The sequence below is a fragment of the Streptomyces sp. NPDC001700 genome (assembly GCF_053596435.1).
Map to the genome: position 1 here is coordinate 1 of NZ_JBSFGE010000003.1, position 55,172 is coordinate 55,172.

Annotated in this window: 56 protein-coding genes and 1 pseudogene (1 of these 57 running past the window's edge); 19 read left to right on the top strand and 38 right to left on the bottom strand. The window is 70.5% G+C overall.

From position 1 onward, the window contains the following. Positions 1–473: ABC transporter ATP-binding protein (locus ACWC5C_RS05665; RefSeq protein WP_450874022.1), on the bottom strand; the 473-nt coding region annotated here is incomplete at its 3' end. A gap of 26 nt (positions 474–499) precedes the next feature. Continuing rightward, a complete protein-coding gene (locus ACWC5C_RS05670) occupies positions 500–1,165 on the bottom strand; it encodes a DUF4097 family beta strand repeat-containing protein (RefSeq protein ID WP_450874024.1) in 666 nt (221 codons plus the stop codon). A gap of 233 nt (positions 1,166–1,398) precedes the next feature. Here ACWC5C_RS05670 and ACWC5C_RS05675 point away from each other — a divergent pair, with 233 nt between their 5' ends. Then, positions 1,399–2,154: a helix-turn-helix domain-containing protein gene (locus ACWC5C_RS05675; RefSeq protein ID WP_450874026.1), complete on the top strand. Its 756-nt coding sequence runs from the start codon at positions 1,399–1,401 to the stop codon at positions 2,152–2,154. A gap of 14 nt (positions 2,155–2,168) precedes the next feature. On the opposite strand, the gene ACWC5C_RS05680 is transcribed toward ACWC5C_RS05675, so the two are convergent. The 3 genes from ACWC5C_RS05680 to ACWC5C_RS05690 form a co-directional block, all read right to left on the bottom strand. Then, positions 2,169–3,797 carry an MDR family MFS transporter gene (locus ACWC5C_RS05680; protein WP_450874028.1) on the bottom strand — a complete coding sequence of 543 codons (1,629 nt, stop codon included), beginning with the start codon at positions 3,795–3,797 and terminating at the stop codon, positions 2,169–2,171. A 57-nt stretch (positions 3,798–3,854) separates the two neighbouring features. After that, a complete protein-coding gene (locus ACWC5C_RS05685; protein ID WP_450874030.1) occupies positions 3,855–5,075 on the bottom strand; it encodes a glycosyltransferase in 1,221 nt (406 codons plus the stop codon). A 112-nt stretch (positions 5,076–5,187) separates the two neighbouring features. Then, positions 5,188–6,519, bottom strand: a complete 1,332-nt coding sequence (locus ACWC5C_RS05690; protein ID WP_450874032.1) for a UDP-glucose dehydrogenase family protein — start codon at positions 6,517–6,519, stop codon at positions 5,188–5,190. Between the two features lie 171 nt (positions 6,520–6,690). On the opposite strand from ACWC5C_RS05690, the gene ACWC5C_RS05695 reads away from it, so the two are divergent. After that, positions 6,691–7,359 (top strand): TetR/AcrR family transcriptional regulator, encoded by a 669-nt coding sequence (locus ACWC5C_RS05695; protein WP_450874034.1) that lies wholly within the window; start codon positions 6,691–6,693, stop codon positions 7,357–7,359. Here ACWC5C_RS05695 and ACWC5C_RS05700 read toward each other — a convergent pair. Continuing rightward, entirely contained in the window at positions 7,316–8,299 is a 984-nt protein-coding gene (locus ACWC5C_RS05700) for a LysR family transcriptional regulator (RefSeq protein ID WP_450874691.1), read from the bottom strand. The two genes, ACWC5C_RS05695 and ACWC5C_RS05700, sit on opposite strands and share 44 nt — an antisense overlap. Before the next feature lie 63 nt (positions 8,300–8,362). Here ACWC5C_RS05700 and ACWC5C_RS05705 point away from each other — a divergent pair, with 63 nt between their 5' ends. Continuing rightward, complete coding sequence (locus tag ACWC5C_RS05705; protein WP_450874036.1) at positions 8,363–9,655, top strand: MFS transporter; 1,293 nt, start codon at positions 8,363–8,365, stop codon at positions 9,653–9,655. 215 nt (positions 9,656–9,870) lie between these two features. Continuing rightward, positions 9,871–10,560: a PepSY domain-containing protein gene (locus ACWC5C_RS05710; protein ID WP_450874038.1), complete on the top strand. Its 690-nt coding sequence runs from the start codon at positions 9,871–9,873 to the stop codon at positions 10,558–10,560. Between the two features lie 134 nt (positions 10,561–10,694). On the opposite strand, the gene ACWC5C_RS05715 is transcribed toward ACWC5C_RS05710, so the two are convergent. From ACWC5C_RS05715 to ACWC5C_RS05730, 4 genes are all read right to left on the bottom strand, one after another. Continuing rightward, a complete protein-coding gene (locus ACWC5C_RS05715) occupies positions 10,695–11,258 on the bottom strand; it encodes a GNAT family N-acetyltransferase (RefSeq protein WP_450874040.1) in 564 nt (187 codons plus the stop codon). Between the two features lie 215 nt (positions 11,259–11,473). Continuing rightward, entirely contained in the window at positions 11,474–13,363 is a 1,890-nt protein-coding gene (locus tag ACWC5C_RS05720; RefSeq protein ID WP_450874042.1) for an ATP-binding cassette domain-containing protein, read from the bottom strand. Between the two features lie 282 nt (positions 13,364–13,645). Next, positions 13,646–14,851 (bottom strand): FAD-dependent monooxygenase, encoded by a 1,206-nt coding sequence (locus ACWC5C_RS05725; RefSeq protein WP_450874044.1) that lies wholly within the window; start codon positions 14,849–14,851, stop codon positions 13,646–13,648. Next, positions 14,848–16,245 carry an MFS transporter gene (locus tag ACWC5C_RS05730; RefSeq protein ID WP_450874046.1) on the bottom strand — a complete coding sequence of 466 codons (1,398 nt, stop codon included), beginning with the start codon at positions 16,243–16,245 and terminating at the stop codon, positions 14,848–14,850. The genes ACWC5C_RS05725 and ACWC5C_RS05730 overlap by 4 nt, the downstream gene beginning before the upstream one ends. Positions 16,246–16,313: 68 nt before the next feature. Between ACWC5C_RS05730 and ACWC5C_RS05735 the strand changes: the two genes are divergently transcribed. Next, on the top strand, positions 16,314–16,961 hold the full coding sequence (locus tag ACWC5C_RS05735; protein WP_450874048.1) for a TetR/AcrR family transcriptional regulator: 648 nt from the start codon (positions 16,314–16,316) through the stop codon (positions 16,959–16,961). A gap of 8 nt (positions 16,962–16,969) precedes the next feature. Here ACWC5C_RS05735 and ACWC5C_RS05740 read toward each other — a convergent pair whose 3' ends face one another. The 13 genes from ACWC5C_RS05740 to ACWC5C_RS05800 all read right to left on the bottom strand — a co-directional run bounded on the left by ACWC5C_RS05740 (position 16,970) and on the right by ACWC5C_RS05800 (position 32,871). After that, positions 16,970–17,611 (bottom strand): LysE family translocator, encoded by a 642-nt coding sequence (locus tag ACWC5C_RS05740; protein ID WP_450874050.1) that lies wholly within the window; start codon positions 17,609–17,611, stop codon positions 16,970–16,972. Positions 17,612–17,653: 42 nt separating this feature from the next. Further along, complete coding sequence (locus ACWC5C_RS05745; protein ID WP_450874052.1) at positions 17,654–19,279, bottom strand: ATP-binding cassette domain-containing protein; 1,626 nt, start codon at positions 19,277–19,279, stop codon at positions 17,654–17,656. 233 nt (positions 19,280–19,512) lie between these two features. Next, positions 19,513–20,790 (bottom strand): thymidine phosphorylase, encoded by a 1,278-nt coding sequence (locus tag ACWC5C_RS05750; RefSeq protein WP_450874054.1) that lies wholly within the window; start codon positions 20,788–20,790, stop codon positions 19,513–19,515. A 58-nt stretch (positions 20,791–20,848) separates the two neighbouring features. After that, the gene (locus tag ACWC5C_RS05755; RefSeq protein WP_450874055.1) at positions 20,849–21,268 is read right to left on the bottom strand and encodes a cytidine deaminase; all 420 of its coding nucleotides are present in this window, start codon (positions 21,266–21,268) and stop codon (positions 20,849–20,851) included. Next, entirely contained in the window at positions 21,265–22,560 is a 1,296-nt protein-coding gene (locus tag ACWC5C_RS05760) for an ABC transporter permease (protein ID WP_450874057.1), read from the bottom strand. The genes ACWC5C_RS05755 and ACWC5C_RS05760 overlap by 4 nt, the downstream gene beginning before the upstream one ends. Continuing rightward, positions 22,557–23,687 carry an ABC transporter permease gene (locus ACWC5C_RS05765; RefSeq protein ID WP_450874059.1) on the bottom strand — a complete coding sequence of 377 codons (1,131 nt, stop codon included), beginning with the start codon at positions 23,685–23,687 and terminating at the stop codon, positions 22,557–22,559. Before ACWC5C_RS05765 ends, ACWC5C_RS05760 begins: the two co-directional genes overlap by 4 nt. Beyond that, complete coding sequence (locus ACWC5C_RS05770) at positions 23,684–25,327, bottom strand: ABC transporter ATP-binding protein (protein WP_450874692.1); 1,644 nt, start codon at positions 25,325–25,327, stop codon at positions 23,684–23,686. Before ACWC5C_RS05770 ends, ACWC5C_RS05765 begins: the two co-directional genes overlap by 4 nt. Before the next feature lie 117 nt (positions 25,328–25,444). Next, positions 25,445–26,476, bottom strand: coding sequence for a BMP family lipoprotein (locus ACWC5C_RS05775; protein WP_450874061.1), 1,032 nt, complete (start codon positions 26,474–26,476; stop codon positions 25,445–25,447). A 134-nt stretch (positions 26,477–26,610) separates the two neighbouring features. Beyond that, complete coding sequence (locus ACWC5C_RS05780) at positions 26,611–27,834, bottom strand: amidohydrolase (RefSeq protein ID WP_450874693.1); 1,224 nt, start codon at positions 27,832–27,834, stop codon at positions 26,611–26,613. Positions 27,835–28,059: 225 nt separating this feature from the next. Then, entirely contained in the window at positions 28,060–29,166 is a 1,107-nt protein-coding gene (locus ACWC5C_RS05785; protein WP_450874694.1) for a hypothetical protein, read from the bottom strand. Between the two features lie 160 nt (positions 29,167–29,326). Further along, positions 29,327–30,259 carry an N-acetylneuraminate synthase family protein gene (locus ACWC5C_RS05790; RefSeq protein WP_450874063.1) on the bottom strand — a complete coding sequence of 311 codons (933 nt, stop codon included), beginning with the start codon at positions 30,257–30,259 and terminating at the stop codon, positions 29,327–29,329. Next, the gene (locus ACWC5C_RS05795; RefSeq protein WP_450874065.1) at positions 30,260–31,459 is read right to left on the bottom strand and encodes a cytidylyltransferase domain-containing protein; all 1,200 of its coding nucleotides are present in this window, start codon (positions 31,457–31,459) and stop codon (positions 30,260–30,262) included. Positions 31,460–31,494: 35 nt separating this feature from the next. Next, complete coding sequence (locus ACWC5C_RS05800) at positions 31,495–32,871, bottom strand: DUF6716 putative glycosyltransferase (protein ID WP_450874067.1); 1,377 nt, start codon at positions 32,869–32,871, stop codon at positions 31,495–31,497. Positions 32,872–33,058: 187 nt separating this feature from the next. On the opposite strand from ACWC5C_RS05800, the gene ACWC5C_RS05805 reads away from it, so the two are divergent. From ACWC5C_RS05805 to ACWC5C_RS05820, 4 genes are all read left to right on the top strand, one after another. Further along, entirely contained in the window at positions 33,059–34,039 is a 981-nt protein-coding gene (locus tag ACWC5C_RS05805; RefSeq protein ID WP_450874069.1) for a glycosyltransferase family 2 protein, read from the top strand. Next, positions 34,039–35,496, top strand: a complete 1,458-nt coding sequence (locus ACWC5C_RS05810) for a polysialyltransferase family glycosyltransferase (protein ID WP_450874071.1) — start codon at positions 34,039–34,041, stop codon at positions 35,494–35,496. Before ACWC5C_RS05805 ends, ACWC5C_RS05810 begins: the two co-directional genes overlap by 1 nt. Before the next feature lie 107 nt (positions 35,497–35,603). After that, positions 35,604–36,788, top strand: coding sequence for an acyltransferase family protein (locus tag ACWC5C_RS05815; RefSeq protein WP_450874073.1), 1,185 nt, complete (start codon positions 35,604–35,606; stop codon positions 36,786–36,788). A gap of 42 nt (positions 36,789–36,830) precedes the next feature. Continuing rightward, a complete protein-coding gene (locus tag ACWC5C_RS05820; RefSeq protein ID WP_450874075.1) occupies positions 36,831–37,484 on the top strand; it encodes an MOSC domain-containing protein in 654 nt (217 codons plus the stop codon). 24 nt (positions 37,485–37,508) lie between these two features. On the opposite strand, the gene ACWC5C_RS05825 is transcribed toward ACWC5C_RS05820, so the two are convergent. The 5 genes from ACWC5C_RS05825 to ACWC5C_RS05845 all read right to left on the bottom strand — a co-directional run bounded on the left by ACWC5C_RS05825 (position 37,509) and on the right by ACWC5C_RS05845 (position 39,919). Then, on the bottom strand, positions 37,509–37,649 hold the full coding sequence (locus tag ACWC5C_RS05825; protein WP_450874077.1) for a hypothetical protein: 141 nt from the start codon (positions 37,647–37,649) through the stop codon (positions 37,509–37,511). Positions 37,650–37,701: 52 nt separating this feature from the next. Further along, on the bottom strand, positions 37,702–38,199 hold the full coding sequence (locus ACWC5C_RS05830; RefSeq protein ID WP_450874079.1) for a transmembrane transport protein: 498 nt from the start codon (positions 38,197–38,199) through the stop codon (positions 37,702–37,704). Then, the gene (locus ACWC5C_RS05835; RefSeq protein WP_450874081.1) at positions 38,196–38,759 is read right to left on the bottom strand and encodes an RNA polymerase sigma factor; all 564 of its coding nucleotides are present in this window, start codon (positions 38,757–38,759) and stop codon (positions 38,196–38,198) included. Before ACWC5C_RS05835 ends, ACWC5C_RS05830 begins: the two co-directional genes overlap by 4 nt. Before the next feature lie 83 nt (positions 38,760–38,842). Beyond that, entirely contained in the window at positions 38,843–39,490 is a 648-nt protein-coding gene (locus tag ACWC5C_RS05840; RefSeq protein WP_450874695.1) for a DNA alkylation repair protein, read from the bottom strand. Between the two features lie 99 nt (positions 39,491–39,589). Continuing rightward, on the bottom strand, positions 39,590–39,919 hold the full coding sequence (locus ACWC5C_RS05845; RefSeq protein WP_450874083.1) for a hypothetical protein: 330 nt from the start codon (positions 39,917–39,919) through the stop codon (positions 39,590–39,592). 198 nt (positions 39,920–40,117) lie between these two features. Here ACWC5C_RS05845 and ACWC5C_RS05850 point away from each other — a divergent pair, with 198 nt between their 5' ends. Together ACWC5C_RS05850 and ACWC5C_RS05855 are read left to right on the top strand one after the other, a co-directional pair. Next, positions 40,118–40,969 (top strand): helix-turn-helix domain-containing protein, encoded by an 852-nt coding sequence (locus ACWC5C_RS05850; protein WP_450874085.1) that lies wholly within the window; start codon positions 40,118–40,120, stop codon positions 40,967–40,969. A 13-nt stretch (positions 40,970–40,982) separates the two neighbouring features. After that, entirely contained in the window at positions 40,983–41,183 is a 201-nt protein-coding gene (locus tag ACWC5C_RS05855) for a DUF397 domain-containing protein (protein ID WP_450874087.1), read from the top strand. Positions 41,184–41,284: 101 nt separating this feature from the next. Here the strand turns inward: ACWC5C_RS05855 and ACWC5C_RS05860 are convergent. Both ACWC5C_RS05860 and ACWC5C_RS05865 read right to left on the bottom strand, forming a co-directional pair. Further along, positions 41,285–41,861: pseudogene (locus tag ACWC5C_RS05860) on the bottom strand (Scr1 family TA system antitoxin-like transcriptional regulator); the annotation flags it as partial. Between the two features lie 25 nt (positions 41,862–41,886). Next, complete coding sequence (locus tag ACWC5C_RS05865; RefSeq protein ID WP_450874089.1) at positions 41,887–42,414, bottom strand: DUF6879 family protein; 528 nt, start codon at positions 42,412–42,414, stop codon at positions 41,887–41,889. A gap of 482 nt (positions 42,415–42,896) precedes the next feature. Here ACWC5C_RS05865 and ACWC5C_RS05870 point away from each other — a divergent pair, with 482 nt between their 5' ends. Continuing rightward, positions 42,897–43,313 carry a nuclear transport factor 2 family protein gene (locus ACWC5C_RS05870; RefSeq protein WP_450874091.1) on the top strand — a complete coding sequence of 139 codons (417 nt, stop codon included), beginning with the start codon at positions 42,897–42,899 and terminating at the stop codon, positions 43,311–43,313. 22 nt (positions 43,314–43,335) lie between these two features. Here the strand turns inward: ACWC5C_RS05870 and ACWC5C_RS05875 are convergent. The 3 genes from ACWC5C_RS05875 to ACWC5C_RS05885 form a co-directional block, all read right to left on the bottom strand. Beyond that, a protein-coding gene (locus tag ACWC5C_RS05875; protein WP_450874093.1) for an IS5 family transposase occupies positions 43,336–44,180 on the bottom strand; the annotation gives its coding sequence in 2 pieces (ribosomal slippage) (positions 43,336–43,838 and positions 43,838–44,180; 846 coding nt in all). Positions 44,181–44,276: 96 nt separating this feature from the next. Continuing rightward, positions 44,277–45,431: a helix-turn-helix domain-containing protein gene (locus tag ACWC5C_RS05880; protein ID WP_450874095.1), complete on the bottom strand. Its 1,155-nt coding sequence runs from the start codon at positions 45,429–45,431 to the stop codon at positions 44,277–44,279. Positions 45,432–45,459: 28 nt separating this feature from the next. Continuing rightward, positions 45,460–45,891 carry an NUDIX hydrolase gene (locus tag ACWC5C_RS05885; RefSeq protein WP_450874097.1) on the bottom strand — a complete coding sequence of 144 codons (432 nt, stop codon included), beginning with the start codon at positions 45,889–45,891 and terminating at the stop codon, positions 45,460–45,462. A 177-nt stretch (positions 45,892–46,068) separates the two neighbouring features. Here ACWC5C_RS05885 and ACWC5C_RS05890 point away from each other — a divergent pair, with 177 nt between their 5' ends. From ACWC5C_RS05890 to ACWC5C_RS05910, 5 genes are all read left to right on the top strand, one after another. Further along, entirely contained in the window at positions 46,069–46,785 is a 717-nt protein-coding gene (locus ACWC5C_RS05890) for a TauD/TfdA family dioxygenase (RefSeq protein WP_450874099.1), read from the top strand. A 380-nt stretch (positions 46,786–47,165) separates the two neighbouring features. Continuing rightward, positions 47,166–47,570 (top strand): hypothetical protein, encoded by a 405-nt coding sequence (locus ACWC5C_RS05895; RefSeq protein ID WP_450874101.1) that lies wholly within the window; start codon positions 47,166–47,168, stop codon positions 47,568–47,570. A 31-nt stretch (positions 47,571–47,601) separates the two neighbouring features. Beyond that, positions 47,602–48,135: a DUF6879 family protein gene (locus ACWC5C_RS05900; RefSeq protein ID WP_450874103.1), complete on the top strand. Its 534-nt coding sequence runs from the start codon at positions 47,602–47,604 to the stop codon at positions 48,133–48,135. Next, positions 48,116–48,640 carry a DUF6879 family protein gene (locus ACWC5C_RS05905; RefSeq protein ID WP_450874105.1) on the top strand — a complete coding sequence of 175 codons (525 nt, stop codon included), beginning with the start codon at positions 48,116–48,118 and terminating at the stop codon, positions 48,638–48,640. Before ACWC5C_RS05900 ends, ACWC5C_RS05905 begins: the two co-directional genes overlap by 20 nt. Further along, positions 48,589–49,152: a DUF6879 family protein gene (locus ACWC5C_RS05910; protein WP_450874107.1), complete on the top strand. Its 564-nt coding sequence runs from the start codon at positions 48,589–48,591 to the stop codon at positions 49,150–49,152. The genes ACWC5C_RS05905 and ACWC5C_RS05910 overlap by 52 nt, the downstream gene beginning before the upstream one ends. 6 nt (positions 49,153–49,158) lie before the next feature. On the opposite strand, the gene ACWC5C_RS05915 is transcribed toward ACWC5C_RS05910, so the two are convergent. The 5 genes from ACWC5C_RS05915 to ACWC5C_RS05935 form a co-directional block, all read right to left on the bottom strand. Then, entirely contained in the window at positions 49,159–49,650 is a 492-nt protein-coding gene (locus tag ACWC5C_RS05915) for a DUF6624 domain-containing protein (RefSeq protein WP_450874109.1), read from the bottom strand. Between the two features lie 28 nt (positions 49,651–49,678). Next, positions 49,679–50,230, bottom strand: a complete 552-nt coding sequence (locus ACWC5C_RS05920) for a hypothetical protein (protein ID WP_450874111.1) — start codon at positions 50,228–50,230, stop codon at positions 49,679–49,681. A 31-nt stretch (positions 50,231–50,261) separates the two neighbouring features. Continuing rightward, positions 50,262–50,708 (bottom strand): nuclear transport factor 2 family protein, encoded by a 447-nt coding sequence (locus ACWC5C_RS05925; RefSeq protein WP_450874113.1) that lies wholly within the window; start codon positions 50,706–50,708, stop codon positions 50,262–50,264. Between the two features lie 77 nt (positions 50,709–50,785). Then, positions 50,786–52,195, bottom strand: coding sequence for a CoA transferase (locus tag ACWC5C_RS05930; protein ID WP_450874115.1), 1,410 nt, complete (start codon positions 52,193–52,195; stop codon positions 50,786–50,788). A 4-nt stretch (positions 52,196–52,199) separates the two neighbouring features. Beyond that, positions 52,200–52,859 (bottom strand): TetR/AcrR family transcriptional regulator C-terminal domain-containing protein, encoded by a 660-nt coding sequence (locus ACWC5C_RS05935; RefSeq protein WP_450874117.1) that lies wholly within the window; start codon positions 52,857–52,859, stop codon positions 52,200–52,202. A 69-nt stretch (positions 52,860–52,928) separates the two neighbouring features. On the opposite strand from ACWC5C_RS05935, the gene ACWC5C_RS05940 reads away from it, so the two are divergent. Together ACWC5C_RS05940 and ACWC5C_RS05945 are read left to right on the top strand one after the other, a co-directional pair. Then, positions 52,929–54,443: an FAD-dependent oxidoreductase gene (locus tag ACWC5C_RS05940; protein WP_450874119.1), complete on the top strand. Its 1,515-nt coding sequence runs from the start codon at positions 52,929–52,931 to the stop codon at positions 54,441–54,443. A 158-nt stretch (positions 54,444–54,601) separates the two neighbouring features. Continuing rightward, positions 54,602–55,172, top strand: partial view of a D-alanyl-D-alanine carboxypeptidase family protein gene (locus ACWC5C_RS05945; RefSeq protein WP_450874121.1) — the 5' portion only. It continues 302 nt past the right edge of the window; the window shows 571 of its 873 coding nt (coding positions 1–571); its start codon is at positions 54,602–54,604; its stop codon lies off the right edge, out of view.

The following is a 55,172-nucleotide window of genomic DNA, read 5'->3' on the forward strand; positions in this document are numbered from 1 at the left end:
ATGATGCGGGGGTTGCCGACCAGGGTCATGGCGATGTCGAGGCGGCGTTTCATGCCGCCGGAGTAGGTGGCGGCGGGCTTGGATCCGGCCTCGACCAGGTCGAAGCGCTCCAGGAGTTCTGCGGTGACCCGGCGTCCCTCGCGCTGGGAGAGGTGGTGGAGGTCGGCCATGAGGAGCATGTTCTCCTCGCCGGTGATCAGGCCGTCGACGGCGGAGAACTGCCCGGTGACGCCGATCGCGGCGCGGACCGCCTGCGGGTTGGTGGCCAGGTCATGGCCGCCGACCCGCAGATCACCGGCGTCGGCGCTGACGAGAGTGGAGAGGATCTTGACGGCGGTGGTCTTGCCCGCGCCGTTCGGGCCGAGCAGGGAGAAGATCGTTCCCTCGGGGACGGCCAGGTCGATGCCGTCGAGGACCCTCTTCTCGCCGTAGGACTTGCGCAGCCCGTTCGCCGCGATGGCCAAGCTGGTCATGATGGACGCTCCTCGGAGGCTGCGGGTCAGAGGCTGCGGGCGGTGATGTCGCCGTAGGCGGTGGTCGCGTGGATGGTCAGGTCGGTGGCGCCTCCGGGGTTCCCCAGGGCGTTGTGGATCCGGCCGTACGAGGTGCCCGCGTCCAGCGAGGCGGAGACGCCACGGGCGGCGGCGACCGAGATCTCGCCGTGCTCGGTGCGCAGCGTGACCGTGCCGCGTATGGCCTCCTCGATCCGGATGTCGCCCTTTCCGGCGTTGATCTCCGCGGGGCCGCACAGGCGGGCCACCGAGACATCACCGGCGAGGACGGAGAGGCGGGCGCTCGCGGCCTCGTCCAGCTTCACCGAGCCGTGGGCGCTTTCGAGGGCGACGTCACCGAGCCGTCCGACGCCCCGGAGTTCGGCGCTGGCCGCCTTCGCCTCGACCCGGGAATCGGCGGGCAGTTGGACCGTCACCTCGATGGCTCCGGAGGGACCGAGGTACTGGTTCTTCGCGGTGGCCTCGATGCGCAGGACGCCGTCGCTGTATCTGACGTCGGTCTGCTCCGCCACCTTCACATCGCGGCTCTTCGAGGCGTCGGCGGGCAGCACCTCGACCGTGGTGTCGGCCCGGTCGGCGGCGATGAACCGGACGTGGCCCGCGGGGATTCCGAGGACGACGGAGATCGGGGTGGGGGTGTCGAAGGTGTGCATCGTGCCCTCCTGGGCTTCGTTGTTCCCGCTGTTTCCGAACAATGGAAAAGCTACGTTGCTTTCCATTATCCGGCAACAACTTCGTTGCATCGAAACAGCATCACCGCAGCTAGATATGAGGATTTCGTTGCAACAGCTCTGAATTCAACGCAACGAAAGATCATCAGTGTGTTGCAATGGATGGGACGGGGTCGCTACTCTGGGACGCGTCACACAGCACAGAGGAGGCCGCGGTGCCCGGAGGCAGACTCACCCAGCAGGAACGCCAGCAGATCTCGCTGGGGCTGGCCGACGGAATCGCCTACGCGGAGATCGCCAGGCGTCTCGATCGTCCGACCTCGACCATCACGCGCGAGGTGATGCGCAACGGCGGCCCCACCGCCTACCGCGCCGACCTGGCCCACCGCGCCACCGAGCGCCGCGCGGCCCGCCGCAAGCAGGCCGCGCCCCGGGATCCGAAGGCCCTCCCGCAGGCCCACGGGCGCGACGCCGAGGCCGTGCGCGAGTACGAGGAGGCGTTCACGACCGTCCTCATGCACACGGGCCTGCCCAAGATGACGTCCCGGGTGCTGGCCTGCCTGTACATCACCGACACGGGCAGCCTCACCGCGTCCGACCTCGCCCAGCGCCTCCAGGTCAGCCCGGCGTCCATCTCCAAGGCGATCACGTTCCTGGAGAGCCAGGGCCTCGTCCGCCGGGAGCGCGACGACCGCCGCCGCGAGCGCTACGTCGTGGACGACGACATCTGGTACCAGACGATCATGGCCAGCGCCCGGGCCAACGCCCCGCTGGTCGAGGTCGCGCGGCAGGGCGTCGGCATCCTCGGTCCCGACACCCCGGCCGCCCACCGCCTCGAAAGCATGGCCCGCTTTGTCGACTTCGTCAGCGAGACCATGGTCCGCGCCGCGCAGCAGGGCCGGGAAGTCCTCCACACCAAACCCAAACCGCCCTCGGACGGCGATGCCGAACCGAGGGCGGATCAGGGATAGACGTACGGGCCTGCCTACTCGTCCGAGAGCGTGAGGTCCGGTACGCGCCAGGCGGCGATCAGGAACGCCAGCAGCAGCACGGCGGCGCCGGTGAGGAACACGATCTGCAGGGAGCTGACGTAGCCCTCCAGGAACGGCTTGGCGACGCGCGGGTCGAGGGTGTGGAGGAAGGCGGAGTCCTCCAGGTTGACCTTGCCGCCGGGGCCCACGGCCGCCTTCAACGCCTCCGCGTTCGCGGGCTGTTCGGCGAGTTCGCGGTACGAGGGCTGCTGGAGCGCCTCGGTGAAGCGGTCGCCGATCCTCGGGCCCGCGAACGAGAAGAGGATGGAGACGAAGGCGGCGGCGCCGACCGTGCCGCCGTTGGAGCGGAAGAAGTTCACCCCGGCGGTCGCGGCGCCCATGTCCTTCCGGGGCACCTCGCTCTGGGCGAGGGTGGTCAGCGTCTGCATCGCCGCGCCGAGCCCCGCGCCCATGAACACCATCCCGAGGGAGATGTGCCACAGCGGGCTGTCCACGCCCAGTGTCGCGTAGACGACCATGGCGGCGGCGAACGAGCCGATGCCCGTGACCAGGTAGACCTTGAACCGCCCGGTCTTGGAGATCAGACGGCCGACCACGAGCGTGACCGTCAGGTTCGCCGCGACGGTGGGCAGCGTGGCGAGACCGGCCCCGATCGGGCTCATGCCCTTCACCAGCTGCAGATACAGCGGCAGCGTCGTCATCGCGCCGAACATGCCGATGCCGACGATGAAGTGCAGCGTCGTGCCGAGCCGGAAGGATGTGATACGGAACATCCGCGGCGGCAGCAGCGCCGCGTCCCCCATCCGCCGCTCGACCAGCACGAACGCGGCCAGGCCCAGCACCCCGATCACGTACATGGCCAGCGACAGCGGCGCACCCCAGCCCCAGCTGCGGCCCTGCTCGGCCACCGTGAGCAGCGGGACCAGACCGACGGCGAGCGCCGCCGCGCCGCCGTAGTCCAGGCGGTGCCGGACCGGGCGGTGCGGGACCAGGTGCAGCACCCGCAGGATCACGGTGACGGCCAGGATCGCCAGCGGCACGTTGATCAGGAAGATCCAGCGCCAGCCGTCGATCCCCAGCAGGGTCTCCCGGCCCGCCAGCGCCCCGCCGACCAGCGGGCCGACGATGCTGGAGCCGCCGAAGACCGCCATGAAGTAGCCCTGGTAGCGGCCGCGTTCCCGGGGTGAGGTGATGTCGGCGACGATCGTCATGGCGAGCGACATCAGCCCGCCGCCGCCCAGGCCCTGGAGCGCCCGGAACGCCGCCAGCTCGTACATCGAGGTGGCGATTCCGCACAGCAGCGAGCCGAGGGTGAACAGCCCGATCGCCCACAGATAGACCGGGCGGCGGCCGTGGATGTCGGAGAGCTTGCCGTACAGCGGTGTCGCGATGGTCGCGGTGATCAGGTAGGCCGTGGTCACCCAGGCCTGGGCGGTGAGGCCGTGGAGGTCGTCCGCGATGGTGCGCAGCGCGGACGACACCACGGTCCCGTCGAGCGCCCCCAGGAACATCCCGAGCACCAGACCCGACATGACGGTCGTGATCTGGCGGTGGGTGAGCCGTACGGGCGGGCCGTCCGCGTCGGGGGCCGGGCCCCGCTCGGTCGTGTCTGAGGTGGTCACGAGGAGGTCCGTCTCTTCCCGGGGGTCGCGTCGTACCGTTCAGCGTGCAGGACGGGTTTATGCGGCGAGCTTCTCCAGATCGCCCACCGCGGTCTCGATGCCCGGCGTGGCCAGCATCGCCAGCCGTGCCGCGCGGGCGCGGGCGGTGATGGAGTCGTCGGCGAGGACCTCCCGGCAGACGGCGGCGATGCCCTCGGGGGTGGTGTCGGTGACGTGCCGTCCGATACCCAGCTCCTCGACCCGGCGCGCGTTGGAGTGCTGGTCGCCGAACTGCGGCAGGACGGCCAGCGGGGTGGCGGTGCGCAGCGATTCACGGATGCTGTTGAAGCCGCCGTGGGTGAGGAAGACGTCGACGGACTCCAGGAGGATCGGCTGCGGCAGCCGCTCGGTGACGTGGACGTGCGGCGGGAGTCCTTCGGTGTCCAGGGGGACGCCCGAGGTGGTGAGGACGACGGTGCAGTCGTCCAGCCGCGACACGGCGTCGGCGATGGTGCGCAGCGTGGCCGTGGGGTCCGGGAAGCCGGGCGGAAGCTCCGGTCCTCCTTCGGCGGCGCCCATCATCTCCAGCATCTTCGGCATCGCGGTGCCGATGGCGGCGTACACCAGGGGCCGGTCGGTGGGGAGTTCGGCGACCCAGCGCGGGAGGACGGAGGCCCGCTCGACGTCCACGGTCTGCCGGTACGAGAACGTCGGCGGCAGGTTCCGGGCGAAGGTCAGCTCCGGCGGTACGCAGTCGACGCGCCCGTGCGGGGCGATGGACAGCGGGTCGTCGTGGGTGGGCAGCCCGACCTCTTCGCGGGTGGCGTTGAGGTACGGCAGCACATCGGCCGGGTCGACGATGTTCACGGCGCCGGAGGGGGTGGGCAGATGGGGTATGCCCAGCCGCTCGGCGATCAGGCAGGCGCCCATATCCATGCCGTCGCGCAGGATGAGGTCGGGCTGGAACTCCTTCGCGGTCGGGAAGACGCTCTCCAGGGAGATCTTCGCCCCGCCCCCGGCCATCCCGCGGAACATGAGCTTCCCCATCGCGGTGTGGAGCGCGGCCGTGTCGTCCGTGGGCAGCTTGGCCAGGTCGGCGGCGTGCTCCTCCATCCGGGCGCGGGGGTCGAGGTCGGGCATGATGGTGCTCACGCGGACGTCATCGTCCTGGAAGACCGATGCGAGGGTGGGGTTGGTGACCACCAGCACCTCGTGTCCGGCCGCGGCGAGCGCGCGGAGCAGGGGCAGCTGGGCGCGCCCGTGGGAGGCGCTGCCGGTTGTGGTGCACAGGACCCGCATGGGGTGAACCTTTCTGTCGGTCGGTTCGGTTGGGTAGCCGGGCTGCGTCGCGTACGGCTCGGCGACGGGCTGCGTCGCGTACGGCTCGGCGACGGGCTGCGTCGCGTACGGCTCAGCCCTGGGACGCCAGGGCGGGCGTGCGGCCGACGCCGTGCCACCGCAGCCCGGCCCGCTCCAGCCGGTCCGGGTCGAGGAGGTTGCGGAAGTCGTGGACGGTGGGTGTGGCGAGCCGCCCCGCGATGGCCTCCCAGTCGAGGTCCCGCAGCTGCGGCCACTCGGTGAGGACGACGCACGCGTCCGCACCGGCCGCCGCGTCCAGCGGGTCGTCCACGAGGGTGAGCAGATCGCTCAGGTCGGGGCGGGTGGTGCCCTGCAACGCCGGGTCGTAGGCGAGGAGTTCGGCGCCGCGCTCCTTGAGGAGCCGGGCGATCGCCAGGGCCGGTGAGTCGCGCAGGTCGGAGGTGCCCGCCTTGAAGGTCAGGCCGAGCAGGGCGAGCCGTACGCCGTGCAGCGAGCCGTCACCGGTGCCGCGATCGGCGACGATGCGCTCGACCAGCCGGTGCTGGTGCTCGACGTTGGTCTCGATGGTGGCCCGCAGCAGCGGGAAGTCGACCCCGGCCTGCTGGCAGATCGTCAGCAGGGCGTGGGTGTCCTTGGGCAGGCAGGAGCCGCCCCAGCCGGGGCCGGGCCGCAGGAACGCGGGGCCGATGCGGGGGTCGTGGCCGATGCCGTCGGTGACGTCGCCGATGTCGGCGCCGAAGTGCTCGCAGAGGGTGGCCAGGTTGTTGGCGAAGGACAGCTTCATGGCCAGGAAGAAGTTGGCCGCGTACTTGGCGAGTTCGGCGCTGGCGGCGTCGGTCAGCACGACGGGCGCGTCCAGCGTGCCGTACAGGTCGGCCACGCGCTGACCGGCCTCCCGGTCCGCGGCGCCGATCACGATGCGGTCCGGGTGGAGGAAGTCGTGGACGGCCCGGCCCTCGCGGAGGAATTCCGGATTGCTCACCACCGTCACGTCCGGGCGGCCGAGCAGCTCCGCGACGCGCTCCGCCGTACCGACGGGCACGGTGGACTTGTTGACCACCACGCTGTCCTGCGGCAGGACGGTACGGATCTCCCCGGCCACGGTCTCGACGGCGGCCAGGTCGGCCGCGCCACCGGCGCCCATGGGCGTCGGCAGGCAGAGGAACACGACGTCGGCGTCGGCCACGGCGGCCGCGGTGTCCTGGGTGAACTCCAGGTGGCCGGTGGCCACGGTGTCCCGGACGAGGTCCGGCAGATCGGGTTCGAGGATGTCGACCTCCGCCCGCCGCAGCCGCTGGACCTTCTGGGAGTCGGCGTCCGCGCACACCACGTGGTGGCCGAGGGACGCCAGACAGGCGCCGGTGGTCAGTCCGACATAGCCGGTTCCGATGACGGCTACGTGTCGACCCGATACATCAGACACAGATGATCTCCCAACCCATAAGTCATCGATCGTTGACTTATCGATCATCGTGCAGGTGTGTTCGGTGGAAAGTCAACAAGCGCTGACAACGATCGGTGACTTTGAGACAGTCGGCAGAGCCAGGAGGATGGGCGACCGGCGAACGGCCGTATCTGCGCGAGGAGCTATCGGGTGAACGAACCGAAGAACGACCGGACTTGCGGGGCATCCGCCACGCCCGACTGCCCGCCCGCGCGCAAGCGCAGCGCCGAGCGGACGCGCACCGCCCTGATGTCCGCCGCCGCCTTCCGTTTCGGCCGGTACGGCTACGACGGCACCAGCGTGCGCGACATCGCCGGGGACGTCGGAGTGGACGCGGCGCTGGTCTACCGGTACTTCGGCTCAAAGGAGGCGCTGTTCGAGCGGGTGTCGAGCAACTCCAAGGTGTTCGAGCCGCTGCTCGACGTCCCCCTGCACTGCGTCGCGGACTGGTTCAGCGCCCTGATCGCCGGGGAGCCCAAGGACGCCGACTTCCCCCACCCCGTGCTCACCGTGCTCCGCTCCTCCAGCCGCGACGAGGCCATCGGGCGGCTGCGCGAGGAGATGACCGACATGTTCACCCGGCGGTTCGCCGCCCGGCTGGAGGGTCCGCACGCCGAGGTGCGGGCCGAACTGCTGGTGGCGTGGGTGCTCGGCACCAGCCTGATGCGCGGCACGATCCAGACGCCCGCGCTGGCCTCGGCGGAGAACCAGGACGTCTTCGAGCAGTTCCTGCGGGCCGGGGTCGACGTCCTGATCAGCCCGGAGGCCTCGGACCTCAGTCGAGAAGCTGACCGCGGCGGCTCAGCAGAAACCGCTTGAAGGCGGCCACCGGAGGCGTGTCGGGGTGGCCGTCCAACCAGGCCACGCCGATCTCACGGACCGCGCGCGGCGCCGTGACCGTCAGCTCCACGACCCCCGGGCGGGGCACCGCGGGCGGCGGCAGCAGCGCCACGCCGAGCCCCGCCGCGACCAGACCGCGCAGCGTCTCCGCCTCCTCCCCCTCGAACGCGATCTTCGGCGTGAAGCCCGCCTCCGCGCACAGCGCGTCGGTGATCCGGCGCAGCCCGTATCCCGGTTCGAGGGTGACGAACAGCTCAGCCGACGCCTCGGCGAGCCGCACCCGGCGGCGTCCGGCCAGCCGGTGGTCGTACGGCACCACCAGCCGCAGCCGCTGCTCGTCCAGGCGGCGGGCGACCAGGTCGGGGGCGTCGGGGACGGGCGAGGTCAGACAGAGGTCGAGGCCGCCCTCGCGCATCCGCTCGATCATCGCCTGGCCGTAGTTCTGGACGAGCTGGAAGCGGACCCGGGGGTGGTCGACGCGGAAGCCGCGGATCAGGCCGGGTACGGTCTCCGAGCCGAGCGTGTGCAGAAAGCCGAACGCGATGCGGCCCGCCGCCGGGTCCGCGTCGGCGCGTACGGATTCGGCGGCCCGGTCCACCTCGGCCAGCGCCCGTTCCACCGAGCGCAGGAACGTGCGCCCCGCCGGGGTGAGCGCCACCGTACGGCCACGGCGGGCGAACAGCGCCACGCCCAGGTCCTCCTCCAGCCGCACCATCGCCCGGCTGAGCGTCGACTGGGGCACGCCCAACTCCTGGGCGGCACGGGTGACATGCTCATGCCGGGCGACGGCGGCGAACTGGGCGAGGCGGGGCGTCAGGGCGATCGCCCATGACTCATGCTCGGCCTCGACTGTCACCGGAATGTCGTTTTCGTTGCGGATGCGTGACATAAAGGGCCCTGACCTTTGCTCATGCAGCAGTGGATCGATTATCGCGATTCCGTGCATTGGACGCATCAAACCCCGCGTACGTACCTTCGAACCATGCCTCCCGCTGATACCGGGGCGTCCACCCACAGCCGCGTGGACGCCTCCGCACCGCCTGTCTCTTCTGCCCCCGAGCGCATGGCCCCCGGCCGCCCCGGCTACGTCCGGATGAGACTCGCGCTCTTCACGGCCGGACTCGCCACCTTCGCCCTGCTCTATTCGACGCAGGCGCTGCTCCCCGCGATCTCCGACGATCTGCACGTCCAGGCCGACCAGGCCAGCTGGAGCGTTTCGGCGGCCACCCTGGCGCTGGCGCTGGCGGTCGTCCCGCTGAGCGCCCTGTCCGAACGGTTCGGCCGCCGCACGATGATGACCGTCTCGCTGACGGTCGCGGTCGCGGTCGCGCTGGTGGTGCCGTACGCCCCCGACCTGGGCTGGCTGATCGCGCTGCGCGCGGTCCAGGGCGCGGCGATCGCCGGAATCCCGGCCTCCGCGATGGCGTACCTCTCCGAGGAGGTCGAACCGCGGGCCCTGGTCGGCGCGATCGGGCTCTTCGTGGCGGGCAACAGCGTCGGCGGCATGAGCGGCCGTCTCATCACCGGCTGGGTCGCCGACGGCTACGGCTGGCGGATGGGGCTCGCGGCGGTCGGCGCCATGTCGCTGATCTGCGGCATCGCCTTCCGGCTGCTGATCCCCAAGGCCCGGAACTTCTCCCCGGCCGCGGTCAGCCCGCGGGCGCTGGCCCGCACCGTTTCCCGGCACCTGTCCGACCCGCTGCTGTGCCGCCTGTACGCCATCGGCGCGCTCTTCATGACCGTCTTCGGCGGCGTGTACACGGTGATCGGCTACCGGCTGGTGGACGAGCCCTTCGGGCTCTCGCAGAGCATGATCGGCTCGATCTTCCTGATCTACCTGGTGGGCACGGTCTCCTCCGCCGCCACCGGCAAGCTGGTCGGCCGCCTCGGCCGCCGTGGCGCCCTGTACATCGCGGTCTCCATGACCGCCGCCGGGCTCCTGCTGAGCCTCGCCGACTCGCTGGTGTCCGTCCTGCTCGGGCTGGTCCTGATCACCGCGGGCTTCTTCGCGGGCCACGCCGCCGCCTCCTCGGCGGTCAGCCGCACCGCGAAGACGGGCCGCGCGCAGGCCGCCGCGCTCTACCAGACCGCGTACTACACCGGCAGCAGCGCGGGCGGCACGCTCGGCGCGATCGCCTTCCACTCGGGCGGCTGGACCGGCACCGTCGCCCTCGGCCTGCTGGCCGTCGCCGGTGCCACGGCCATCACCCTGTACGGGACACGGAAGGCGAAGGCGGAGGCCCGGGCGATGTCCCCCGCCCCGGCCCACGCCTGACACTCCGTCCCGGCCCTCAGCCCGAAGGGGCCGCACCCGCCACTGTCCGGCGGGTGCGGCCCCTTCGCCTTTCCAGCCCCCTCAACCTGAAGAAGGCTTCAGGACTTCAGGCTGGCTTCAGGTTCGATTCGGCAACGTAGTGGGTGTTCGAAAGGGCGCGAGAGAGCCCCACCGACGAAACGCACCACACGCAACGAACCGGAGGAACCGTCACCATGAAGGCCACCGCCAAGCGCACCCTCACCCCCCGCGCCATCGTCCTCGGCACGGCCGCCGCCATCGCCCTCATCGGCGGCACGGGCGCGGCGACCGCCTTCGCCGACGACGACGGCGGCCCGGCCCCCAAGTCCTCCGTCCAGCTCACCCAGAACGAGCGCCACCTCGACGACACCGCCCAGGACCGCACCCAGGTCAAGGCCGACAAGCTCAGCTACGACCAGGCCACCACCGCGGCCCTGAAGGCCGTCCCCGGCACCGCCACCTCCGCCGAACTCGACACCGACGACCGCAACGGCTCCCTCACCTGGGAGGTCGACATCTTCGGCAAGGACCACAAGAACCACGACGTCACCATCGACGCGGGCAACGGCAAGGTCCTGAACCAGCACACCGACCGCGACGACGACGCCGCCGAAGACGCCCGCGAGACCCAGGCCCTCATCAAGGCCGACACCACCGGCTACCACAAGGCCACCACCACAGCCCTCAAGGCCGTCCCCGGCACCATCACCTCCTACGGCCTCGACGACACCGACCGCGCCAACTCCGCCGTCTACGAGCTGGACATCCTCGGCAAGGACCACAAGAGCCACGAGGTCACCGTCGACGCCACCAACGGCAAGGTCCTGAACCAGCACATCGACCAGGACGACGACCAGAACGACACCGACGGCGACGACGACTGACCCACCGCGCCCGACACCCCCTGATCCCGAAGGGGCCGCCCCGCCACTGTCCGGCGGGACGGCCCCTTCGCCAGTTCAGGTTCAACGGTGCCGCTGTGTCCGCCACGGGCCGCGTAGCGACGAACCCCCCTACCTCAGCTGGTCCTGGGTGCCCGGCTTCTCCACTCGCGTTCGAGCATCGCGTGGACGATGGAGTCACGCCACTTCCCACTCTTCTCGATGTGCTCGCGGATGCGGCCCTCCTCGACCATGCCAGCCTTCTGCATCGTCCGTGCCGACGCCTCGTTGAGAGGCGAGCGGGCACCCCAGACCCTGTGAAGGTTCAGGTCCTCGAAGCCGTGGCCGAGAAGGAGTTCGACGGTCTCGACGCCGTAGCCCACGCCCCAAGCGGTGGGGCGCAACGCGAAGCCGAAGGTGGCTGCACGCTGCTGGTGAGGGTCCATGGCCAGGCGGCCGGAGCCGATCAGCTCGTTGCTGTCCCGCTCCACGATCGCGACCGCGTACTCGGTCCGTGGGGTAGCCGTTGCCGATGCGATCGATCGTGTGACGATCTGCTCCACTTGTGTACGAGAGCGTGGTTCAAAGCTCAGATGTTTCGTCGCCTCTGAACTTCCGTAGATCGCAAGGACGGCATCGACGTCGCCGGCGATGAGCTCGCGGAGCTCCAGGCGCTGGCTGCGACGGTTGACCGGGTACATGCCGGAGGACTCTACCTGCGGCCACCGCCCGGCGTGTGGAGATCAGCGTGCGGGGCGGACGGGCCGCCAGGGAGACCGGAGGCCTTGGAGCGTGCCGGGCTCGCCCGGCGGACAAGCTCCGGCACAACGCGTACCGGCGCATGCGCGTCAAGGAGCGGGCGCGCTCGTGATCTTCGTGAGCGCGCCCGCATGGTCGTTCCGGCCTCGCTGCTGGTCTAGCGGTCCTTGGCCAGGGCTACCAACTCGGCGAAGAGGCCGTTCGCTTGGGCGAGGTCTTCGTAGTGGCCCTGTTCGATGATGCGGCCGTTTCGCATGACGATGACGCGGTCCGCGAGGCGGGTGTTCTCCAGTTGGTGGGTCACCACGATCGTCATGCGTTCGGCGGCGATGCGTTTGACCTCCAGGAAGATCTGGTGCTCGCCGCGCGGGTCCATTTGGGAGGTCGGTTCGTCCAGGATCAGCAGGGGGGTGCGGCGGTAGAGGGCGCGGGCGCAGGCCAGGCGTTGCCATTGGCCGCCGGAGAGTTCGGCGCCGCCGAAGAGTTCGCGGGCGAGGAGGGTGTCGAGCTGGCGGGGGAGTTTTTCGAGGGGCTCGCGCATGCCGACGGCGTCGACGGCCGCCCAGACCGGGGCGTCGTCGAAGGTGCGCGGCTGGCCGAGGGTGATGTTCTCGCGGGCGCGCAGGGGCCAGCAGGCGAAGTTCTGGGGGACGAGGGCGGTGCGTGTCCAGACCGCGTCGGCGTCGGCGTCGGCCAGGTCGGTGTCGTCCCAGCGGATCCGGCCCTTGTCGGGGAGGAGGATGCCGGTGATGAGCTTGGCGAGGGTGGACTTGCCGGAGCCGTTCTCGCCGACGATGGCGAGGATCTCGCCGCGCCGGAGGGTGAGGGAGACGCCGTCGACCGCGGGGTCGGCCTTGCCCGGGTACTGGTAGACGACGTCGTCGAGGCGGATCTCGTCCACCCGGTCCGGGATGGTCGACGCACCGCGCCGTGGGGCGCGGTCGGCCGCCATGTCGAGGAACGACCGCATGTCGGCGAGGTAGAGCGAGGTGTGGAACATCGCGGCGCCGTGGATGACGAGTTGGGACAGGGCGGCGAGCGCGGCCTGGACGGCGACGACCGCGGTGGCCGCGACGGGCAGGGCGACCCGGCCGGTGGTGGCCAGCCAGGCGAGGGCGGCCCAGGTGCCGAGGAGGAACAGGCCGCCGAGGGCAGAGGTCGCGAGGACGATGCGGAGCATGCGGGGCGCGGCGGTCAGGGTGCGCTGGTCGATGCGCTCGGACAGGGCCCGATACCAGTAGACGAGGTAGCCGGTCATGCCGTTGGCGCGCACCTCGTCGCCGTACCGGGAGTACGTGGCCCACCAGCGCATCATGCCGCGCACGTTGCGGTCGCCGACGTTGGCATAGTGGGTCTCGTAGTCGACGCGGGCGGACAGTACGGCGCCCAGCCCGGCGGGCAGCACGGCGAGCAGGAGCAGCGGGAGCATCAGCCAGTGGAGGACGGTGATGACGCCACCCGCGGCGACCATGCGGACCAGGGCGGCCATGAAGCGCTGGGCGTCCTGGACCATCAGCCGGGTGCGGGTGACGCCGACCTCGGCGGCCTCCTGGCGGTCGGTGAACCCCGGCTCCCCGTACGCGGAGGCCTCGACGCGGCAGACGGCGGACACGAGGGCGGTGTCCGCCTCGGACATCAGGAGCGGGGTGATCCGCCCGTCGGCGTACGCGGACAGAGCACTGCTGATTCGGCCAGCCCCGGCGGCCACGGTGAGGACGACGAGCGCGGGCAGCGCGGCGTGCAGGCGTTCGGAGACGGTGCCCGCGCCGAGGATGTGGGTCATGGCGCGCGCGGTGGAGCCGAGCACGCAGGCGGCCGCGGCGCCGGTGAGGAGCTGGCAGACCAGGAGCAGCACGACCGCCGAGCGGTCGACGGCCCAGGCCATGCGCGCGGTCTTCTTCAGCACCGAGGGGAGCCGCGAGCACATCGTGGCGAAACTCGCCTCTGCCAGCGGGTTCTTGCCGTGCTCCCCCTCGAAGCTGATGACGGCGGGCGGTGGAGGGGGTGGTGCTGCGGAGCGTTCGGTCGAGGTGTCGGTCACGGTCACCTGGAGCCCTCCTCGGGGTCGCCGCCGCACCTGGGTGGTCCGGCGATGCCAGGCTCAACGACGCGGAGGGCCAATCGAACGCGCGCGATTCCGGACGAAGCGGGGGCCCGGGAATGCGGGGGCATCGAACGCGTGGTCGCGTACCGCAAGGCTTCCGGCGCGGCCGGGGGTGGCCGAAACGCCGGTGGCTGTGACGTGAGGGGCGCATGAGGTTTCACCGGGCGCGCGGGAACGGCGGAAGGCCGGGCCGACGCGGATTCCGTCGGCCCGGCCTCCCCCGGCTCACCCCACCGGCATGAAGTGGGGCAGGGTGAGGGCCGAATGGGCCGGTCGGCCCTCGGCGGGGGGCATGGCGATGGCGCTGAGATTGCGCAGCATGGTGTCGCGCTGCTCCAGGGCCCGGGCGGTGGTCGGGAAGAGGGTGGCGTCGCCCTCGCCGACCTGGTCCTGGTTCAGGGTCACGAACGCGCGCGTGGTGTCTTCGTACGCGGCGAACCCCTCGGCGTGGTCCCGGCCGGCCAGGGAACCGGCGAGCATGTACGCGCCGACGAGCGCGAGGCTGGAGCCCTGTCCGGTGAGGAACGAGGGCGCGTACGCGGCGTCGCCCACCAGCGCGACCCTGCCGCTGGACCAGCTGGGCATGCGGATCTGGCTTACCGTGTCGAAGAACAGGTCGTCCGCGTCGCGCAGGGCGGCGAGCATGCCGGGGACCTCCCATCCGGCGTCGGCGAAGACGGAGGCGACCAGGTCCCGTTGGGCTTCCGGGTTCCGGAACGCGTCGTACGGCGGCTCCGGGTGGGCGAAGTTCAGGAAGGCGTGCACATCGTCGCTGTCCCCCACCGCGTAGAGCGCCGCCGCCCTGCCCGGGGTGTTCCACATCATCAGCTCATCGCAGAGCCCGAAGGTGTTGCGCATGGTGAATCCGGCGAAGCAGTAGCCGAGATACCGGTGGAACCGCTCCTCGGGGCCGAACAGGAACTCACGGGTGCGGGAGTGCAGCCCGTCCGCGCCGAAGACCAGGTCGTACGTACGACTGCCGCCCGAGCGGAAGGTGACGTCGACCCCGTGGCCGGACTGGTCGAGGGTGGCGATGGAGTCGTCGAACACGAACTCCACGTCGTCACGGACCGCCGCGTAGAGGGCGCTGGTCAGATCACCGCGCCGGACCTCCAGGTCCCGTCCCGCGACACCGCCGGTGAGGGTGTGGGGGTTGACCGAGGCCACCTCGCCGCCGTCCCCGTCGAGGAAGGTCAACCGGCGCAGGTCGATGTGGGCGTCCCGCAGCCCGGGCAGGATTCCCATCCTCCGGACGACGTCGAGTGCGGATCCGCGCACGTCGATGGGGTAGCCACCGCCACGCAGCGCGCCCGCCTTCTCCACGACCGTGACCTCGAATCCGTAGCGGTTCAGCCAGTACGCGAGGGCGGGCCCCGCGACGCTGGCCCCGGATATCAGGACCGTGCGTCTCAACAGATCGGTGCGGGTCATTCCTTGACTCCCTTGTTCATGGTGCGAGTGACGAGCAGGGACAGCGCCGTGACGACGGCGGCTATGACGAAGCCGGTGACGAAGGCCGATTCGGCCGGGACATCCGACCCGGCAGGGGTCGCGGCGGTGAGGAGCGCCCCGCTGACCTGCGCCCCCACGGCGAAGCCGAGCACGCGCGTCACCAGGACCAGGCTGGTGGCGATGCCGGTGTCACCTTGATCGACGGAGGTGGCGGTGCCGGTCACCATCGCCGTCACGCACAGGCCGTTGGCCAGCGCGATGAACATCTTGCCGAGGACGAGGTGCCAGATCTCGGTGTGCACGGCCGCCAGGGCGAGCAGGGCGGCGGCCATCATGACGACCCCGGCGGTGACCACGGCGCGCGAGCCGAAGCGCCGCGCCCCGATCCCGCCGAGCGGCCCGGCCAGCGACGCGGCCACCGCGCCGGGCAGCAGGATGAAGCCGATCGCGGTGGCGCTGGCCCCGAATCCGTACGCGTCGGAGTCCACCGCGAGCAGCTGCGGGACGAGATAGACCCCGAACGAGGTCCCGACGCAGATCACGAACGTCAGCACGCACGACTTCCACACCGCGGGCCGGGCCAGCATGGTCAGGTCGACCATCGGCGAGGCCGCGCGGCGCTCGACGGCGATCCATCCGGTCACGAAGGCGGCCAGCAGCACGACGAGGGCGCCGAGTATGAGCGGCTGCGAGCCGAGTTCGGGCGCCGCCGCGAGCACGAGCATGAGCGTGATCAGCGTCCCGCTCAGGAGGAACAGACCGGGCCAGTCGACCCCGGTGTCGCCCGAGCGGCCGGGCGGGTCGTGCGGCATCTGCCGGTTCACCAGCAGGGTGGACCCGATGACCGCGATCGTCGGCAGTGCGAACATCCAGTGCCGGGAGAGCTGTTCCGCCACCGGCCCGGCGGCCAGCGTTCCCGCCATCCCGCCGCCCACGAACATCCCGCTGACCACCCCGATGGCCACCTTCGACTCGCCCTCGGGGAGGTGTTTGCGCACCACGATGAACGAGAGGGGCAGCGCGCCCACCATCGCCCCCTGCAGGACCTGGCCGAGCAGCAGCACCGGCAGGTTCGGCGCCAGGGAGGACACCAGGCCACCGGCCGACACCACGGCCATCAGCCGGATCAGGACCCGTTTTCCGCCGTAACGGTCGCCTAATTTGCCCGCGACCGGCGTGATGAGCGCGCCGGTGATGAGCAACATGATGCTGAGCAGCGCCCCTTCGGCGGGGCTCATGTCCAGTTCGCGCTGCAGGAGCGGGAGCGTCGGCGTCACCACCGACTCCAGGGCGCCGGTGGCGACGGCCAGCGCGCCGAGGGCTCCGACAGCGGCCCTGCCGATGTGGACCGGGGGAGCGAGAGTTGCGGTCATGGACGTCCTTCCGTCGTTGCCGAATTACTACACTACACCGTGCAGTGTAGAACGGTTAGGATGTGCCCATGCCGACCACGAAGACGCCCACCACGAAGACCCTGCGCGAGGGGTCCACGCGCAAGCGGGCCGCCATCCTCACGGCGGCCCGGGAACTGTTCCTCGCCGACGGCTTCGACCGGTCCAGCGTCGACGCGGTCGCCGCCCGGGCGGAGGTGTCCAAGCGGACGGTCTACGACTACTTCGGCGACAAGCAGACGCTGCTGCGAGCGGTGGTCGACTCCGTCGGCGAGTCACTGATCACGACGATCCGGCGCACCCTGGACGACACCCTCACCGGCCTCACCGAGGCCGCCGAGCTGGAGGACGCCCTGGTCACGTTCTCGATGCGCATCGCGACCGACATGCTCGGCTCGGCGGAGTACGCGACGCTGCAACGGCTGGTCCGGGCCGAATCCGGCCATCTGCCGCACCGGGGCTACAACTCCATGGCCGACACCCCCGACGAGGCCCTGGCCGAGCGGTTCGCCGCCCTCGCCTCGGCCGGTCTGCTCGACGTGCCCGACCCCCGGCTCGCGGCCGACCAGTTCATCGCGCTGACCTTCGGCGTCGCGCTGGACAGGCTCGGTTCCGCGAACGCCACGGAGGACACCCGCGTCCGGCCCCTCGTCGTGGAGGGCGTACGGACCTTCCTCCGCGCCTACCGCACCGCCTAGAGCCGCGATCAGTCCTTGCGGCCCGTCGCCGCCACCGTGACGCCGAGGCCGATCATCGTCAGACCACCGGCCCCGCCGACCAGCGCGAGGCGCTGCGGGGAGCGGGTGAACCAGCCCCGGGCGGTGGCGGCGGCCAGGCCCCAGACGCTGTCGGAGGCGAGGGCGATGGCGTTGAAGACCAGGCCGAGCAGCAGCATCTGAAGCGCCACATGGCCCTGGTCGCGGTCCACGAACTGCGGGAGGACCGCAGCGAAGAAGATGATGGTCTTGGGGTTCGCCACACCGACCGCGAACCCTTCGCCCAGGGTGCGCAGGCGGCCGTGGGCGGTGGGGCCGTCGCCAGTGAAGGCGGCGGGGAGGGAGTGGCGCCCGCGTATGGCCTTCACACCCAGGAACACCAGGTACGCCGCGCCCGCCAGCTTGAGCGCCGTGAAGACGACCACCGAGCGCTCCACGACGGTCCCGACCCCGAGCGCCACGGCCACGACGAGGGTGTACGCGCCCAGGGTGTTGCCGAGGACCGTGGTGAGGGCGGCACGGCGGCCCTGGGCCAGCGCGCGTCCGATCACGAACAGCACGCTGGGGCCGGGGACGACGATCAGCAGGAACGACATGGCCGCGAAGGCCAGCAGACGGTCGGTGGGCGGCATACGGGCCAGCGTAGTGACCGGACACCGCTGCTGCCCATCGCTTTAGCTCGGTGTGAGGTGCAGACGCGGCCACGGCGCCAGGTCGGTCAGGAGTTGGCGGTCGTGGGTGGCGACGATGACGGCCGCCGGGGTGTCGAGCAGGGCGGTGGTCAGCTCGTCGACCAGCACGGACGAGAGGTGGTTGGTGGGCTCGTCGAAGATGATCAGGTGAGGGCGGACGGCCAGGCGCAGGGCCAGGTCGAGGCGGCGCTGCTGGCCCAGGGACATGCGCGCCACCGAGGTACGCATCGCCTCGCGGTCCAGCAGCCCCGTCGCACCCAGCGGTACGAGGTCGCGCTCGCTCACCTCGCCGTGGACGACCAGCCGCCCCGCATGCTGGTCGTACACCTGCCGGGCCGTGAACTCCCCCGGCCAGGACGGGACTTCCTGCGCGACCATCGCCACCCGCGCACCGGCGAGGTGGCGCACCGTGCCGTTCGTCGGGGTGAGGGCGTCGGCGAGGACGGACAACAAAGTGGACTTTCCGGTGCCGTTCTCGCCGGTGATGAGCAGCCGGTCCCCGCCGTCGACATCGAGGGTGACGGGGTGGGCGAGCCGCCCGGCGACCGTCACGTCCTCGGCGCGGACCAGCGCCGCGCCGGTACGGGTGGCCAGGTCGGGCCAGCGCAGGGACAGCGGCGGCTGGGGCACGGTGATGCGGTGCGCCTCCAGCGCCTCCCGCTCGCGGTTGAGGGCCTGCACCACGCCCGGCGCCCGGGACTGGCGCTGGTGCTTGCCGGTGCCCTTCGCGGGGCGCCACCCGGTGCTGAGCCGGTCGCGGGCCTGGTCGACGGCGACGGTCAGGCGGCGGTGTTCCGCCTGCTGCTCCTCGTAGTCCTGGATCCACCGCTCGCGGTCGCGGCGGCGGCCGTCCTGCCACGCCTCGTAGCCACCGGCGTACAGGCGCGGGCGCCCGTCCTGGCTGGGGTCCAGGTCCAGGAACTCCCGCGCGACGTCGCGCAGCAGCGCGCGGTCGTGGCTGACCAGGGCCACTCCCCCGCCGTGGCCGCGCAGCCGGTCGGTGAGGAAGGCCAGGCCGTCGGCGTCGAGGTGGTTGCTCGGCTCGTCGAGCAACAGGATGTCCTGCCAGGCGCCCAGCAGGCAGGCCAGCCGCACCCGGTAACGCTGGCCCACCGACAGGGTGGACAGCTCACGGGTCCGGTCGGTGCACGCGTGCAGGGCCTCCAGGGCCATGTCGACGCGCCGGTCGGCGTCCCAGGCGTCCAGCCGGGTGGCGGCCTCCAGCGCCTCGGCGTACCGGTCGTCGGCGCCCTCCACCTCCTCGGCCAGGTCGGCGGCGGCCAGGTCCAGGGCGTGCAGGGCCGCGTGGGCGGCCCGGAGCGCGTCGGCGGTCAGCGTGCCGACGGTCTCGCCGGAGCGGGAGTGCAGGGCCTGGCGCGCGAGACCGAAGGTGCCCGCCCGGTGCACGGAGCCGCTGTCGGGCGCGAGGAGACCGGCCAGCACATGCAGCAGCGTGGTCTTGCCACGGCCGTTCTCGCCGACGATGGCCAGCCGGGAGCGGGCGGAGACAGTGAGGGAAACGGACCGGAGGATCTGCCGCGCGCCACGCGTGACGGTGATGTCATCGGCGCGCAGCTGGGCGTTCTGGGACAGGCTCGAAGAGCCCACAGAAATGGGGGAAGACACAGGGTGCTCCGCAGCTCGGAATGGAGCCGGGCAGCAGAAAAGAGGCCGCCCGGCGGAAGGCCGGAACGGCGGGCAGGGAGAAGGCTCGGTGCGCCGCCGTCAGCGGCGGGTGCGGGGCCTCATGAACCACATGCCTGTGTACATGGTTGCGACGATACGGCGAGGGCGCGGCGCGAACAAACCAATTTCGCGCCGCGCCCTCCCCGTTGAAAGTGTCAGGCGATGCGCTCCAGGACGATCGGCTGCGCGCTGAACTCGGTGTCCGCCGGGGCGTAATCGGTGGCGCCGTCCAGCGCCTCGAGCGCGTACGGATACGTCCCGGGGGTGTCCGTGTGGAGGGTCAGCAGGGGCTGCCCGGCGGTGACCCGGTCGCCCGGCTTGGCGTGGATCTCGATGCCCGCGCCCGCCTGCACGGGGTCCTCCTTGCGGGCGCGCCCGGCGCCCAGCCGCCAGGCGGCGACGCCCACCGCGTACGCGTCGAGGCGGGTGAGGACACCGCTCGACTCCGCCGTGACGACGTGCTGTTCGCGGGCCACCGGCAGCGCCGCGCCGGGGTCGCCGCCCTGGGCGGTGATCATGCGCCGCCATACGTCCATGGCGGTGCCGTCGGCCAGCGCCTTCGCGGGGTCGGCGGCCGTCAGACCGGCCGCGTCGAGCATCTCGCGGGCCAGGGCGAGGGTGAGTTCGACGACGTCGGCGGGGCCGCCGCCCGCCAGCACCTCGACGGATTCGCGGACTTCGAGCGCGTTGCCCGCGGTCAGCCCGAGCGGGGTGGACATGTCGGTGAGCAGGGCGGTGGTGCGGACGCCGTGGTCGGTGCCGAGGCCGACCATGGTGGCGGCCAGTTCGCGGGCGGCGTCGATGTCCTTCATGAAGGCGCCGGAGCCCGCCTTGACGTCCAGGACCAGGGAGCCGGTGCCCTCGGCGATCTTCTTCGACATGATCGAGGAGGCGATGAGCGGGATCGACTCGACCGTGCCGGTGACGTCGCGCAGCGCGTAGAGCTTCTTGTCGGCGGGCGCGAGGCCGTCGCCCGCCGCGCAGATGACGGAGCCCGCGTCGCGCAGCACGCCGAGCATCTCGTCGTTCGAGAGCGAGGCCCGCCAGCCGGGGATGGACTCCAGCTTGTCGAGGGTGCCGCCGGTGTGGCCGAGGCCCCGGCCGGAGAGCTGCGGTACGGCCGCGCCGCAGGCGGCGACCAGGGGCGCCAGCGGGAGGGTGATCTTGTCGCCGACGCCGCCCGTGGAGTGCTTGTCGGCGGTCGGGCGGGGCAGCGAGGAGAAGTCCATCCGCTCACCGGAGGCGATCATCGCGGCGGTCCAGCGGGCGATCTCCGCGCGGTCCATGCCGTTCAGGAAGATGGCCATCGCGAGGGCGGACATCTGCTCGTGGGCGACCTCGCCGCGCGTATAGGCGTCGATGATCCAGTCGATCTGGGCGTCGCTCAGGCGGCCGCCGTCGCGCTTGGCTCGGATGACGGAGATGGCGTCCATGTGCGCGTCCATATGCGGAGGGGCCTTTCGTACAGACGTAACAAGGGCTCAGACGGGTTCACGGCGCGCTGATACGGGCCAGGTCGGCCGGGCCGAACGCGTCCGGGAGGAGTTCGGCGAGCGGCCGGATGCCGGACGCCGTGTCCACCCGCAGCTCGGGGCCGCCGTGCTCCCACAGCAGCTGGCGGCAGCGGCCGCACGGCATCAGCACGGCGCCGTCGCGGTCGCAGCAGGTGAAGGCGGTGAGGCGGCCGCCGCCGGTGGCGAAGAGGGCGGAGATCAGACCGCATTCGGCGCACAGTGCGACGCCGTACGCCGCGTTCTCCACGTTGCAGCCGCTGACCGTGCGGCCGTCGTCGACGAGGGCGGCGGCGCCCACGGGGAAGCGGGAGTAGGGGGCGTAGGCCCGGGACATCGCGTCCCGGGCCGCCGTGCGCAGCGACTCCCAGTCGGGAGCCGCCGCGGCAGGTGGTGTCATGTGCCCTGTCCCTTCCGGTAGGGCTTGTTGTTGGCCTTGGGCATCCGCAGCCGCTGCGCCGCGAGCCCCATGACCAGCAGGGTGACGATGTACGGGGTCGCCGGGACCAGGTCGTTGGCCACGGTCTCCGTCAGGGCGTACCACAGGACCAGCAGCACGGCGGCGCCGCCGCACACCGCGCCCGCGACGTACTTCTTACGGGAGAGCCGCCAGGCCGCCAGGAGGGCGAGTCCGAGGGCCACCAGGAGGAGCAGCGCGTGGACGGTGGCGCCGCCGTTGCGCAGCTGGAGGGCGTCGGAGTAGCCGAAGAGGCCCGCGCCCATGGCGAGGCCGCCGGGCCGCCAGTTGCCGAAGAGCATGGCGGCGAGGCCGATGTAGCCCCGGCCGCCGGTCTGGCCCTCGTTGTAGATGTGGGAGCGGACGAGGGCGAGGAAGACGCCGCCGAGGCCGGCGAGGCCGCCGGAGATGACCACGGCCGCGTACTTGTAGAGGTAGACGTTGACGCCGAGGGATTCGGCGGCGGTGGGGTTCTCGCCGCAGGACCGCAGCCGCAGCCCGAACGAGGTCTTCCACAGGATGAGGAAGGTGCCCGCGAAGAGCAGGATCGAGACGATGGTCAGCGCGGAGATGTCGGTGACCAGGCCGCCGAGCAGGCCCGCGAGGTCGGAGACCAGGAACCAGTGGTGGTTCTCGACGGTGGCCAGCCCGTCGGACAGGCCCGGCACGGTGAACGTCTGGATGTCGTCGACCTGCGGGGACTGCTTGGGGCTGCCGCCGATGTCGGACAGCGGCTCGAACCAGCGCTTGGCGAGGTAGGTGGTGGCGCCGAGCGCGAGGATGTTGATCGCGACACCGGAGATGATGTGGTCCACGCCGAAGGTGACGGTGGCGATCGCGTGCACCAGACCGCCGACCGCGCCGCCGAGGACCCCGGCGAGGACGCCCACCCAGGGGTTGGTCTGGTAGCCCGCCCAGGCGCCGAAGAAGGTGCCGAGGATCATCATGCCTTCGAGGCCGATGTTGACGACGCCCGCCCGCTCGGCCCACAGCCCGCCGAGCCCGGCGAGCCCGATGGGCACGGCCATGGAGAGGGCGGCGCCGATCTGGCCGGAGGAAGTGATGTTCTCGAACGCGGACTCCTGGCCGCCACCGGCCAGCGCGCGCAGCACGGACAGCGCGACCAGCGTCCCGGCGATGATCAGCAGCACCGTGGCGACGGACATCCGGGAGCCCCGCTTGGGCGTCTTCCCGGGTGTGGTGCTCTCCTTGGTGACGGTAGCCGTGGCGCTCATACCGCCACCTCCTTCTTGTCCTTGTCGCTGTCGCTCTTACGCGCCTGGGCGGCGAGTTCCGCGCCGACCCGCTGCTGCTGGCGCTTGAGGCCGTAGCGGCGCACCAGTTCGTACGCGATGACGACGCACAGGACGATCACGCCCTGCATGACGCCGACGATCTCCTTGTCGTAGCCCTCGAACTCCAGCCGGTTGGCGCCGCGTTCCAGGAAGCCCCACAGCACCGCGGCGAGCGCGATGCCGACCGGGTTGTTGCGGCCGAGCAGCGCGATGGCGATGCCGGTGAAGCCGATGCCCTGCGGGAAGTCGGCGGTGAACTGGTGGGTGTCGTTGAGCAGGGTCGGCATGCCGATGAGTCCGGCCATCGCGCCGGAGAGCAGCATGCTGGTGAGCACCATGCGCTTGACGTCCACGCCGCTGGCCTGGGCGGCGGACTCGGAGCGGCCCACCGCGCGCAGGTCGAAGCCGAAGCGGGTGCGGCCGAGGAGGAACCAGAAACCGGCCCCGGCGAGCGCGGCGACGACGATGAAGCCCCAGATGGGGTCGAGGTCGCCACCGGCCGGGATGGTGAAGAAGTGGCTGGAGGAGGGCAGCGGCTCGGTCGCCACGATGTTGGTCTGCTTGTCCAGGGTGGCCAGGCGGCCGTCGACCAGCAGATAGCTGATGAGGATGGAGGAGAGGGAGTTCAGCATGATGGTGCTGATCACCTCGCTGACCCCCCGGTAGACCTTGAGGAGCCCCGCGATGGACGCCCACATCGCGCCGACCAGCATGGCGACGAGGATGATCAGCGGGATCTGCACCAGGCCCGGCAGCTCCAGCGCCCCGCCGACGACGGCGGCGAAGAAGGCGCCGAGCCGGTACTGGCCGTCGACGCCGATGTTGAACAGGTTCATCCGGAAGCCGATGGCCACCGCGAGACCCGCCAGGTAGTACGTCGTCGCCTTGTTGAGGATGTAGACCTGGCTGTCCGCCTTGACGCCGTAGTCGAACATGATGCCGAAGGCGTTGAACGGCGCCTTGCCGGTGGCGGCCAGCACCAGGGCGGTCAGCAGGAACGCGGCGACGAGCGCGAGCAGCGGGGCCGCGACCGCGAGGAGCACCCGCTCCTTGTCGAACTTCTTCATCGGTCCTCTCCCCCGGTCGTGACCTCGGCGGCGGCCTCAGCGGCGGCGTCCTCGGCAGCGTCCTCGGCGGGGCTTTCCAGGTGGCCGGAGGCCGCGCCGGTCATGGCCGAGCCCAGCTCCTCCGGGGTGATCGTGGCGGGGTCGGCGTCGGCGACCAACCGGCCCCGGTACATGACCCGCAGGGTGTCGGACAGGCCGATCAGCTCGTCCAGGTCGGCGGAGATCAGCAGCACGGCCAGGCCCTCGCGGCGCGCGGTGCGGATCTGGTCCCAGATCTGCGCCTGCGCGCCGACGTCCACGCCGCGCGTCGGATGCGCGGCGATGAGCAGCTTGGGGTGGTGGCTCATCTCGCGGCCGACGATCAGCTTCTGCTGGTTGCCGCCGGACAGCGAGGCCGCGGTGACCTCGATGCCGGGGGTACGGACGTCGTACGCGGCGACGATGCGCTCGGTGTCACGGCGGGCGGCGGCCGGGTTGAGCAGGCCGCCCTTGCTGTTGGGCGCCTCGGTGACATGGCCGAGGACGCGGTTCTCCCACAGCGGGGCCTCCAGCAGCAGGCCGTGCCGGTGGCGGTCCTCGGGGATGTAGCCGATGCCGTCCTCGCGCCGCTTGCGGGTGGGGGCGTGGGAGATGTCGGCGCCGTCGAGGGTGACGGTGCCCGCGTCGGGGTCGCGCATCCCCATGATGGCCTCGACCAGTTCGGCCTGGCCGTTGCCCTCGACCCCGGCGATGCCGAGGACTTCGCCCTTGTGGATGGTGAAGCCGATGTCGTCCAGGACGGCCCGCTCGACGCCGTCCACGTCGGTGGCGGTGAGCCGCACCCCGTCCAGCCGCAGCATCTCGGTGTCGGTGACGGTGGATTCGCGGGTCTCCGGCGAGGGCAGTTCGCTGCCGACCATCAGCTCGGCGAGCCGCCGCGGATCGGTCTCGGAGGGGACGACGGAGGCCACCGTCGTACCGCGCCGGATGACGGTGATGTCGTCGGCCACGGAGAGGACTTCGCCCAGCTTGTGGGAGATGAACAGGACGGTCAGGCCCTCGGCCTTGAGGTCGCGGAGGTTGGCGAAGAGCGCGTCGACCTCCTGCGGGACGAGGACCGCGGTGGGCTCGTCGAGGATGAGGGTGCGGGCGCCCCGGTAGAGGACCTTGAGGATCTCCACGCGCTGGCGGTCCGCGACGCCGAGGTCCTCGACCATGACGTCCGGGCGGACGCCGAGGCCGTAGGCGTCGGAGATCTCCTTGATACGGGCGCGCGCCTTGCCGCCGATGCCGTGCAGCTTCTCCGCGCCGAGGACGACGTTCTCCAGCACGGTGAAGTTGTCGGCGAGCATGAAGTGCTGGTGCACCATGCCCACGCCACGGGATATGGCGTCCGCCGGGGAGTGCAGTTCTACGGGTGCGCCGTCGAGGGCGATGGTGCCCTCGTCGGGGCGCTGCATCCCGTAGAGGATCTTCATCAGGGTGGACTTGCCCGCGCCGTTCTCGCCCACGAGGGCGTGCACGGTGCCGCGTCGCACGGTGATGTCGATGTCGTGGTTGGCGACGACTCCGGGGAACCGCTTGGTGATTCCGCGGAGTTGGACGGCAACGTCTCCGACGTCACCGGCGGGGGCGCCCTTGGGCGGGCTGGCGGCTGTGATGGCGCACTCCTGAGGGGCGAGAGCGTGTAGTAAAGGGGCGCGCCCAAGGGCACGCCCCCTCAGGTCCGTCGGCGACCGGCTCGTCGGCGACGAGGCCGGTCAACGACGGGGGACCGGTTACTTGTAGGTGTCCGCGACCTTGATCTTGCCGTCGACGATCTTCTTCTTCGCCGCCTCGATCTTCGGCTTGATGTCGTCGATGAAGCCGCCGGAGTACGAGAGGCCGACGCCGCCGTGCTTGAGGTCGTAGGCCTGCACGCCGTGCTCGGACTTCTTGTCCTTGACGACGCTCTTGATGAAGTCGTAGACCGAGCCGTCCACGTTCTTGACCATGGAGGTCAGTATCGACGCCTTGTACGCGGACAGGCCCTTGTCGTAGTACTGGTCGCCGTCGACGCCGATCGACCAGGTGCCCTTCTTCTTGCCGGTCGCCTCGATGGCGCCAGCGCCGGAGCCGCCGGCCGCGGAGAAGATCACGTCGGTCTTGTTGGAGAGCATGCCCTCGGCGATGTCCTTGCCGCGGTCCGGCATGCCGAAGCCCTTGGGCGAACCGACCTGCACCCACTGGACGTCGAGGGACGCCTTGGGGTTGGTGTCCTTCAGGCCCTGCTGGAAGCCGCCCGCGAACTTCTTGATCAGCGCGCTGTCGGTGCCGCCGATGAACCCGACCTTGTCGGTCTTGGTCTTGAGCCCGGCGGCCACCCCGGCGAGGTACGAGCCCTCGTGCTCGGCGGAGACCAAGCTGGCGACGTTCTTGGCCTCGACGACGGAGTCGACGATCCCGAAGTCCGTGTCGGGGTACTTCTTGGCGGCCTTGGCCAGCGAGGGGGTCCACGCGTAGCCGACGCCGACGACGGGGTTGTAGCCCGCCTCGGCGAGGCTGGAGAGCTTGTCGTAGCGGTCGGCGTCGGTGTCGCCGTCCTTCGCGGTCAGCTCCTTGCCCTTGATCTTGAAGTCCTTCAGGGCGCGGTCGTAGCCCTTGGCGGCGGAGTCGTTGAAGGAGTGGTCGCCGCGGCCGCCGACGTCATAGGCGAGGCCGACGCCGGCGTCCTTGCTTCCCTCTTCGGAGCTGCTGCCACAGGCGGTGACGGTCATGGCGAGAGCCGCGGTGGCGATGCCCGCGACAGCTATCGTGGATACCCGGCGCACGAGGGTCCCCTCTGAATCTCGAAGCGCCTCTCTGCGGCGCTGGCTCCGCCGCATCGTAACGCGCGTAGATCCCAGATAAAGGCCCGCTCCGAAGCCGTTATCGGATCGTCGCGAACCCCTTGTGACAGCTGGGTCTACAGCACGTTGCGATCAAGCAAAGCGGCCGCGGTGAACAGCTCGACGCCCACCTGGATGGCGCCCTCGTCCACGTCGAAATCGCCCACGTGCAGGTCGCGTCGGGTGGTGTCGCCGACCCTGCGCACGCCGAGCCGGGCCATCGCGCCGGGCACCCGCTCCAGGTACCAGGAGAAGTCCTCGCCGCCGAGGCTCTGTTCGGTGTCCTCGACCGCGTACGAACCCCGGCGGGCCACCATCGCGTCGCGCAGCAGCTCGGTGGAGGTCTCCTCGTTGACCACCGGCGGGACCCCGCGGATGTAGTTGATCTCCGACTTGGCGCGGTGGAGGGTGGCGACCTCGTCGATCGCGGCGTGCACCAGGTCCGGGGCGGCGCGCCAGGCGGGCAGGTCCAGGCAGCGGACCGTGGCGGACAGCTCGGCGTGCTGCGGGATGACGTTGCAGGCGTGGCCGGACTCGACCCGGCCCCAGGTGACGGCGAGGCCGGAGCGGGCGTCGACCCGGCGGGCCAGCAGCGCGGGCACCTCGGTGATCACCTTGGCGGTCGCGGTGACCAGGTCGGTGGTGAGGTGGGGGCGGGCGGTGTGGCCGCCGGGCCCGTCGAGGGAGATCTCCAGCCGGTCGCAGGCGGAGGTGATGGGCCCGGTGCGCAGCCCGACCCGGCCGACCTCGACCTTGGGGTCGCAGTGCAGGGCGAGGATCCGGCCCACGCCGTCCAGGGCGCCGCCCTCGATCGCGTCGGCGGCGCCGCCCGGCAGGACCTCCTCGGCGGGCTGGAACAGCAGCCGCACCGGGCGCCGCAGCCGCCCCTCGCGGGCCAGCTCGGCGAGGACCAGACCGGCGCCGAGGACCACGGTGGTGTGGACGTCATGCCCGCAGGCGTGGGCGCGGTCGGCGACGGTGGAGCGGTACGGGACGGTCTTGGTGTCCGGGATCGGCAGGGCGTCGATGTCGCCGCGCAGGGCGAGCGCGGGCGTCACCCCGTCCCAGGGGCCGATGTCACAGATGAGGCCGGTGCCACTGGGCAGGACGCGGGGCTCAAGACCCGCCTTCTCCAGCCGCGCCTTGAGGGCGGCGGTGGTGCGGAACTCGCAGTTGCCCAGCTCGGGGTGCATGTGCAAGTCCCGCCGGAAGGCGATCAGTTCGGCGCGCAGCTCATCAGGGAGCGCGCCGGGCAGTGCCGCGTCGGCGGAGGGTGCGGCATCGGTCTCGTCGAGGGACATCAATTGCTTCACCCAATGAAGCGTAGAACGACCTTGGGGTGGAGCGAATGTCGATCAACAAAACTTCAACCCGTTCGGGGCGGGAAAGTACCCCGGCCGGTGCATGATCTGCCTAGTCAGGGGGTATAAACCTTCGCTTCTCGGCGAGCGTGTGATCGTTTCGTGAGAAGCGCCACATGGGGTACTCCCTGGTCTTACGGCCCCTGGCGTGACGGCCCCCTGCTCTCACGACATGGCGAGCGGGGTGTCGGGGGCCGCGGTGGACGGCACCGTACCGGGCCGCTGGACGTCCCGGGCGGTGTCGGTGACGCCCGACAGGAAGCCCTGGGCGCGCGGGGACGCGTCGCTGGTCAGCCAGGCGGGGTCGACGTCGTACACGGCGACCTTCACCTCGGTGCCCGCGAGCGCGAGCGGCAGGGTGTGCACCACGGTGGACGGGAAGCTCACGATGGTGTGCCCGATGGGGCCCCGGCGCGCTATCAGCTCCAGCGGCAGGTCGGGCCGTACGATCTCCAGCCCCACCTCGTGCGACACCCGGCTGAGCTTCTCGGCGCTCTCCCGGCGGTGGGCGAAGTAGCGGGTGGCCCCGTGGGCCTCGGCCAGCCCCGCGACCGCCTCCAGATAGCGCTCCAGGTCGACCACGCCGGTCTCCACCAGGGAGGTGCCGACCAGGTCGGTGCCACGGGTGAGCCGGGGCGGGCCGAAGCGGGCCCGGGTCCAGGCGAAGTCGTTGGCGGTGATGGTGACCCCGGGGGGCGGTTCGACCGGCATCGAGCTGAACACCTCGACCCGGCGCTTCTGACCCGGGGTGAGCCTGCGGCGCGCGGTGGCGGAGACCGGCGCGAACACCATGTCGCGCGCGCCCCGGCTGTTGCCGCGCCGGTGCCAGCGCACCAGGCGCTCCCCGTTGGCCAGCTGGGAGATGAACTCCATGGTGGCCGTGCCGTCGTCCACCACGACCAGGTCCTTGGCCTTGGTGAGGGTCAGCAGCAGCTGGACGTAGCGGGAGAACGGATCCCCGATCACGACCCGGGAGGCCCGGCGCAGCGGTCCGCGCAGCCCGCCGATGGTCTTCAGCGGGGCCCCCGCCCCGCCCCGCGCGTCCTCCCAGCGCACCGTGACGCCCTCGTCGCGCGCCAGCTCGGCCATCCGGCGCAGCTGGCCACGGGTCATCGGATCGTGCGGGGAGAGCACGACGACGGTGAGCGCGGCGGCGTCCTGCCCCGGGGCGCGCAGCGAGTCGGCGTACGCCCACTCCAGCACGTTGAGGAGCTGCACCGGGCTTTCGACGAAGGCGAGGGTGGTGGCGGACTTCGCGCCGCTCCCGGACATCACACCGTCCACAGTTGCACCGTCCACAGACATCACACCGTCCGAAGACATCACACCGTCCAAGGGCAGGGCCCGGAAGCGGCGGGTGTCCCCCGAGGGAATCCCGCCGCTTCCAGGCGCGGGCCGGTCCGGCCGGCCACAGGCATCACAGAGATGAGCCTCAGACCGAGACGGGCTCGCGGTCGGCGGCCTCGGTCTCGGCGACCACACCGGAGACCCGGCGCAGCTTCTTCATCGGGCCCAGCTCGCTCTCGTAGACCTTCTTGACGCCGTCACCGAGCGACTCCTCGACCACGCGGATGTCACGCACCAGACGGGCGAGACCCTGCGGCTCGACGGAGGCGGCCTGGTCCGAGCCCCACATGGCGCGGTCCAGGGTGATGTGGCGCTCGACGAACGCGGCACCGAGCGCGACGGCGGCCAGCGTGGTCTGCAGACCGGTCTCGTGGCCGGAGTAGCCGATCGGCACGTTGGGGAACTCGGCCTGCAGCGTGTTGATCACGCGCAGGTTCAGCTCCTCGGCCTTGGCCGGGTACGTGGAGGTGGCGTGGCACAGCAGGATGTTCTCGCTGCCCAGCACCTCCACCGCGTGGCGGATCTGCTTCGGGGTGGACATGCCCGTCGACAGGATGATCGTGCGGCCGGTGGCACGCAGGGCACGCAGCAGCTCGTCATCGGTCAGCGACGCGGAGGCCACCTTGTGCGCCGGGACGTCGAACTTCTCCAGGAAGGCGACGGCCTCGGTGTCCCACGGGGAGGCGAACCAGTCGATGCCGCGCTTGGCGCAGTGCTCGGAGATGGCGCGGTACTCGTCCTCGCCGAACTCCACGCGGTGGCGGTAGTCGATGTAGGTCATCCGGCCCCAGGGGGTGTCCCGCTCGATGTCCCACTGGTCACGCGGGGTGCAGATCTCCGGGGTTCGCTTCTGGAACTTGACCGCGTCACAGCCGGCCTCGGCGGCAGCGTCGATCAGCTTGAACGCGTTCTCCAGGTCGCCGTTGTGGTTGATGCCGATCTCACCGGTGACGTAGACCGGGTTGCCGGGGCCGGCGGTCTTCGCGCCGAGGGTGCGGAGGCGAGAGTTGGAGCTCACTTAAGACAGTTCCTTTCCGAGAATCCACGAGGCGATCTCGCGGATCGCGCCGTCTCCTCCGGGGGTGGAGGTGACCGCACGTGCAGCGCCGCGCACGACGTCGTGCGCACCTGCGACCGCCACGGGCCAGCCGACGAGGCCGAAGCACGGGAGGTCGTTGACGTCGTTGCCGACGTAGAGCACGCGCTCTGGCGCGATGCCCTGCTCCTCGCACCACTGCTTCAGTGCGAGATCTTTTCGGTCGATGCCGTGGAGCACGGGGACCTGCAGCTTGCGGCCCCGTGCGGCGACGACCGGGTTCTTTTCCGTGGACAGGATCAGCAGCGCCAGCTCCGCACGGCGCAGAGCGGCGATCCCGAGCCCGTCACCGCGGTGCACGGAGACGAGTTCGCGTCCTTCGGAATCGATCAGCACCCTGTCGTCGGTCTGGGTGCCGTCGAAGTCGAGTACCACCGCGTCGATGTCGTCGCGGGTGGGGAGGGCGCCCGGGCGCTCCGCGTCCAGCAGCGGGGCGAGGGCGCGGGCGCGGGCCAGGTCGTGCGGGTCGTCGACCTCCAGCACCCGGGCGGCGTCGGTGCGCACCAGCTCGGTGCGGCCGAAGAAGCGGTGCCCGGCCTCGCGGAAGCCGCGCGCGTCCATGGCGTAGGCGGCGCCGGTCTCCAGGAAGTCCTGGGGGCGGTCCTGGCGGCGCGGGCGGTACGACTTGTCGTGGTTGACGCCGTCCGCCGCGTCTCCTTGGGTGTCCTCGCCCTCGCGCCACACGAAGCCGTGGAACGGGGCCACCGTCAGCGCGCTGTCCGCGCCCTGCTCGGCGACCGCGCCCGCCACCCCGTCGATGTCCTCGCGGGCGATGAACGGGCTGGTGCACTGCACCAGGAGGACGACGTCCACGGTGGTGCCGTGCGTCGTCTCGTACGCGTCCATCGCGTGGATGACCGCGGCCTCGCTGGTGGCGGTGTCGCCCGCGATGTCGGTGGGCCGCTGGATGACCACGGCGCCCGCGCCGCGCGCCGCGGCGGCGATGCCCGCGTCGTCGGTGGAGACGGCCACGTCGGTCACCAGGCGGGAGGCCCGGCACTCCATGACGGCGCGGGCGACCAGCGGCACACCGCCGACGGCGGCGAGGTTCTTGGCGGGCACGCCCTTCGATCCGCCGCGGGCGGGGATCACGGCGAGCACGCAGGGGCTCGATGCGGGCATGGCGGCTCCTTCAGGGGATTCGGTATTGGCGCTGCTCACAGCTCCCCCATCCGCCGGATGACCGGGGCCACGCGCTGCACGCCATGCCGGTAGGCGCCGCGCGCCGCGTCCCGCATGGTGTTGCGTACGGCCCGCCGCAATCCGCTGACCTCGGCCTCGTCCACGGCGGCGCCCGGTCGGGGGCTGCCGTCCGGCTCGAAGCCGTACCGCTGGAGGATCCGGGGCAGATAGCCGGGCGCGGTGGCCCGGGTGTAGTAGGGGGCGAGCGCCGGGAGGGTTTCGGCTGCGGCCAGGGCGGAGACCTTGTGCCGGGCGGTATCGAAGGCGGTCTCGTACGACCCGTCGGCGGCCACGCCCTGGCGGGCCAGCCACTCCGGGTCGGGCTCGGGCCGGTATCCGGCGTCCAGCTCGTCCCACGAGGCCAGGCAGCCGGAGCCCAGGAAGTGGTGGTTGCCCAGCGGCTCCCGGATGCCGAGATCGGTGAGGATCGCGGTCGGGATGGAGCGGTGCAGGGACTCCAGGGCGGCCGTGGAGCTGATGGTCACCAGCAGATCGGTGGTGTCCAGGACCTCGCCCATGTTCCCGTACGCGAGACGGAAGTTGGGCGGCAGTCCGTCGCCGAACTTGGCGATCAGCTTCTGGTACGGCAGTTCCTCGATGTGCGTGGTGTGCTCGCCCGGCTTGGAGCGCAGCTTGACCACGACCTCGCGGTCCGGGTGGCGGCGCGCGTGGTCGACGGCCCGGCGCAGCAGGTACGTACGGTCGGCGCGGTTGTCCGGCACGGACGGCTGGACGGCGAACACCACCGTGCCGCCGGGGTACTTCCGCGTCTGCCGGGCCTTCTCGTCGTAGCGGGCGCCGCCGAGGAAGGGCAGCGCGCATTCGGTGACGCTGTCCCCGGAGGCGTTGACGCCGGTGTAGACCTCGCGGAACCGGTCCGCGTCATGGCGCGAGTTGGCGAGCACCACATCGGCGCCGTGCCGCAGCAGCAGGCCGTCGGTGAGCTTCTCGTAGACGACGCCCACATAGCCGGTGACGATCACCGGGCGGCGGGTGGCGCCCTCCCAGGCGTGGGCGAGACCGTGCAGCATCGCCTGGACGCCGCCGCCGACCAGCGACAGCACGATCACGTCGTACCGCTCGCGGTCCATGGACCGGATGAACTCGATGCCCGTCACCTCGCGCAGCGAGTCCGTACGCACCCCGACCTCGGCCAGCTGCCGGACGGTCGGCGTGGCGCGGCCGCGCAGCAGGTAGCCGTCCAGGCGTCGGCCTGAACCAGCGGAACCTGCTTCCGTGGAATCCGAGCTGTCGGGGACGAGGCGCTGCGCGGTGAGCGCGCCCCATTTCCACCGGGTGTCGGAGTCGGCGAGCACGGCTACTCGCACGGGGGATTTGATACGTGAGGACACGTCGGAGACGCTAGGAAGGGATTCCGATTGACGGCCCAACGCAGAAGCAACAAAGGGTTAACAGCGCGTCGACGAATGGCGAATCGGCTGGCTGGAGCAGCGGGTTAACCGTTCCGACGTTCTTCGTTCACCTTCACGTACACCTGCGGTCAAGACGAATGCCGCCCGGCGACCTAGCGTCACCCGCGTGGTTAAGCTCTCCGTCATCGTGCCGTTCTACAACGTGCAGACCTATGCCCCTGACACGCTCAGAAGTCTTCGTGCGAACGCGCGTGAGGACTTCGAATTCATTCTCGTCGACGACCATGCGACCGACGGGACTCCGGAGATCCTGGAGCGCGCCGAGCGCGAGCTTCCGGGGGCCGTCTACATCCGTCATGAGCAGAACGGCGGGCTCGCCACCGCGCGCAATACCGGACTGGACGCGGCTACCGGCGAGTACATCACCTTCCTCGACGGCGACGACTGGCTCGCCCCGGGGTATTACGCGCAGCTGGTCGCCGCCATGGAGGACCTGGGGTGCGACTTCGTCCGCACCGACCATGTCCAGTGCACCGGCCGCAAGCGCTCGGTCCACCGGGTGCCGCACGGCCTGCGCGACCAGGTGATGAGCCCGCGCGACGTGATCCTCCCCGCCGACCGCTCCACCTCGGTCGACTACGCCTTCGCCTGGGCGGGCATGTACCACCGCCGCCTCGCCGACGAGGGGCTTCTCCACTTCACCCACGGGCTGCGCACCGCCGAGGACCGGCCCTGGATCTGGCGGCTGCACCGCGAGGCGCGCAGCTTCGCCGTCCTCGGCCTGCACGGCGTCTTCTACCGGCGCGGTGTCTCCTCCTCGCTCACCCAGATCGGCGATGTGCGGCAGCTCGACTTCATCCGCGCGTTCGACCAGGTCATCGACGAAACGGCGCGGGACCGCGACGCGGACACCCTGCTGCCGAAGGCCGTGCGCACCTACTGCGCGATCATTTCCCACCATCTCGGCAACATCGAACGCTTCGAGCCGCAGGTGGCCCGCAAGCTCCGTTCGATGTCGGCGGCTGCGCTCAAGCGCATGCCCCAGGACGTACTGAAGGACGCGCTGGATTCCATGGACTACGAGCGTGCCGCGCGCCTGCGGCGAGTGAAGCGCCGCGGCGCGGCCGGTGCGGAGGTGGCGGCCTGATGTCCGCGAACCTGACACCCCTGACGCCTTTGACGTACACGCCGCGCGGCGAGCGCAAGCGCACCCAGATCTTCATGGCCTCCACCCTGTACGGGGCGGCCACCCTCGCCGCGGCGATCGACGCGGGCAGCGTCGGCCCGGCCGACCGCCGTCTGCTGCTGGTCAGCAACAACGCGGCGACGCCGGAGACCACGCCCGCCGTCGACGACATGCCGGGCTTCGAGCGGCTGCGGCCGCGCTTCGACCGGGTGCTGTCCTGGAACGAGACGATCAGCCCCTTCCACCCCGGCGGCTGGGGCCCGCGCCAGGACGACGCCCCGCTGTGGGAGCGCCATCTGCGGCTGCTGTGGAACCTGGGCGACGACGACATCGAGCTGGTCCTGGAGTCCATCCAGGTCAACCCGGCGATGGCGATCGCCCAGGTGTTCCAGGGCGCCCCCATCGACGTCTACGCGGACGGGCTGATGAGCTACGGCCCGACCCGTAACAAGCTCCACCCGCTGGTCGGCACGCGCATCCGGCGTCTGCTCCACCTCGACCTCGTACCGGGGCTGAAGCCGCTGCTGCTCACCGAGTTCGGGGTACCGGCCGAGGTGCTGCCGACCGAGACGTTCACCAAGGTGCTCGCCGAGATCGGCGAGGCCGCGCCGCGCTCCGTCGCCTCCGCGACCGAACGGGTCGCCACCGGCGCCGGGCCCGCCCTGATGCTGGGCCAGTACCTCTCCGCGCTCGACATCCTCACTCCGGAGGAGGAGGAAGAGCTGCATGTGCGGATGCTGCGGGGCGCGGTCGCGCTCGGCCACCGCACCGTCGTCTTCAAGCCGCACCCGACCGCCCCGGCGCGCTGGTCGCGGATGCTGGAGAAGAAGGCCGCCGAGCTGGGCGCGGAGCTGACCGTCATGGACACCCCGGTCCTCGCCGAGGTGCTCTACCAGCGGATGGAACCGGCCCTGGTCATCGGCTGCTTCTCCACCGCGCTGCTCACCGCGAGCGTCTTCTACGGACTTCCGGTGGCCCGGATCGGCACCGATACGCTGCTGGAGCGGCTCACCCCGTACCAGAACAGCAACCGGGTGCCGGTCACCATCGTGGACGCGCTGCTGCCGGACCTGGAGGACCACAAGGCGCTGGCCGCCGGTGCGGTTTCCGGTGCGGTTTCCGGTGCGGTGGACGAGCGGTCCGGCCAGAAGCTCACCGGTCTGGTCGCCGCCGTGGGCTTCTGCATGCAGGCGAAGATCTACCCCGAGCTGCGGCCCGCCGCGGAGCGGTATCTCGCCGCCCATCTGAACGCCCACACCTGGCGCTACTTCAAGCGCCGCCGCCTGACCGCGCTCGCCCTGCCCGGGGCGGTCCCGTCGCAGCTCGGCTTCATCCCGCGCAACGAGACGGTACGGCGGGTCGCCCGCCGCGCCCGGGCCCTGAAGAAGGCGGCGCTGAAGAAGGCCGCGACAGGCTGACGCGCCGCCTGTACACCGTCCCCTGACTGCTGACTGAGAAGGAGCAACGGCGTGACCGCCGACCACGGGGCAAGCCACATACGTCACGGCGCCTCGGGGGTGGCGTCATGAGCGCGGGCGCGCCGCCCGAGGCCGAAGCGGGCCGGATGTCGGCTGCGGCGTCCCTTACCGTCCCGTCGCAGCGCGAGCCGGGCCAGGGCCCTGGCCAGCCGTCCCCGGGGCGCAAGGGGCAGCCGGTCCGGCTGCGCGCCCTGGACGGGCTGCGGCTGCTGGCCGCGCTCATGGTCGCCGCGTACCACTACGGCGGCCGCGACGGGGAGATCGCCGAGGCGTGGGGCGCGTCCCCGCGCGAGATCTTCCCCACCGCCTCGCCGTACTTCTCGTACGGCTGCCTGGGCGTCCAGATCTTCTTCATCATCAGCGGCTTCGTCATCTGCATGAGCGGCTGGGGACGCCCGCTGCGCTCCTTCTTCGCCTCCCGCGTCTCCCGGCTCTTCCCTGCCTACTGGGCGGCGATCCTGCTGGTCAGCGCCGTCTTCGCGCTCCCCTGGGTGGCGTTCCAGACGGTCTCGCCGAGCGACACCCTGCTCAACCTCACGATGCTCCAGCAACCGCTGGGCGCGGACCGGGTGCTGGGCGTGTGCTGGACGCTGTGGGCGGAGCTGCGCTTCTACGCCCTCTTCGCGCTGTTCGTCGTCCTGCCGGGCGCGACCCGTCAGCGCGTCGTCCTGTTCTGCGCGGTGTGGACCCTGGGCGCGGCGATCACCGACGCGGCGGACCAGCCGATGCTGGATCTGATCCTGATGCCGAACTACGCCCCGTTCTTCATCGGCGGCATCGGCCTCTACCTGATCCACCGCTACGGCCACGACGCCACGGCCTGGGGCATCGTCGCCCTCAACTTCCTCATCGGCCAGCACTACGCGGTCGCCGAGCTGTGGCACCGCCCGAACCCGGACTTCTTCTCCTACCGGTCCACGTTCGGCATCGTCGCGATCGTCGCCTTCGGTTTCGTCGCGGTCGCCCTGGTCGCGCTCGGCAAGCTCAACTGGGCCAACTGGCGCTGGCTGACGGTCGCGGGCGCGCTGACGTACCCGTTCTACCTGGTCCACGAGCACCTGGGCTGGGTCGTCGTCCAGTATCTGCACCGGTCTCTGGGCATCCCCGCGTACGGGACGTTCCCGCTGACCGTGCTGCTGATGCTGACGCTGGCGTGGGTGCTCTACCGCTTCGTAGAGCAGCGCCTCACGCCCGTGCTGAAACGGTCCCTCTCAGCGCCTCGGACGCGCTGAAAACACGTAGCCCCGGAGCGCCGCAGACCGTACCGTCCCCCTATGCAGCTGCTTTCCGTAAACGTCGGCAAGCCGAGACCCAACCCGTGGAAGGGCCTCGGCGCGACGGGCATCGACAAACGCCCCGTCGACGGCCCGGTCACCGTCACCGCCCCCGGCCCCAAGGGCACGGGGGCGGTCGGTCTCGACGGCGACCGGGCGTACGACGTCAAGCACCACGGCGGCTCCGACCAGGCCGTCTACGCCTACGCCCGCGAGGATCTGGATGGCTGGGAGACCGAGTTCAACCGGCCGCTGCACAACGGCGTCTTCGGCGAGAACCTCACCACCACCGGCCTGGACGTCAACGCCGCCCTGATCGGCGAGCGCTGGCACATCGGGCCGGATGTGGTGCTGGAAGTCTCCTGCCCCCGCATCCCCTGCGCGACCTTCCAGGGCTGGCTGGAGCGCGACGGCTGGATCAAACGCTTCACCGAAGCCGCGCTGCCGGGCGCCTACCTCCGTGTCCTCACCCCCGGCGCCATCCGCACCGGCGACCGGGTCGAGATCGGCCACCGCCCGGACCACGACGTGACCATAGCCCTCGCCTTCCGCGCCCTGACCCGCGAAGCCGCCCTCCTCCCGGAGCTGCTGGCGGCGGCGGACGCGCTGCCGGAGGAGATCACGACCCTGGTGCACAGGCGCGCGACCGCATAGGTGAGCGTGGGCCCGCTCGAAGGCTCAGGTCGTCAGGAGCAAGCCGATCCCGATCAGCAGCGCCGTGCACGCCAGCACGGTGACCAGGACGATGGTGCGCTTGCTCGCGGCGCGCAGGCGTAGAGCGAGGGCCAGCGGACCGACCGGGGTGGGCTTGTTGTTCACTGCGGTTCTCCTTGACGATCCGGATGAAGCCGGGCGGATGCGTTTCGGGGGTTCAGGAGGCTTCGTGTCGCAGAGCGTCCCGTAGGCGCAGCAGTTCGCGACGGCGGGACCGCGCCCGGGCCAGGACGAGCCCTGCCACGCCGACGAGGGCGACACCGGCCAGGGCAGTGGCCAGTGCCTCGGCCGGGGCGGCGCGTGCCGCGGCCAGTGCCGTCCCGGCCACGCCGGTCACCACCGTGACCACGAGCGCGAGCCGGGCTCCGAGCACCCGGTCCCGGGCGTACAGCGGTCGGCGCCTGCTCAGCACCCAGCCCGCGAAGGCGGCCCAGGCCAGCCCGATGGCGATCAGCCCGGCGAAGGCGGCCTGGGTGCGCGCGGGAAGCGGATGCGGCTCGGTGGCCCACAGCACCGCGATCAATGCCGCCGCGCAGCCTCCCGCCAGTCCCACGGCCACGTGCCGCATGCGGGAGCCCAGCGAGACTTCCGCGGCCAGCGCGCGGGCGAGTTCCTCGGGCACGTCCCGCTGGGCCGCGGGGTTCTGCTCGCTCATGCCTCGTATCCCCTCTCGGCAAGGACGCTCCGCAACATGCGGCGCGCGCGATGCAGCCTGCTCTTGACCGTGCCGGGCGGTACGCCGAGCACCTCCGCGCAGGCGGCCAGAGACAGATCCTGCAGGTGGAACAGGATCAGCACTTCACGCTCCAGGGGCGGCAGCCCGTTCAGGCCGGCCTCTACCTGCATCGTGGTCAGCACACCGCTGAGCGAGTCGTCGTCATCGACGACGGCGCCCGCCTCCTCCACAGACGTCTCCGACACGGACGTCTCCGACACCCGGTACGCCTGCCGCAGGTGGTCGGCGACCGCGCGCCGGGCGATGGTGAACAGCCACGGGGCGAACCGCTCCGGCTGCCGCAGCCTCGGTAGCCCGCGCACCACGGCGACCCACGCCTCCTGGGCGAGGTCGTCCGCGAGGTGCGGCGAGCCGACCATGCCCCGTACGTAACGCCACAACGGGGCGTGCCAGAGACCCACCAGCTCGCGGAACGCTTCTCGCTCCCCGAGCTGGCAGCGCACCACCAGCAGCCCGTCGCGTCGTCCGTCGTCGCTCACCGCACCTCCCTGTCTCGCGCCACGCGTCACCGAGACAGTCGGCAGGGGAGGCAGAAAGGTTCACAGGCCCGCTGCCGGACAGGTCAGCTCTTGTCTTCCTGCCGACGCACCATCTCACCGATCCAGATCGGCGCGAACGGGGACGTACAGCCCGGCGACGTCGGATAGTCCTTGAGTACTTCCAGGCGCTCACCGATGCCGAGCGCGCGGGCGCGGTGCTGGGGGTGCTCGATCCCGATCTGCGCCAGGCAGTGGTTCATCGCCCACTGCAGGCGGTCCGGGGCGTCTTTCATCTCCGCCTCGATGGTGTCGAGCAGTCCCGCGAGGTCGAGCCCGTCGGGCTTCTTCGCCACCCGTTCCGTGGTGAGCGCCCAGCCCGCACTGGCGACCACGGGATCCGGATCGGCGAACCAGGCCAACCGCAGCGCTTCCGCGTGCGCGCTCTTCTTCACCACGTAATTCACGAGCCAGTCGTGCACCTTGGGCGTGCGCGCCCCGCGCAGCATGCCGTCCAGCTCGTCCCGCTCGAACGCCTTCGGGCGGCAGATCAGGAGCGCCAGCAGCCGCGCCGCGCTGTCGCCCGTCTCCCAGAGCTGCCGCGCCAGCTCCTGCCGCGTCTTCAGCCGCTTCGCGAGCGCGCGCAGCTTGGTGAGGTTCACCCCGTGATCGTCACCGTGCTTCTCGTTCACCGCGCGGATCTTCGGATCCTCAAGCGCGGCCAGCTCGGCCATCACCTCGGTCAGCGTCGTCTCGGCCACCGTGTTTCTCCGTCCCTCAGGCGCACGTCTCAGCCTACGGCTGAAGGAACGGATCAGCTCAGCAGCCGCAGGTCAGGCCGCCAAGCCGGGGTCGAGCGAGGCCGCCGTCGACGGCGCGAGCCACACCAGCTGCGCGGTGACCGCGCCCCGCGAGAACCACGCCTCCACCCGCTCCGGCGAGGCAAGCACCAACCGCTGCCCGGGCCCGACCACTTCGGTACGCCCGTCGCCGTAGTCCATGCCCCACGCCGCGATCTCCACGTCCACCTCGTCGGTGTCCTCGCACGGGTGGATGCGCGCCACGGCGAAGAGGCGCGGCGCGGTGGCGAGGGCGAGAGCGCGGAGTTCTTTGCCGAGGTCAAACGACCCGGGGCCGGGCTGCTCGGGGGATACGGTGACCATGCGTGTCTCCTTGCCGGGAGGTGGAGTTGGGTCAAAGGAAGACCGAGTCTGGGCAGTTGCGGAGGCCGCCGCACGGAGTGGCCTGGCTCACAGGGTAGAGCGCAAGGTTGAATTACTTCTACGGAATGTCGAGAGGTATCTAACCTTTCCCTCGTTCCAGTGACACCCAACAGCGCCAGTTCGAACACGGAGAACCGCATGCCGCCGAGAGCAACTCCGACCGCACGTCAGCTTCGCCTTGGCGCCGAGCTGCGCAAGCTGCGCGAGCGCGCGGGTCTGAACACCCGGGAAGCCGCTGAGCTGATCGGAGCCAAGCAAGCCCGCGTCAGCAACATCGAGACCGGCCGCTTCGGCCTCAGTGAGCGCAGCATCCGCACCCTGGCCGGGAACTACGCGTGCGGCGACGAGGACCTCATCACCGCTCTCATCGCCATGACCGGCAAGCAGCAGCGCGGCTGGTGGGAGGAATACCGGGACCTGCTGCCCCTGGGGCAGCTCGACCTGGCCGAGCTCGAACACCACGCAGCCTCCATCACGCTGGCCACCGTGCTCCACATCCCCGGCCTGCTCCAGACCGTCGACCACGCCCGCGCGATCTTCGCCGAAGGCGTCCCCGCCCTCCCGCCACCCGACATCGAGGACCGCGTGTCCTACCGCATCAAGCGGCAGCGCATCCTCTACGGCGACGAGCCCACCCCCTGCAAAGCGGTGATCCACGAGGCCGCTCTGCGCATGCCATTCGGTGGACCGCAGACGGCCCGGGCCCAGCTTCAGCACGTGATCGACATGAGCGAGCGGGAACACGTCACCGTCCAGGTGATCCCCTTCCGCAACGGCACGTTCGCCGGGTCCGGCCAGTCCATCAACTACTTCTCCGGCCCTGTGCCCCAGCTCGACACGGTCCTGCTGGAACAGGCACACGGCTCGCTCTTCCTCGACGCGGAGGCGCAGTTGGAGAAGTATCGGCTGGTGATCGGCAAGATGGAGGCCATCGCCCTCGCCCAGGACGAGTCCCGCGACTTCATCTACGGCCTCATCCGGGAACTGTGACAAGGAGCAGCACATGAACGTGTCCCCGTGGCGTCAGTCTTCGTACTGCCAGGAGTCGGCCTCCTGCGTAAACGTCGCGGCGGGGGAACGCGGCACCATCATCCTCCGCGAGAGCGAACAGCCCGAAGCCATACTCTCGACCACCCGGGCACCCCTGAGAGCCTTCATACGCGCCGCCAAGGTGGGTCAGTTCGATCACGTCGCCGACGCCTGATGCAGGAGTCACGGACGTCCGCTGGTTCGTAGGCCGCCACGAGGGGCCCGTCTTGGCTCTGGGCCAGGCGGGGGGCTTTTGTCGCGCCCGAGGTCAGTACAGGCCTCGATCGCCTTCAGTATCAACGCCCGCGCCTCCGCCCCGTACACGGCCATGCCACGCAACTGCTCGAACACCCGCAGGTACAGGGCGACCTCGGAAGGCTGGGAAATGTTGACCTCCGCCGAAACGAACTCCACCGACACGAGGGCGTCGTCATACACGTGGAACGTCTCGACCGGCCACTGCCGCCGCTCACGTGTGGCCATGGGGATGATGCCCAGCGACACCTGGGGCAGTGCACCGGCGGTGAGCAGATAGCCAAGCTGTGCCGCCATCGCGTCCCCGTCGCCCAACTGGGCGTACAGGACTGCCTCCTCTATGAGCATCACGAACCGATGGCCTCGCTCATGAGATCTTCCGCCTGATCGCTTGCCGCGCAGGCGTTGGTCCACGCGCGGATGTCCTTGGCGGAGGGCCGGTCTGGGCGTTCTCGATGCGGGAGGTCTTGGAGTGGTGCCAGTCGCACCGGTTGGCCAGCTCGACGACCGTCAGCCCGGCGCTCTTGCGGAGGTCGCGAAGCCTCCGCGCGACGACTGCGCGTGCGGCTTGGGCGGACGAGGACGGGGAGATGGGCATGAGCTGGCCTGTCCGGTGCGCGCTGTCAGTGGATGTCGTACTGGTCGTGCGGAGTGGCGCGTGTCCACACCGTGTCGAATGCTTCGGCACACAGCTTGGCTGCGGTCGGGTCGTCGGTGATCTCCTCGCCGGTCCACGATCCGTCACCGGCGAAATGATTCCAGTGGATCCACTGGCCGTCGAACAGCCAGAAGTCGTTGCCCGGCAACCCGATGCCGGAGGCCCGTCGGCGAGGCAGCCACCGCACATGTTCGCCAGCCGCGACGTTCGTGAACGTGCCGTCGTACAGGAAACGGGTGTACTCGCTGACCGGCTCGGACACGATTCGGGCCCGGCGCACCACGATGCCGCGGCTCACGGTCTCCTGGATCAAGTCGAGCCACGGACGCCACCAGGACGCACGGTCCGCCGGGTCGTGGCGGAAACCGTTCCTCCATGCGGCGAACGGGCCCTCTTCGTAGTCGACGGCGTAAGCGTCGCGCATCTCCAGGTGCACGGCAGAGCGCGTGCAGTTGGCGATCAGCTCATCGAATGTCGGTGCGCTCGACGGCATCACAAGCCTCCCTGATCATGTGCACCATCCTGGCGGGGATACGGATCACGGCCTCGTTCTCCGGGATGCCCTTGGCGTGGCCCGGCGCCTCGAACGCGACGCATGAAAGACGGCCCCCGACGCCCCCTGCACCCCGAATTCAGATCCATCAAAGTTCTCCCCCTGGAACTGGCCCACTGGCTCCTCAAACCGCCCTCCTTTATCCAGGGCACATGGACCGACCCGCAACAGGCAGCGGAATGGTTCGGCGGCCAAGCACGGGCCTCCGCAGCCTCGTTCACGTCGGAACACGAACGCGCCCGCCTCGCCGACGCGGCCAGCCGGGCCGCCGGGCCCGCTAGGCGGTTTCGTTTGGATCACTGGTCAGTTCATGGCTGGGGAGCCTTGACACGGGCTGGGAGCCGTGTACACCGTCCCCCCGGCTCGTCCGAGCCAGCCAGGGCCAGGGCCCACGGCGCCGCTTCTTCACGTGAGGTTGTCCCATGAGTCATCTCGCCGATCGTGCCGCCATCCACGATCTCAACACTCGTTACGCGGTTGCTTTCGACGGCTTCCGGCTGAATGAGTCCTCCGGCTGCTGGGCCGAGGATGGAGTCCTCGACGAACGCGAGACCGGCTTCGGCCTGTTCCAAGGGCGCGAGGCGATACGCGACTTCTTCCGCGACTCACTCTTCGCCCATGCCCGGTACGTCATCCACGTCATGTTCAACCACCTGGTGACGGACATCGAGGGCAACCGCGCGGCGGGGAGTGTCTTCTGTCTCGTGGAAGTGGTGAAGAACGACGGCGGCTACGTTCGCTCCCACGTCAAGTACGAGGACGAATACGTTCGCGTGGACGGACAGTGGAAGTTTGGCAGCCGCGTCATCAAGCCGTCCTTCCCGGGCGCCCCGTCATGAGCCCTGGGAAGTTTCATTTGGATCACCTTGCGGACCAGAGGAAGATGCCTGCGATGTGGAGTCCGGCCAGGTATATGGTCGCGGTCTTCTCATAGCGGGTGGCGAGACCGCGCCACTGCTTCAAGCGGTTGATACACCGTTCGACGGTGTTGCGCTGCTTGTATGCCTCGTGGTCGAAGGCGGGTGGCCTGCCCCCTCGGCTGCCGCGCCGCAGCCGGTGGCCTTGCTGGTCCGCCGGGACAGGGATCACCGCCCGGATCCCGCGCTTGTTCAGGTGCTGGCGGATAGCGCGTGAGGAGTATGCCTTGTCTGCCAGGACGACTTCCGGCCTGGTCCGAGGACGTCCGCGGGGCCGGGGGACGCGCAATCGCGTTATCACTTCGGTGAAGGCCGGAGCGTCCCCGGCCTGTCCAGCGGTGAGGACGAAAGCCAGGGGACGGCAGTTGCCGTCGGCAGCCAGGTGGATCTTTGTGGTCAGTCTGCCACGGGACCGGCCGATGGCGTGGTCAGTCGGCTCGCCGGCCGGAGCCCCTTTTTGCGAGCCCCGGCCGCGTGCTGGTGAGCGCGCACGATCGTGGAGTCCACGGAGACCGCCCAGTTGAGGTCTTCGTCCGCGTCGGCCTGGGCCGTCAACGCGGTAAACACCCGCTCCCAGGTGCCGTCGATGGCCCACATCCGCAGCCTGTTGTAGACACCCCGCCAGTTGCCGTACTTCTCTGGCAGGTGGACCCACTGCGTGCCGGTCTGGAACTTGAAGGCGATCGCGTCGATCACCTCACGGTGATCGCGCCAGCGGCCACCCCGCTTCGGCGTCCAGTCCGGGAGCAACGGTTCGATCCGCGCCCACTGCGCGTCAGTCAGCGGCATACCCGGACCAACGACTGGCTGATCCAAACGAAACTGCCTAGCCGATTGCCGCCGGTCAGCCGTACATCTGGAAACGCGCGGTGCCTATGTCAGCCTTCAGGCCGCCATGTCCTGCCGCAGCCGTCGCAGGCCCTGCTCGGCTTGCTCACGGATCGCGGGCAGGGCGTGGCGGGTGGCGCGGATGACGCGTTGCAGTTGGTGGGGGAGGCGGTGCGCGGTGGCGTCGGTGACCGCAGCCGAAAGACGCTCGTCGGCGCCGCTGTGGTCGCCGCGTCGCAGGAGCACGTTGCCTGCGGTGATGTGCTCGATCACGCGCCACGGCGGCGTGATGACGTAGGTCTGCGGTGGCTGCTCGTTGAGGAGCCGTACCGCACCAGCAACGCGCCCCGTGGCCAGCAGGCCGCGCAAGCGGATCTCGTGCAGCGTGAAGGGATTGACCAGCGAGGTGGGCGTGATGCGTTCGATCAGGCGGTGAATTCTGCGCACCGCGTCGTCGAAGAGCGAGGTGTCGCCGAGTTCACCGGCCGCGCGGGCGAGCAGTGCCAGGGCGGCAGCCCGCTCATCGTCATCCGGCGCGACGGCGACCGCGTGACGAAGGCGGTCCACCGCAGCACCGACGAGACCGGACTTCCGGAGTTCATTGCCGTGTGTGCGCAGAGCGTATGCAGTCATTGCCGGATCGCCCAAGTGCTGGGCTACGGCCAACCCCTGGCCGGTCCAGCGGGCGGCGGTGGGCAGCCGCTCCTCGGGAAGGACATGGCCCAGCGCGACGCCGAGGCCGACGCGTGCGCGGGCCAGCAGGGTGAGAGCGTCGCGCTCGGTGTGGCCGTCTGTGACGCGGGCTTCCAGCCGTGCGGCCAGCGGCCACAGCTCGGCCACGGCTTCGGTGGCGTGCCCGGCCCGGCACACGATCTCGGCCAGGCGCAAGGTGGAATCGCCGAACTGCACCATCGCTACATGGTCGGCGTCGGCGTAGTCCGTCACACCGAGCACATGGGCCGGTAGGCGCAGCGTGGCCGCGATGCGGCGGCGAGAGGGAACGTCATCGATGGTGCGCCGCCCGTTCTCGACCATGGAGATGTACGTCTTGTCGTAGCCGAGCAGGTTTCCCAGCGCGGTTTGAGACAAACCGTGAATCTGGCGGTGGAACCGCAGAAGAGCGCCGAGATCACCACCGGCCAGAACCGATTCGGCCTGCGGAGTCGCCCAGTGCCATTGGGCGTGGGGCAACAGGGCGCGCGGCCGGGGCAAGCGGTCTCCCTGCCCTTCCACCCCGGGTTCACCGCACTCCACGGGCCTGGGCTCCGGCGTGTTGTTGGTACCAGGTGGCGATCGACGCCTTGTACCCGTCGGGCATCCTCAGCCCTGGTACTTCGTCGGCGGTGAACAGACGGATCTCCTCATGCCCGTGGCTCGTCACCGGCTCCGCCTCTGGGGGCAGGAGTTGGCAGCCGTAGGTGACGATCAGTACGTGGCGGCCGGGGACGGGCTCGTATACCCATACGTCCAACAGGGCCAGAGATGTGGCGCGCCAGCCGGATTCCTCGCCGAACCTGCGCTCCACGCACTGTTCGGGCGTCTCGCCGAGGCGCAGTCGACCGCCCGGTAGTTCCCACTCGTCGCGTTCGTTGCGCCGCAGTGGTACGCGGCCGTCGTCGGTGATGGCGACGCCTTTCACGGATACGGGGAAGCTGCGCGTTTCGTGCCTCATGGTCCCCTTCGCCTTCGTGGAGAGAGCAGTGGAGGTGCACGGAACGTAGCAACGATCCGGCTACGCGTGGCCCCCGAACTGCGCCACTACACGTTGACAGCTTGTCACTTTACGTGCCACCCCTCCGGTGCGGACAGTGATGGGCACTCGCGGTTGCCATGGGCGAAGGAGTCTCGGATGAGTCGCGTCCCACTGCCGTTCCAGCGCGCCGATCAGACGGCGTCGGCGGACTGGCTGAGCACCACAGGCCTGCTGGACCTGGACGGACTCCTGACCCGTCAGGCCGTACTCGCCTTCGCTGACCGAGTCATGCGTATCGCGCCGCACAGCGAGGGTGACTTCGATGGCCTCACCGTCATCCGCAATACCGGCCGCCACGCCGACCAGGCCGGGTGCGCGGGACTCACCAGCGCCGAAGTCCGTCCGCACACCGAACGCTCCGGCACCCCCGTGCCGCCACGGCTGATGATGCTGGTCTGCCATCGGCCCGCCACGCGCGGCGGGGAGTGCCTGCTCGCCGATGGCTGGGCGGTCCGGGACGACCTTGCCGCGTACCACCCCGATGCCCTGGCCGCCCTGTCCGCACCCCGCAGCGCGTACTTCGGTGGTGCGGACGGCCATCTCGGCGCGGTCTTCGGCACCCGTCCCGACGGGCGGCGTCCGGAGATACGGCTGCGCTGGGATTCCCTGGTGCGGTTCTCGCCGCTGGTCCAGCCGTACCTGCCCCTTCTGCGGGCGGTGATCGCCCGCCACCAGCAGGTGCGACGTCTCCAGCCCGGACAGGGCTATCTCCTGGACAACACCCGGTGGCTGCACGCCCGGACCGCCTTCGACGGCCCCCGCGTCTGCTACCGCGCCCTCGGCGAACCGAAGGCCCCACCCCAGGCCCGGTAGGCGCCGCGTTTCCCCCTGAAGACCCCCGTCCCGGCTGGACCGGAGCCCTGGCAGGTCGAGCCCAGCGCGGAACGGGTGCACGTGCACGACGGCGCGAGGAGAGCCCCCGCGACCGACAGCACCGAGAGGAATCATCCCGATGCGCTTACGCGGACACAAGGCCGTCGTCCTCCGGCAGGACCCCGAGGACGACGAGCCGACCGAGGGCGGGCAGCAGGGCGGCTGCGGTGACGGCGACGGCTGCGGCCGTCAGTAGCGGGTGAGACAGCACGCGGCCCCCACCTCAGGTGGGCCGCGTGTCGTCTTCGTCGCCCGGGTCGTTGTTTCCGGGGCGGCCCCCGCCTCAGGTGGGGGCCGCTCTGCACCGAGAGAGCGAGCACATGCACCACCACGGCTACACCTGGCTCGGATCCGCCCACGACTTACACAAGGACGGCCCCCGACGCCCCCTGCACCCCGACTTCAGATCCAGCAAAGTCGTCCCCCTCGAACTGGCCCATTGGCTCCTCAAGCCGCCCTCCTTTATCCAGGACACGTGGAAGGACCCACAGGAGGCAGCGGAATGGTTCGGCGGACAAGCGCGGGCCTCCGCAGCCTCGTTCGCATCGGAACACGAACGCGCCCGCCTCGCCGACAGGGCCAGCCGGGCCGCCGAGCGGATCGCGCAGGGCGAGGACGTGGTCGGCGGCTGGTACCTCACCGGGCAACGGTTCCTGTCCGTATGCCTGATCGCATGCAGCCCCCACCGCATGCGGCCAGACATTCCTTGCCCTCAGGCCGTATAGGGCGCGCGAGCACCGCAGGAAGGAGGCGTCGATGTCGCAGAGGGTGCCAGCGTTCGCTGAGCTGCTGGCCGATTGCCACCGGTCAGCCGTCCATCTGGAAATGCGCGACGCTTACGCAGTCGACTACGAGACTGGAGACTTCACCCAATGGCGGGAAACCGGGGAATGGAACAACCCCGAGTACTGGCAGCCGTGGAAGGACCTCGTTACGGAAGCGGCCGGACGAGGCGTGATCATGCAGCGGGCGCGCATCGTGTCGGAGCCGGTGAGCGAGTACATCCGCTTCGAACACGCGGGCACGGTCAACAACATCGAGGCCGGTGAACTGGTGCGCTGGCTGCCCCGGAGGCAGGCATCGGACCTGGCCCTGCCCGGCAATGGCTTCTGGGTATTCGACGATCGGCTGGTTGAGTTCAACCACTTCACAGGGGATGGAGCGTCCGCCGGGCCGTCGCTCAGCGATGACCTCGGTGTCGTGAAGCTCTGCTCCACCGCTTTCGAGTCAGTGTGGCGACGCTCCATTCCTCATGAGGAGTTCAACATCGATGGCCACAGCAGTCCGTGAGGCGTTAGGGAAGGCGCAGCGCTCGGCGGTGCATCTGGAGATGCGGGACATCTACACACCCGACGACCCCGATTTCGCCGACTGGCGCGCGGGCGTCCGCTTCGACCCCGCCGAGCGGTGGCGGGGCTGGTTCGACCTCGTCGTGGCGACCGTTTCGCGCGGCGTGCGGATGAGGCGCGCTCGGGTCGTCTCGGAGCCCGTCAGCGAGTACATCAGGTTCGAGTACGACGTAACGGAAAGCCACAACGTGGCCGCCGGAGAAGAGGTCCGCTGGTTGCCCCGAAGGCGCGCGGCCGATCTCGCGCTTCCTGGCGCGGACTGCTGGCTGATCGACGAGGAGATCGTCATCTTCAACCACTTCGACGGCGACGGGAACTGGGACCCCGCCACGGGGATGGAGGTGCGCTCCGACCCGGCCACGGCAAGGATGGCCGCCGCAGCCTTCGAATCCGTATGGGAGCGAGCAGTACCGCACGCGACGTACCGGCCAGGAGGGGACGCATAAAGGGTCTCGGCGAGCTGTTCGACACCGTCGAGCGCGAGGCGTTTCGGCTGGAAACGCTGGACGATTACGGCGGGTCGGGCAACACGGGGGCGTACGGGAGGTTCCTCGCCGGGGACCCTCGGCCGGAGGATTACAACGCCGAATGGGTGGCAGAGCTTCGCTCTCACACCGGCCAGGGGAAGCGCGTCTACCGGGTGCACATCCTTTCTCGGCCGCTTACGCCCTACCTCCGTTTCGAACTCGGTTGGGGTTATCGGACGAACCAGACCGGCGGTGAGGAATTCTTCATCCTCGACACCACCGACAAGCCCAACCCGCTGGCAGGGGTGGCGGACTTCTGGCTCTTCGACGCCCAGACCCCGGTCACCATGCATTACGACGCCTCGGGAACCGTCACCGGGCGCGAAACGCTCCCCGATGAGCGGGCGCAAGAGTTCATCGGCTACCGGGATACGGCCCTCGCCCATGCGGTGCCGTTCTCTGCATGGTGGTCGAAACACGGATTGGCATAGCGGGCGTTAGCTGCGCATGCGTCGGTCGTACGCTGAGGCCGATTCCAAGCCCATGGCGGCGCGGCGTTCGTCGAGCCGCTCGGGATCGGCTACCGGCTGGGGACGCAGATTCGAGCCATCCGGGTCCTGGATGTACTGCGTTCCGTACAGCTGGGGCTCACCGGCCGCGACCAGAACCCGGTCGGTGAGGTAGGCGAGGTGACGTGCGGATGCCTCCCCGGCCGCGACGGCGGTCTTGACCAGCTCAAGTGCCTGACGCTGGAAAGCTGGAGCGCGGTCCGCGTGCTGGGCGAGGAGCCAGGCATCTGTGGCGCCCTGTTCCCCGACCAATCCGGTTCCCGGCCACCCGTGCTCTGCGATGACCCGCTCAAGCCAGGCCGTGTTGTCGGCGTCGACCCGGCCCACCTCGGCCCAATCGAGCGTCTGGGCAACGCGATGCCGTGCGGCCTGGTCTTTCTCCACTCGACGGTGCAGTTCCTCTGCGAGATCAAGGTTCATGCTGTGGCAACCTCCCTTGGGCCTGGGCTTATAGCTCAGCGTCCGCCTGGCGGGCCCTCGCCCAGTGGGCCTCGAACTCGGTGCGGGTGATCTCTTCACCCACGAGGGCCGGGTCGTAGAGGTCAACGATCGGCGTGTTGAACACCCAGTCGTCGGGGCCGCTGCGGACGGCGGTGCCGTCTTCGGCCAGCTCCACCTGGCGAGTCCGGCGGCCGTCGGGCTCCACTTCCATCAGGTAGACGACGGGCTCCTCGTCGTCCTCGTCCCAGCGGCGGCGCAGGTGCACGATGTCCCGGTCCGCGAGGGCGCCGAAACCCTCGCGTCCGCGCTGTGCGTCACGTTCGGCGCGTAGGTCGTCCAGTCCGGCGGGCATGTGGGGAGCGTCGATGTCGGCTTCGTCCAGTTCCTGGTCCGCGAACCGGGCCACGATCTCCGGGTCGGTGACGACCTCGACCCAAGCGAACGTTTCGAGGATCTCCCGCTCCGACCGCGCTCGAATCCGCCACCACACGCCGCCCATGCCGTAGTCGTGCAGGACGAGGAAGGGGCGTTTGCGTCGCGCGGCGTCGTCACTGGTCATGGGGGTTGAGCCTAGTGAGGCGCGCGAGGGTCTAGTCGGGCCTCCCAGCGTCGAAGGCCTGGGCTACGGCGAGGCTGTCCTCGTAGACGTGGTGTCGCGTGATCAGGCCGTCCTCGACCGTGAGGTGCAGGGCGAACCGGGCGCGGTAGGCGCGGGCGGTGGGGCGGGCGGTCTGGCGGATCTCGCCCAGGACGACCGCGTGTTCGCCGTCGACGAGGATGCGCTCGATCTCGGTGGCCGCCTGCCCGGGCACATGGTGTTCGGCCAGCTCGCGGTAGTGGGCGGCGGCGTCGGCTCGGGTGGAGCGGTGGCGGATCCACGGGGTGGCCGTACGGCCGTGCTCGGCCTCCGGCCAGGCCAGCCGCCAGTCGCCCGGCTCGGCGTACAGCTCCGCGATGCGCTCGGGGTCGCCCTCTCCGATCCGGCACAGCAACTCCTCCACTACGGCGCGGGTGGTCGTACCACTGGCTGACGACACGGCTGCTCACTCCCTTTTCTAGGCTGCGCCCTACTGTCGCGGAGAGAGCACCAGTGCCGCGATTACCTCCCAGGTCATCAGGCCCACGTCGGGGTGTCGGTGCCCCAGCGGCCTGGTGGGTGGGGCCAGTCGCGGGGAGCGCCCTCGTAGGCGATCGGGGGGAGGGCGTAGGTGAGGTGGCCGGTTGGGGAGGGGCGGGAGGTCAGGTAGGGCTCCGGGGCGTACGGGCCGTCCTGGGGTGGGGCCGGGGTGATGCCGTGCATCAGCCACGACGCCGTACCGGCCAGGGAGAAGCGCAGGTGGCGGGCGGTGCCGGTGTTGGCGCGGTCCGTGAGGGCGCGGAGGACACCGGCGGCGATGAGGTAGCCGGTGCCGTGGTCGAGGGCCTGGGCGGGGAGTACGCCCGGGTGGCCATCGGCCGTCGCCTCGGTCAGGGCGATGCCGGTTCCGGCCTGGACCAGGCTGTCGAAGCCACGGCGGTCGGCCCACGGGCCGGTCCAGCCCCAGGCGTTGAGCTGGGCGACGATCAGGCCGGGGTGGTGGGTGAGGAAACGGTCGAGGGCGCCGGGGCGGTACGCGGTGACCACGACGTCGGCCTGGGCGAGGAGTTCGTCGAAGGTCCGGCGGTCGTGGGGGTCGGCCAGGTCGAGGCGCGTCGAGCGCTTGCCGAAGCCGGTGTCGGCGTGGGCGTCGGGGTCCTCGGGGAGGTTCGGGGAGTCGACGCGCAGCACGTCCGCGCCCAGGAGAGCCAGGGTGCGGGTGGCGACCGGACCCGCGATCACCCGGGTCAGGTCGAGGACGCGGACGCCTGCGGCAGGCGCGGAGACGAGTGAGCCGAAGGGGTGCGCCGCTGCCGGAAGCGGCTCCGCCGTGCGCGGCGGCCGGGCACCATCGGCTGTCGGCAGGGACTGCCGCCACGCGCCGCCACCGCCGTTTCGTACCTCTCGGGACTCCACCAACGGAAGTGTGCGGAGCGGGAATTCGCCCGGACGTACGGCGGCCACGGCCAGGGCGCCCGCCGCGTACGCCGTCTCCTGGATCTCCCGGGACGGGCGCTGTGCCAGTTCAGCGGCGAGGGTGTCCGCATCGGCGTACTTCGGCAGGTTCAGGGCGGCCAGCAACCGGGCGCGGTGGTGGGGGTAGTTGGCATGGGTGCGCACCCAGCCGTCCGCCGCGCGCCAGAAGCCGGACAGCGGGGCGAAGGTGGTGGCGCGGCGGCCGTCGATGCGCAGGTGGCGTTCGCTGATGAACGCGGTGGCGACCGCGCCCTCGTCCACCCGTACGGCGGGGATCGCACCGCCACCGCGCCGCGCGGCCAGTTCGGCGGCGGCCAGCGAGCACACCCCGACCGTGGCCCGGGCCAGTTGCCGTACCGGCAGCCGGGCGGGGAGCACCTCGCCCGCCGGGGTGTAGGTGATCCGCTCGGCGAGGTCGGGTGGGCCGCCGAGGGCGGCCCAGGCTTGGGCGGTCGCGGAGTCGATCGTCATGCGGTCATTGTGCCGACGCCGCCGGGCCCAGCGTGGATTCGATACCCGCGACGATCGTGCGCAGCCCCTCCTCGAAGCGGGCGTCGTAGTCGAGGAAGAGGTCCGCGCCGACGGCGCCCGCGAGCGGGTAGTCGGGGCCGATGAGGTCGGCGCGCTCCTCGACGTCGTAGCCGGGGTGGCGTTCGCCCGCCATCGGCTCGACGGCCTGCTCCTCGATCACGAACCCGAGGGTGAAGGCGTACGCGATGAACGAGGCGCGGGCCGCGGCGCCCGGGGTGAAGCCCGCCGCCACGAAGACGCGCAGGTGGGCCTCCATCGAGACGGCGTGGTCGGTGCGGGTGAAGCGGGTGCCGCTGAAGACCTTCGCCCCGTCGCGGTAGCGCAGCAGGGCGCGGCGCAGGGCGCGCTGGGAGCTGAGGAGACGCCCCTGCCAGGTCGTGGCCTCGTCCGGGTCTGCCGGTTCCTCGGCCAGCCGCAGGAAGATCGTGGTGGCCATCTCGTCCAGCAGCGCCTGCTTGTTCTTGAAGTGCCAGTACAGGGCGGGCGCCTGGACGTTCAGCTCCTTGGCGATCCGGCGCAGCGTGAGCCCTTCGAGGCCCACCTCGTTGAGCAGCCGCAGCGCGGTGTCCACCACCTGGTCCCGGTCCAGTCGCGTCGTCGCCATGCGGTCATCCTCCCAGCTCACCCCCGCCCCCCTTGACAACTTAACAATGTTAAGCGCACCCTCATCCCCATGGAACTTAACGACGTTAAGGAAGCGGAAGCGCTGATCATCGGCGCGGGTCCGGCCGGGCTCACCCTGGCCATCGACCTCGCCCGGCGCGGCGTCGCGGCGCGGATCGTGGAGCGGGGCGAGCGGCTGTTCCCGGGGTCGCGCGGCAAGGGGCTCCAGCCCCGGACGCAGGAGGTCTTCGACGACCTCGGCGTCATGGACGCGGTCCGCGCGGCGGGCGGCCCGTACCCGCCGATGATGGGCTGGGAGGACGGACGGCGGCTCGGGGCGTTCGAGATGATCGTCCGTACCGGCCCGGCGCCGGGCACCCCGTACCACGACATCTGGATGCTCCCGCAGTGGCGCACCGCCGAGATCCTGTACGCGCGGCTGCGCGAGCTGGGCGGCGAGGTCGAGTTCGGCGCGGCGTGCACGGGCCTGACGCAGGACGCGGACGGCGTCACCGCGCGGCTCGCGTACGCCGACGGCTCGACCGGCACCGTACGGGCCGCCTACGCCGTGGCGGCCGACGGCGGCCGCAGTACGGTCCGCAAGGCGCTCGGCATCGGCATGGCGGGCGAGACCGTCGACCCGCACCCGCTGCTGGTCGCGGATGTGACGTTGACCGGGATGGACCGCGACCACTGGCACGTCTGGCAGCACGCCAAGGGCGGCGTCCTCGCCCTGTGCCCGCTCGCCGGGACGGACGTCTTCCAGGCGGTCGCCCAGTACGAGGACGCCGACGCCACCCCCGACCCGGCCCCGGAGGCGGTGCGGCGGCTGATCACCGAACGGACGCACCTCACGGAGGCCGAGGTGGGCGAGGTGCGGTGGGCGTCGCCGTTCCGGGCCCGGGCGGCGATGGCGGAGCGGCTCCGCGACGGACGGGTCTTCCTGGTCGGTGACGCGGCGCACATCCACTCCCCCGCAGGCGGCCAGGGCCTGAACACCAGCGTCCAGGACGCGTACAACTTGGGCTGGAAGCTGGGCGCCGTGCTGCGCGGCGGCGCCGATCCCGTACTGCTGGACAGCTACGAGGAGGAGCGGATGCCGGTCGCCGCCGGGGTGCTGGGCATCAGCACCCGCATCCACCGCGCCGAGGCGGAGCGCGCCGCGAAAGCGGGAGGCGAGCCCCGGCGCACGGCGGAGGTGCACCAGTTGGGGCTGACCTATCGCGGCGCGGCACTCGCGGTCGACCAAAGGCAGCAAGAGACCACGCTACGGGCGGGCGACCGCGCGCCCGACGCCCCCTGCGCCCTCCCCGACGGCACCCCGTTCCGCCTCTTCGACGCCTTCCGTGGCCCGCATGTGACGGTGCTCGCACTCGGTGGCGCGGAACCGCCCGCCCCCGGCCGCGCGTCCGTGCGTACGTATCGTGTCGGCGGCCCGGCACCCGATCTGCTCGACCCGGACGGACACATCCGCGCCGGGTACGGCGATCAGGGGGTCTTCGTCATCCGGCCGGACGGATACCTGGGATATACAGGAGACCCCACGGCCGAGATGACGGGATATCTGTCCAGGTTGGGCACGTAAGACGATACGACGGGAAACCGCACAGCGGGTACGGATAACATCGCGGGGCGCACATCCATTGACCGCTCTCATACGTCCCTGGCTTTACGGCTTTCCCTCTGGTTGGCCGCGCCCACGGGGACATTTGGAGTATTCATTTGAAAACCACCACCAAGCGCATGCGTCGCCTCTCCGCGCTGAGCGTTCTCGCCACGGGGGCCGTGCTGTCCTCCGTGGCCGTCGCCCCGGCCGCCCAGGCTGCGCCCGCCGCACCCACGATCACCGCCAAGGGCGGGTACGTGATGAACAACGGGACGGGCAAGGACCTTTACAAGAAGGCCGCCGACACCCGTCTCTCCACCGGCTCCACCACCAAGATCATGACCGCTCGGGTGGTGCTGGCCCAGAAGAACCTCGACCTGAATGCCAAGGTCACGGTCCAGAAGGCGTACAGCGACTACATCGTCGACAACAACTGGGCCTCCTCGGCCCGGCTGATCGTCGGCGACAAGGTCACCGTCCGCCAGCTGCTCTACGGTCTGATGCTGCCGTCCGGCTGTGACGCCGCGTACGCGCTGGCCGACAAGTTCGGCACCGGCTCGACCCGCGCCGCGCGGGTGAAGTCGTTCATCGGCAAGATGAACTCCACCGCCAAGAGCCTGGGCCTGAAGAACACGAACTTCGACTCGTTCGACGGCATAGGGCACGGCAAGAACTACTCCACGCCGCGCGATCTGACGAAGCTCGCGA

What these genes read in the sequence shown, in the direction of transcription:
- ACWC5C_RS05890 (WP_450874099.1), top strand. Translation starts at nt 46,069, where the DNA reads ATGAGTCGCGTCCCACTGCCGTTCCAGCGCGCCGATCAGACGGCGTCG.
- ACWC5C_RS05870 (WP_450874091.1), top strand. Translation starts at nt 42,897, where the DNA reads ATGAGTCATCTCGCCGATCGTGCCGCCATCCACGATCTCAACACTCGT.
- ACWC5C_RS05940 (WP_450874119.1), top strand. Translation starts at nt 52,929, where the DNA reads ATGGAACTTAACGACGTTAAGGAAGCGGAAGCGCTGATCATCGGCGCG.
- ACWC5C_RS05750 (WP_450874054.1), bottom strand. Translation starts at nt 20,790, where the DNA reads ATGGACGCCATCTCCGTCATCCGAGCCAAGCGCGACGGCGGCCGCCTG.
- ACWC5C_RS05855 (WP_450874087.1), top strand. Translation starts at nt 40,983, where the DNA reads ATGAACGTGTCCCCGTGGCGTCAGTCTTCGTACTGCCAGGAGTCGGCC.
- ACWC5C_RS05845 (WP_450874083.1), bottom strand. Translation starts at nt 39,919, where the DNA reads ATGGTCACCGTATCCCCCGAGCAGCCCGGCCCCGGGTCGTTTGACCTC.
- ACWC5C_RS05685 (WP_450874030.1), bottom strand. Translation starts at nt 5,075, where the DNA reads ATGCGGGTCCTGTGCACCACAACCGGCAGCGCCTCCCACGGGCGCGCC.
- ACWC5C_RS05785 (WP_450874694.1), bottom strand. Translation starts at nt 29,166, where the DNA reads ATGTCCGGGAGCGGCGCGAAGTCCGCCACCACCCTCGCCTTCGTCGAA.
- ACWC5C_RS05735 (WP_450874048.1), top strand. Translation starts at nt 16,314, where the DNA reads ATGCCGACCACGAAGACGCCCACCACGAAGACCCTGCGCGAGGGGTCC.
- ACWC5C_RS05815 (WP_450874073.1), top strand. Translation starts at nt 35,604, where the DNA reads ATGAGCGCGGGCGCGCCGCCCGAGGCCGAAGCGGGCCGGATGTCGGCT.
- ACWC5C_RS05830 (WP_450874079.1), bottom strand. Translation starts at nt 38,199, where the DNA reads ATGAGCGAGCAGAACCCCGCGGCCCAGCGGGACGTGCCCGAGGAACTC.
- ACWC5C_RS05905 (WP_450874105.1), top strand. Translation starts at nt 48,116, where the DNA reads ATGGCCACAGCAGTCCGTGAGGCGTTAGGGAAGGCGCAGCGCTCGGCG.
- ACWC5C_RS05705 (WP_450874036.1), top strand. Translation starts at nt 8,363, where the DNA reads ATGCCTCCCGCTGATACCGGGGCGTCCACCCACAGCCGCGTGGACGCC.
- ACWC5C_RS05850 (WP_450874085.1), top strand. Translation starts at nt 40,118, where the DNA reads ATGCCGCCGAGAGCAACTCCGACCGCACGTCAGCTTCGCCTTGGCGCC.
- ACWC5C_RS05730 (WP_450874046.1), bottom strand. Translation starts at nt 16,245, where the DNA reads ATGACCGCAACTCTCGCTCCCCCGGTCCACATCGGCAGGGCCGCTGTC.
- ACWC5C_RS05895 (WP_450874101.1), top strand. Translation starts at nt 47,166, where the DNA reads ATGCACCACCACGGCTACACCTGGCTCGGATCCGCCCACGACTTACAC.
- ACWC5C_RS05915 (WP_450874109.1), bottom strand. Translation starts at nt 49,650, where the DNA reads ATGAACCTTGATCTCGCAGAGGAACTGCACCGTCGAGTGGAGAAAGAC.
- ACWC5C_RS05930 (WP_450874115.1), bottom strand. Translation starts at nt 52,195, where the DNA reads ATGACGATCGACTCCGCGACCGCCCAAGCCTGGGCCGCCCTCGGCGGC.
- ACWC5C_RS05900 (WP_450874103.1), top strand. Translation starts at nt 47,602, where the DNA reads ATGTCGCAGAGGGTGCCAGCGTTCGCTGAGCTGCTGGCCGATTGCCAC.
- ACWC5C_RS05885 (WP_450874097.1), bottom strand. Translation starts at nt 45,891, where the DNA reads ATGAGGCACGAAACGCGCAGCTTCCCCGTATCCGTGAAAGGCGTCGCC.
- ACWC5C_RS05780 (WP_450874693.1), bottom strand. Translation starts at nt 27,834, where the DNA reads ATGTCCCTCGACGAGACCGATGCCGCACCCTCCGCCGACGCGGCACTG.
- ACWC5C_RS05715 (WP_450874040.1), bottom strand. Translation starts at nt 11,258, where the DNA reads ATGTACCCGGTCAACCGTCGCAGCCAGCGCCTGGAGCTCCGCGAGCTC.
- ACWC5C_RS05935 (WP_450874117.1), bottom strand. Translation starts at nt 52,859, where the DNA reads ATGGCGACGACGCGACTGGACCGGGACCAGGTGGTGGACACCGCGCTG.
- ACWC5C_RS05820 (WP_450874075.1), top strand. Translation starts at nt 36,831, where the DNA reads ATGCAGCTGCTTTCCGTAAACGTCGGCAAGCCGAGACCCAACCCGTGG.
- ACWC5C_RS05810 (WP_450874071.1), top strand. Translation starts at nt 34,039, where the DNA reads ATGTCCGCGAACCTGACACCCCTGACGCCTTTGACGTACACGCCGCGC.
- ACWC5C_RS05760 (WP_450874057.1), bottom strand. Translation starts at nt 22,560, where the DNA reads ATGAGCGCCACGGCTACCGTCACCAAGGAGAGCACCACACCCGGGAAG.
- ACWC5C_RS05910 (WP_450874107.1), top strand. Translation starts at nt 48,589, where the DNA reads ATGGGAGCGAGCAGTACCGCACGCGACGTACCGGCCAGGAGGGGACGC.
- ACWC5C_RS05865 (WP_450874089.1), bottom strand. Translation starts at nt 42,414, where the DNA reads ATGCCGTCGAGCGCACCGACATTCGATGAGCTGATCGCCAACTGCACG.
- ACWC5C_RS05710 (WP_450874038.1), top strand. Translation starts at nt 9,871, where the DNA reads ATGAAGGCCACCGCCAAGCGCACCCTCACCCCCCGCGCCATCGTCCTC.
- ACWC5C_RS05755 (WP_450874055.1), bottom strand. Translation starts at nt 21,268, where the DNA reads ATGACACCACCTGCCGCGGCGGCTCCCGACTGGGAGTCGCTGCGCACG.
- ACWC5C_RS05670 (WP_450874024.1), bottom strand. Translation starts at nt 1,165, where the DNA reads ATGCACACCTTCGACACCCCCACCCCGATCTCCGTCGTCCTCGGAATC.
- ACWC5C_RS05740 (WP_450874050.1), bottom strand. Translation starts at nt 17,611, where the DNA reads ATGCCGCCCACCGACCGTCTGCTGGCCTTCGCGGCCATGTCGTTCCTG.
- ACWC5C_RS05920 (WP_450874111.1), bottom strand. Translation starts at nt 50,230, where the DNA reads ATGACCAGTGACGACGCCGCGCGACGCAAACGCCCCTTCCTCGTCCTG.
- ACWC5C_RS05795 (WP_450874065.1), bottom strand. Translation starts at nt 31,459, where the DNA reads ATGCCCGCATCGAGCCCCTGCGTGCTCGCCGTGATCCCCGCCCGCGGC.
- ACWC5C_RS05725 (WP_450874044.1), bottom strand. Translation starts at nt 14,851, where the DNA reads ATGACCCGCACCGATCTGTTGAGACGCACGGTCCTGATATCCGGGGCC.
- ACWC5C_RS05765 (WP_450874059.1), bottom strand. Translation starts at nt 23,687, where the DNA reads ATGAAGAAGTTCGACAAGGAGCGGGTGCTCCTCGCGGTCGCGGCCCCG.
- ACWC5C_RS05840 (WP_450874695.1), bottom strand. Translation starts at nt 39,490, where the DNA reads ATGGCCGAGCTGGCCGCGCTTGAGGATCCGAAGATCCGCGCGGTGAAC.